This window comes from Bradyrhizobium sp. Ken01, from assembly GCF_055807355.1.
In genome coordinates this window covers 1-42,643 of record NZ_JBVVPC010000059.1, presented here as the reverse complement: position 1 = coordinate 42,643, position 42,643 = coordinate 1, and the positions used below count along the sequence as shown (strand labels likewise).

33 protein-coding genes and 8 pseudogenes are annotated in these 42,643 nt (G+C 54.9%); 24 read left to right on the top strand and 17 right to left on the bottom strand.

Annotation, left to right across the window (positions count from 1 at the left end):
- Positions 1 to 674: 674 nt before the first annotated feature.
- The 5 genes and pseudogenes from AC0L3S_RS34970 to AC0L3S_RS34950 all read left to right on the top strand — a co-directional run.
- Positions 675 to 1,892 (top strand): glycosyltransferase family 4 protein, encoded by a 1,218-nt coding sequence (locus tag AC0L3S_RS34970; protein WP_473284315.1) that lies wholly within the window; start codon positions 675 to 677, stop codon positions 1,890 to 1,892.
- A 701-nt stretch (positions 1,893 to 2,593) separates the two neighbouring features.
- Complete coding sequence (locus AC0L3S_RS34965; RefSeq protein WP_473284313.1) at positions 2,594 to 2,806, top strand: hypothetical protein; 213 nt, start codon at positions 2,594 to 2,596, stop codon at positions 2,804 to 2,806.
- Between the two features lie 532 nt (positions 2,807 to 3,338).
- Positions 3,339 to 3,468 (top strand): annotated as a pseudogene (locus tag AC0L3S_RS34960) (IS5/IS1182 family transposase); the annotation flags it as partial.
- Between the two features lie 63 nt (positions 3,469 to 3,531).
- Positions 3,532 to 3,924: a transposase gene (locus AC0L3S_RS34955; protein WP_473284311.1), complete on the top strand. Its 393-nt coding sequence runs from the start codon at positions 3,532 to 3,534 to the stop codon at positions 3,922 to 3,924.
- 159 nt (positions 3,925 to 4,083) lie between these two features.
- Positions 4,084 to 4,530, top strand: a pseudogene (locus tag AC0L3S_RS34950) (IS66 family transposase); the annotation flags it as partial.
- A gap of 180 nt (positions 4,531 to 4,710) precedes the next feature.
- Here AC0L3S_RS34950 and AC0L3S_RS34945 read toward each other — a convergent pair.
- From AC0L3S_RS34945 to AC0L3S_RS34930, 4 genes are all read right to left on the bottom strand, one after another.
- Positions 4,711 to 5,679 carry a formylglycine-generating enzyme family protein gene (locus AC0L3S_RS34945; RefSeq protein ID WP_473284309.1) on the bottom strand — a complete coding sequence of 323 codons (969 nt, stop codon included), beginning with the start codon at positions 5,677 to 5,679 and terminating at the stop codon, positions 4,711 to 4,713.
- A gap of 324 nt (positions 5,680 to 6,003) precedes the next feature.
- Complete coding sequence (locus AC0L3S_RS34940) at positions 6,004 to 6,396, bottom strand: GtrA family protein (RefSeq protein ID WP_473284319.1); 393 nt, start codon at positions 6,394 to 6,396, stop codon at positions 6,004 to 6,006.
- 168 nt (positions 6,397 to 6,564) lie between these two features.
- Positions 6,565 to 8,070, bottom strand: a complete 1,506-nt coding sequence (locus AC0L3S_RS34935) for an ArnT family glycosyltransferase (protein WP_473284307.1) — start codon at positions 8,068 to 8,070, stop codon at positions 6,565 to 6,567.
- Positions 8,071 to 8,660: 590 nt separating this feature from the next.
- Positions 8,661 to 9,491 (bottom strand): glycosyltransferase family 2 protein, encoded by an 831-nt coding sequence (locus AC0L3S_RS34930; protein WP_473284305.1) that lies wholly within the window; start codon positions 9,489 to 9,491, stop codon positions 8,661 to 8,663.
- 273 nt (positions 9,492 to 9,764) lie between these two features.
- Here AC0L3S_RS34930 and AC0L3S_RS34925 point away from each other — a divergent pair, with 273 nt between their 5' ends.
- Together AC0L3S_RS34925 and AC0L3S_RS34920 are read left to right on the top strand one after the other, a co-directional pair.
- Positions 9,765 to 11,282: an oligosaccharide flippase family protein gene (locus tag AC0L3S_RS34925; protein ID WP_473284303.1), complete on the top strand. Its 1,518-nt coding sequence runs from the start codon at positions 9,765 to 9,767 to the stop codon at positions 11,280 to 11,282.
- 158 nt (positions 11,283 to 11,440) lie between these two features.
- Positions 11,441 to 12,319 (top strand): glycosyltransferase family 2 protein, encoded by an 879-nt coding sequence (locus AC0L3S_RS34920; protein WP_473284301.1) that lies wholly within the window; start codon positions 11,441 to 11,443, stop codon positions 12,317 to 12,319.
- 37 nt (positions 12,320 to 12,356) lie between these two features.
- Here AC0L3S_RS34920 and AC0L3S_RS34915 read toward each other — a convergent pair whose 3' ends face one another.
- Positions 12,357 to 13,178 (bottom strand): glycoside hydrolase family 16 protein, encoded by an 822-nt coding sequence (locus AC0L3S_RS34915; protein ID WP_473284299.1) that lies wholly within the window; start codon positions 13,176 to 13,178, stop codon positions 12,357 to 12,359.
- A 252-nt stretch (positions 13,179 to 13,430) separates the two neighbouring features.
- Here AC0L3S_RS34915 and AC0L3S_RS34910 point away from each other — a divergent pair, with 252 nt between their 5' ends.
- Positions 13,431 to 14,528 (top strand): glycosyltransferase family 4 protein, encoded by a 1,098-nt coding sequence (locus tag AC0L3S_RS34910; RefSeq protein ID WP_473284297.1) that lies wholly within the window; start codon positions 13,431 to 13,433, stop codon positions 14,526 to 14,528.
- Positions 14,529 to 15,018: 490 nt separating this feature from the next.
- Here AC0L3S_RS34910 and AC0L3S_RS34905 read toward each other — a convergent pair whose 3' ends face one another.
- From AC0L3S_RS34905 to AC0L3S_RS34885, 5 genes and pseudogenes are all read right to left on the bottom strand, one after another.
- On the bottom strand, positions 15,019 to 15,156 hold the full coding sequence (locus tag AC0L3S_RS34905) for a transposase domain-containing protein (protein ID WP_473284295.1): 138 nt from the start codon (positions 15,154 to 15,156) through the stop codon (positions 15,019 to 15,021).
- Positions 15,153 to 15,650 (bottom strand): annotated as a pseudogene (locus AC0L3S_RS34900) (IS66 family transposase). The gene AC0L3S_RS34905 and the pseudogene AC0L3S_RS34900 overlap by 4 nt, the downstream one beginning before the upstream one ends.
- A gap of 5 nt (positions 15,651 to 15,655) precedes the next feature.
- Positions 15,656 to 15,862, bottom strand: a complete 207-nt coding sequence (locus tag AC0L3S_RS34895) for a hypothetical protein (protein ID WP_473284293.1) — start codon at positions 15,860 to 15,862, stop codon at positions 15,656 to 15,658.
- 94 nt (positions 15,863 to 15,956) lie between these two features.
- A complete protein-coding gene (locus AC0L3S_RS34890; protein ID WP_473284291.1) occupies positions 15,957 to 17,381 on the bottom strand; it encodes a hypothetical protein in 1,425 nt (474 codons plus the stop codon).
- 147 nt (positions 17,382 to 17,528) lie between these two features.
- The gene (locus tag AC0L3S_RS34885; protein ID WP_473284317.1) at positions 17,529 to 18,053 is read right to left on the bottom strand and encodes a class I SAM-dependent methyltransferase; all 525 of its coding nucleotides are present in this window, start codon (positions 18,051 to 18,053) and stop codon (positions 17,529 to 17,531) included.
- Positions 18,054 to 18,549: 496 nt separating this feature from the next.
- Here AC0L3S_RS34885 and AC0L3S_RS34880 point away from each other — a divergent pair, with 496 nt between their 5' ends.
- From AC0L3S_RS34880 to AC0L3S_RS34865, 4 genes are all read left to right on the top strand, one after another.
- Positions 18,550 to 19,521 carry a glycosyltransferase family 2 protein gene (locus tag AC0L3S_RS34880; RefSeq protein WP_473284289.1) on the top strand — a complete coding sequence of 324 codons (972 nt, stop codon included), beginning with the start codon at positions 18,550 to 18,552 and terminating at the stop codon, positions 19,519 to 19,521.
- A 182-nt stretch (positions 19,522 to 19,703) separates the two neighbouring features.
- Entirely contained in the window at positions 19,704 to 21,149 is a 1,446-nt protein-coding gene (locus AC0L3S_RS34875; protein ID WP_473284287.1) for a GMC oxidoreductase, read from the top strand.
- A 4-nt stretch (positions 21,150 to 21,153) separates the two neighbouring features.
- Positions 21,154 to 21,588 carry a hypothetical protein gene (locus tag AC0L3S_RS34870; protein ID WP_473284285.1) on the top strand — a complete coding sequence of 145 codons (435 nt, stop codon included), beginning with the start codon at positions 21,154 to 21,156 and terminating at the stop codon, positions 21,586 to 21,588.
- Positions 21,589 to 21,689: 101 nt separating this feature from the next.
- A complete protein-coding gene (locus AC0L3S_RS34865; protein ID WP_473284283.1) occupies positions 21,690 to 22,793 on the top strand; it encodes a glycosyltransferase in 1,104 nt (367 codons plus the stop codon).
- 30 nt (positions 22,794 to 22,823) lie between these two features.
- Here AC0L3S_RS34865 and AC0L3S_RS34860 read toward each other — a convergent pair whose 3' ends face one another.
- Positions 22,824 to 23,573, bottom strand: a complete 750-nt coding sequence (locus tag AC0L3S_RS34860) for a metallophosphoesterase family protein (protein ID WP_473284281.1) — start codon at positions 23,571 to 23,573, stop codon at positions 22,824 to 22,826.
- A gap of 1,003 nt (positions 23,574 to 24,576) precedes the next feature.
- Here AC0L3S_RS34860 and AC0L3S_RS34855 point away from each other — a divergent pair.
- The 4 genes from AC0L3S_RS34855 to AC0L3S_RS34840 all read left to right on the top strand — a co-directional run bounded on the left by AC0L3S_RS34855 (position 24,577) and on the right by AC0L3S_RS34840 (position 30,031).
- Complete coding sequence (locus AC0L3S_RS34855) at positions 24,577 to 26,829, top strand: polysaccharide biosynthesis tyrosine autokinase (RefSeq protein ID WP_473284279.1); 2,253 nt, start codon at positions 24,577 to 24,579, stop codon at positions 26,827 to 26,829.
- A gap of 90 nt (positions 26,830 to 26,919) precedes the next feature.
- The gene (locus tag AC0L3S_RS34850; RefSeq protein WP_473284277.1) at positions 26,920 to 27,555 is read left to right on the top strand and encodes a hypothetical protein; all 636 of its coding nucleotides are present in this window, start codon (positions 26,920 to 26,922) and stop codon (positions 27,553 to 27,555) included.
- Positions 27,556 to 27,755: 200 nt separating this feature from the next.
- Positions 27,756 to 27,968 (top strand): hypothetical protein, encoded by a 213-nt coding sequence (locus AC0L3S_RS34845; RefSeq protein ID WP_473284275.1) that lies wholly within the window; start codon positions 27,756 to 27,758, stop codon positions 27,966 to 27,968.
- Between the two features lie 1,388 nt (positions 27,969 to 29,356).
- A complete protein-coding gene (locus tag AC0L3S_RS34840; RefSeq protein WP_473284273.1) occupies positions 29,357 to 30,031 on the top strand; it encodes a sugar transferase in 675 nt (224 codons plus the stop codon).
- A 625-nt stretch (positions 30,032 to 30,656) separates the two neighbouring features.
- Here the strand turns inward: AC0L3S_RS34840 and AC0L3S_RS34835 are convergent.
- Positions 30,657 to 31,819 (bottom strand): annotated as a pseudogene (locus AC0L3S_RS34835) (IS3 family transposase); the annotation flags it as partial.
- A 253-nt stretch (positions 31,820 to 32,072) separates the two neighbouring features.
- On the opposite strand from AC0L3S_RS34835, the gene AC0L3S_RS34830 reads away from it, so the two are divergent.
- From AC0L3S_RS34830 to AC0L3S_RS34815, 4 genes and pseudogenes are all read left to right on the top strand, one after another.
- Complete coding sequence (locus AC0L3S_RS34830; protein WP_473284271.1) at positions 32,073 to 32,228, top strand: hypothetical protein; 156 nt, start codon at positions 32,073 to 32,075, stop codon at positions 32,226 to 32,228.
- Between the two features lie 150 nt (positions 32,229 to 32,378).
- Positions 32,379 to 32,702, top strand: a pseudogene (gene tnpB / locus AC0L3S_RS34825) (IS66 family insertion sequence element accessory protein TnpB); the annotation flags it as partial.
- A 58-nt stretch (positions 32,703 to 32,760) separates the two neighbouring features.
- A pseudogene (locus AC0L3S_RS34820) lies at positions 32,761 to 32,942 on the top strand (integrase core domain-containing protein); the annotation flags it as partial.
- Between the two features lie 400 nt (positions 32,943 to 33,342).
- Positions 33,343 to 33,978 carry a transglutaminase-like cysteine peptidase gene (locus tag AC0L3S_RS34815; protein ID WP_473284269.1) on the top strand — a complete coding sequence of 212 codons (636 nt, stop codon included), beginning with the start codon at positions 33,343 to 33,345 and terminating at the stop codon, positions 33,976 to 33,978.
- A gap of 7 nt (positions 33,979 to 33,985) precedes the next feature.
- On the opposite strand, the gene AC0L3S_RS34810 is transcribed toward AC0L3S_RS34815, so the two are convergent.
- Together AC0L3S_RS34810 and AC0L3S_RS34805 are read right to left on the bottom strand one after the other, a co-directional pair.
- Positions 33,986 to 35,293, bottom strand: coding sequence for an O-antigen ligase family protein (locus tag AC0L3S_RS34810; protein WP_473284267.1), 1,308 nt, complete (start codon positions 35,291 to 35,293; stop codon positions 33,986 to 33,988).
- A gap of 139 nt (positions 35,294 to 35,432) precedes the next feature.
- The gene (locus tag AC0L3S_RS34805) at positions 35,433 to 36,536 is read right to left on the bottom strand and encodes a polysaccharide biosynthesis/export family protein (RefSeq protein ID WP_473284265.1); all 1,104 of its coding nucleotides are present in this window, start codon (positions 36,534 to 36,536) and stop codon (positions 35,433 to 35,435) included.
- 693 nt (positions 36,537 to 37,229) lie between these two features.
- Here AC0L3S_RS34805 and AC0L3S_RS34800 point away from each other — a divergent pair.
- Positions 37,230 to 37,484 (top strand): hypothetical protein, encoded by a 255-nt coding sequence (locus AC0L3S_RS34800; RefSeq protein ID WP_473284263.1) that lies wholly within the window; start codon positions 37,230 to 37,232, stop codon positions 37,482 to 37,484.
- A gap of 25 nt (positions 37,485 to 37,509) precedes the next feature.
- On the opposite strand, the gene AC0L3S_RS34795 is transcribed toward AC0L3S_RS34800, so the two are convergent.
- Positions 37,510 to 38,706: a hypothetical protein gene (locus AC0L3S_RS34795; RefSeq protein WP_473284261.1), complete on the bottom strand. Its 1,197-nt coding sequence runs from the start codon at positions 38,704 to 38,706 to the stop codon at positions 37,510 to 37,512.
- A 1,061-nt stretch (positions 38,707 to 39,767) separates the two neighbouring features.
- Here AC0L3S_RS34795 and AC0L3S_RS34790 point away from each other — a divergent pair.
- A complete protein-coding gene (locus AC0L3S_RS34790; protein WP_473284259.1) occupies positions 39,768 to 40,043 on the top strand; it encodes a hypothetical protein in 276 nt (91 codons plus the stop codon).
- A 201-nt stretch (positions 40,044 to 40,244) separates the two neighbouring features.
- Here AC0L3S_RS34790 and AC0L3S_RS34785 read toward each other — a convergent pair whose 3' ends face one another.
- Together AC0L3S_RS34785 and AC0L3S_RS34780 are read right to left on the bottom strand one after the other, a co-directional pair.
- Positions 40,245 to 40,478, bottom strand: coding sequence for a hypothetical protein (locus AC0L3S_RS34785; protein WP_473284257.1), 234 nt, complete (start codon positions 40,476 to 40,478; stop codon positions 40,245 to 40,247).
- 696 nt (positions 40,479 to 41,174) lie between these two features.
- Positions 41,175 to 41,345, bottom strand: a pseudogene (locus AC0L3S_RS34780) (sugar phosphate nucleotidyltransferase); the annotation flags it as partial.
- A 265-nt stretch (positions 41,346 to 41,610) separates the two neighbouring features.
- On the opposite strand from AC0L3S_RS34780, the pseudogene AC0L3S_RS34775 reads away from it, so the two are divergent.
- Both AC0L3S_RS34775 and AC0L3S_RS34770 read left to right on the top strand, forming a co-directional pair.
- Positions 41,611 to 41,864, top strand: a pseudogene (locus tag AC0L3S_RS34775) (transposase); the annotation flags it as partial.
- Between the two features lie 199 nt (positions 41,865 to 42,063).
- Positions 42,064 to 42,408 (top strand): hypothetical protein, encoded by a 345-nt coding sequence (locus tag AC0L3S_RS34770; RefSeq protein WP_473284255.1) that lies wholly within the window; start codon positions 42,064 to 42,066, stop codon positions 42,406 to 42,408.
- The last annotated feature ends 235 nt before the right edge of the window (positions 42,409 to 42,643 follow it).

Below are 42,643 nucleotides of genomic sequence, written 5' to 3'. Positions count from 1 at the left end.
TCCCACCAGCCGAAGCCGAGCAACGCTACTACGCCATGCTGGAACAACAAGCTATGGCGGCATAACTTAAACCAAACCCGCCTCCGGCAAACCCGGGGCGGTTCACCATGCTTCGCCACCGGATGCCAAGCTGTACTGCAAGGGCAAAGGCAAGGAGACGAAGCTGTGCTGTCGCGATGGTTCGTCATGGAGAAACAGCCATCTGAGGCCGATCGTGCCTGGCAGGCGGCCGAGATCGCTCTTGTCGCGGCGGTGGCTCTTCGTCAGGGACCGATGGTCCGAATTGTTGATGGGGCGAGCTCGCGTGGCCGCACTTTACGACACTTTAATAGCCGATCTGCCCGTTAAGCGTCGACCTGTTGCGCAATGGCAGGTGAGGCCGTTTGCTCTATGCTGTTTCCAGCAACCGACGAGAAGAAATAATGGCTGCATGCGCTCGATCTGGAATTGATGCACGAGCCCTCTGGCCGTCCCTTCCGCAAAGCGCTCTGGCTGCCAACATGGTCGGATATGTCGGCGGCCGATATCCAAGAGGTCGCGGGCATGATAAGGAGTGTCCTTCAGTCAGACACGGTGCAGGAATCAACCCCCTGAGATTCTCAGGTTACCTGATGCAGGCGCTATAGACAACCGTCAGCCGTGGTGTCACCAACTAACGTACTAAGCGCCGGAGGGTGGAAGCACCGAAAAATGAAGTTTCTCATCTGGCAATACTGGCCTTTGTCTCTACGCGAGCTGCCATGCAAATAAGTCTCAGTTCCCCCGTTGCATCCGCAACCAAAACGGCGACAGTTTGGAGCATAAATGGGCGCTTTGCAGCCCAAGGTCAAACCGGCGTGCAGCGGTATTCGCGCGAGATAGTCCTTGCGATGAAGAACATTTTGGCTCGAGATGACGACATTGCACGACAACTTGAATTGCAATTTGTGGCTCCTCCCGGTGCTCAGTATCTCCCCCCGATTGATAGCACCGTTACGACGAGATTAGGTGGTGGCCACCTTTGGGACCAATTCGTGCTCCCGTGGTACGAACGTGGCGGAACCTTGAGCCTTGGCAATTCTGGACCGCTGATTTCAAGCCGTCATATTGTTTGTATTCATGATGTAAACACGTTTGTCGCACCGGAAAGCTATTCGCGCGCCTTTGGAATGGTGTACCGCAATCTCCTGCCCTTGATTGGACACCGGGCGCGCCGTATCGGTACGGTATCAAAGTTTTCGGCCGAGATGCTGGTGAGGTACCGTGTCTGCTCGGCCCATAAGCTTTTTATAGCTTACAATGGTCATGAGCACGCGCTTAAGTGGGATCCTTCTCGCGCGGATCCCCACCAGGTTAACTTCGCACGCCGGTCCTATGTTTTGTTGCTCGGAAGCCGGGCCAAACACAAGAATATCGACGTAATCTTAAGGGCAGCTCCAATTCTCGATGCCGCCGACATAGATATCGTTGTGGCAGGCGGCGCTTTCGGAATCTTCTCTTCCGGGGCGCAAACCAGAGTAGGACGAAACATTCACTACGTAGGTTACGTTAGCGACGACCAGTTAGCCGCGTTATTCCAGAATGCGTTGTGTTTCGCCTTTCCATCCAAAACGGAAGGATTCGGAACGCCGCTGTTGGAGGCCATGGTGTGGGGCTGCCCGGTCATTGCGGCTAACTCAGCGAGTTTGCCCGAGGTCGGAGGAAATGCCGTGCTTTACGCGGATTCTGACCGCCCGACGGAGTGGAGCGACCACATATTGGCGTTGGCCCACAACAAAGGATCGCGCCAGGAGCTAATTGATAAGGGTAGAAAACGGGTTGGCAATTTTTCCTGGCATGAAGCCGCCCGAGTATACATCGACGAAATGTTGAAGCTTAGTCCCCACCGAGGCGAACCTAATCAATCGAGTTGATTGTCGCGCAACTCCCGCGATTGCACGGACTGGTTAGCGGGCGATTGGGGAATAAAGCCAAAGCTGCCCAAGCAAGTGCCCCCCACATGATGATGCTTAAGAGGATAGCAACGATCCAAGGCATCGGCGAAGAGTAGCGGAGAGTTTCTCCTCTATTCGTTGGTGCAACCCCATCCAATCGCTGTGAGGAATCAAGGGTCGACGTGATTTCAGAATAGGCGCATTCTGATTCCGTCGGTTGTTTCAAAACTCGCAAAGCACTGTCCCGCGATATACCGCTGCAGTAAACAAATCGCAGGACTTGGTTCGTCTAGTGTCGCAATTGTGTCATGAACGGTCATGGAAAAGTGTCACTCCCCTGTGGGCCGCCTTGTTGGGGTGTTTCGGTATGATGACTGCTGTGTCGCATTGCTATACACAGCTATGAAGTAGGGTTCTCAGCTTGAGCAACTGGGAGCTGTCGAAGCCGGTCACGGGGGGCTGATAGCTCGGCTTCTGAAGGAGGAATCATTGGCTGAGTGGCGGCACCACTCAATTTTTGCTCAGCACATAACGAGATTGGGGGCACGAATTAGCGCGCAAGGCTCCGGTGCGGAGACCTCTTACTCACGCGACGGTTGTAGGAGTTAAAAACAATCTTGACGCAATAAAGCGGGAATGCTGCAATGCGCACATTGCGGTGCAGTGTTTCGGAGTCCGCGATGGAGCAGATCGTTAACCGAGCTTTGCGGGCTTATCCGCCAGTACTGGAAATGAATCCTGTCGCCTTGGCGCAGTCGCGGGAGAGAGTTACTCGTTACATCACTACCCTTGCCTCGACCGGCCGGACCGATCCTCACGAGTTGGAGGAGTATGCAAGGGCGTATTTGCGTGAATTGTGCGAGGGGCCTGATTTTCGCTTTACCGGCTGCTGATTGGGCGGGCCTTTTTAATGAGGCAATCTTCAGGAGCGAAAAGCAAATCCTCAAGCGCGGGGACAAGGAAGGGCGTCGCCTCGTGATCTAGCTTTGCGAGCTGCTCAAGGAGATTTTGTAGGTGCGGCGGCGCCGAGCCGATAGTTTTGGGTCCAAGTATTTGGCGAAGGCGATTGCCGCTTTCCTCGCAGATTGCGGAGAATGCGTGATCTCGATCTTCAAGTCCTTGGCGATGCAGTTGGTCATGCAATACCCGTCTTTACAGACTTTGATGTAGCGTAGTCCCTTCCCCTATTCCGATTCGGTAAAAATTACTTCTGTCGTCAGAAAGCTAGTAAATATCTAGTAAATTTGGACTTGCTATGTGCGCCCCTAGAGTAACAGCCGCGGATCCCGGTTGCGAGCCAGCGCGCACGAGCCATCTCGTATTCTTTCCTTTCTAGCAGACTTTTGAAAAAGGCGCTCGCCGCGGACCGGCGACCGTGATTCATTGGCTCCGACGACGAGATTCGGAGAACCGCCGCGGCCTGCCGGTCGACGGATCGACGTCTGCCTGACGCAGGCCGACGGGCATGCCGCGCGGGTAGCCGCACTGCTCATGATCGAGCCTTGTGCCGACCGGCCGACAGCGATCACGCTTGGCCCTGACAAAACCTACCATGCAGAGTCTCCCTCCGGCGAGGGCCGCCTTGTTGGATTAGTCCAATTGGTGCGTAACAGTCCTGATGGACAGCCATAAGCGCAGTACTCAGCTTGAACGGCTTGAGGTGGTTGAGACTGGTCGCCGGCGACGCTGGTCGGATTACGAAAAGCTGCGGATCGTGCAGGAAAGCTTTGAAGCGCCGCGCGCGATATCGTCGGCAGCAAGACGCCATGGCATATCACGTTCGTTGCTGGACATGGCGGCGCGCGTTCGGTCCCGACCGATCAGCCCTCAAAGCGAGCAATCCGGCTTTGCGCGGGTCGTCCTTGCCGCGGAGGTCAAGCCGGCGGTTGCTGCCACAGCGACGAGCAGGCAGATGGTGATCGTGATTGGCAGGGATCGTCGAGTGATTGTCGACGCCAGCGTCGATGCGGCAGCGCAGGCGCGGGTGCTGCAGGTTCTGGAGCGTCGATGATCCCGGTCTGTTCGAGCGCACACATCTGGATTGCGACCGCCTACACTGAAATGCGCAAGGGCGTGGAGGGTTTGTCATTGTTGGTGCAGGAAAGCCCTTGGTCGTGATCCGTTCGCCGGAGATGTCTTCGTGTTCCGCGGACGCGGCGGTTCGCTGATCAAGGCCGCCGAGGAACGTCGTCTCCTTCGACAACAGATAAGCCGGCCGCTGGCGGAGCCTTCGAGCTGTGGCTGGGCGCAAAGCTCGCGTTGATCGGCCAAAAGGCTAGCTGGCAGACGCAATTCGCTATGCGCTCTCTCGCGCTGGGATGGCCTGAAGCTCTTCATCGATGATGGCCGTATTGAGCTCCACAATAACGCCCTCGAGCGCTCGATCGGTCGGATCACGTTGAACCGTAAAAATGCGCTGATCACAGGCTCCGACGGCAGCGCCGAACATTGGGCCATCATCGCCTCCCTGCTCGAAACCTGTAAGCTGAACGACGTCGATCCGCTCGCTTACCTGACCGATGGCCTCACCAGGATTGTCAACGGCCATTCGAACAGTGACATCGATCAGTTGCTTCCGTGGGCCCTTTGCCGTCACGACATCAAACGCGTGACCTGAGAACGACGCTTACACCGGAGGAACATTTCTCATGGGAAGGGCACGACGAGAATCGTCCGTCCTGTGGTCGCGGATGAGCTATGACCGGCGCTGCGGGCAGGCTCGTTGGCCACTTCTACATCCACAATGGCGACGATTTAGCCTTCGTTTGCGAACGCGGCTGAGTTCTTCAACAGCCTGCTAGCGCGCTAAAGATCTCGCAACTCGAAAACCAAGAAAATAGTTGCGATATACGTCGTTGAACGCACTCCGATATGCGGATCTCAAGAATTGCGGATAGTAATACCAAACACCGCCGCGAACCACGTGACGACGGCACGTCCGCTCAGTCCACGCCGACCCGTCAGTGGGCGCCCCGACATAATTTCCATGGCCAGCGCGATTTCCGTGGTCACAATCCTCGACCCACTCCCAGACATTGCAAGGAGGCGCTCTAAGACTGGAGTCGCGACCGCATGGATTCTCGGCGGGCTTATAAACGCCGAAGGAGTTGGCAGCAAGCGGTTGGCTAACCTTGCTCTTGTCCCACAAGCTGCCGCATCCGTCACAATTTTCTTGCTCCGCCCCTATTTCAGTGCCCCACGGGTAAGCTGTCTCGCTTCCGGCTTTAGCAACATATTCGAATTCGGCCTCAGAAAGCAGCCGGTACGATTTCCCGGTCTTTCGGGACAGCCAAGAAGCGTATGAAACTGCGTCATTCCAAGAGACATTGATCACCGGACGCAAACCCCTCCCCCAACCTTGATCAAATGGTCTGTAACTTGCGCACCCTCCATCGGCCACGCACGCGTCCCATTCGGCAAACGTGACCGGCATGCGACCAGCAGCAAAAGTCTGTTCAATAGTCACTCGGTGGAGAGCAGGAAACTCAGCTTTCTGATCGGATCCGAGCAGTCCCACCATGAATTTGAACGGCATGCCATCAGCGGCCCCCATCGTAAACGACCCGGAGGGAACAACCACTAGTTCCGGACAATCGCGGCATTCGCGGAATGTTTCCATCGGTTGCAAGGCGCGCTCTTGTTCCAGCGTCATAGGAGAGTAGAGATTTGCTTCTTTCCGCGTACTCTCGTCCGCCCTCGCGAGAGCTGACCAGTAAAGTCCCTCGAATAACAATATGCCGATGATCAAAAAGAGAGTGCGTCGCATTCAGCCGCTCCATGACAAACGCCCCAATGCATCAAATAAAGCTCAACCGAGGCTCGCTCCGTCGATCGCGCCAAAGAGAATAGCAAAGGGCATTCTTCCGTTGTAAGAAACTCTCTAGGGCCGTCAGGTCACTTCTGCAATCAACACCCGTTCTTAACCTTTTCGTATATCTTTGACATCGTGCAAAGAGAAAGAAACAAGTGGGGGATCACCGGTAGCCGCGACAACAGAAACTTGTTGCAAATAGATCGGCGCTGAGTCGCATCGCGACTTTCACCTCAGCGGCGCCTGGACCGGCCATCCGAACGACCATCGTTTCCGCTATTATGCCCTATCGCTAGCTGGCGTCGGCCGGAATGCGATGAAACGAGACATTGAGTACGTCACGAGCAGGCCTCCGGCGGACCCAAGTGAGAGCGGAATAATAAGCCAGTGTCTCAAAGACGGCACCGCCCAAGCTGCCGCTGCGTATAATCCGATATTTATGATCCCACCCAGGACCTGAGCCACAACATAAATGAAAGAACGCGAAACAGGTCGGTCTCGCACCTCACGAAAAGTCCAAGTCCTATTCAATGACAGCGTAACGCCGACCGCGAGAACGAATGATAGAAACCTAGCAAGCAAATAATCGAACCCAACAACGAAAACAAAAAGATAAGTAAAGCCTGCGTCGACAAGAAAGCCAACTGCACCGACCGCCAAAAACCTGATCACGGAACTGCCTCGCCTCGCGCCTGGCGCAGGGCTGGCATAGTTGTGGGCGAATGCCGAGAGCGAGGAATTCTGATCGTCCACCTGCCAATATCCTGATCTAGGATCCAACCAGTAACTGAAACTTGGCGGCCTTGTCTGTGGCCCGGGCCCTGGCCTGTATCTGCACTATCAACAACGGCGCATGGCAAGAGCGGTGTTTTCGACATCGCGTCGCAGATAGCTGGAGATCCGCTCGGGCAACTTCGTCGCTAGGCTGGGCAAAGTGCCGTTCAGCGCTTTCCAGAGCAAGCTCGGATTGGAGCTTTGATCGATCACTTCCCACTGCGCAGAACCATCTTCGCATGTCCGCTTTAAGGTATCGCGAGGCCAACCGTCCCATGCGATGAGAGCCGCTCCTCCCACGGGCGGAAACCCTACGCGGACTGCCCTGGCGAGCTCCCTATCGCGTTGAAATGCTAGATAAGCTGCATCGGCTATCGCTGGCGAAATATAGATCGGTGACGCTTCTTTGTAGTCAACGGTCAACGCTTCAACGATGGCCTTTGGATTAATCTGCGTCGTTCCGACCATTGCGGCGACAAGTAGTTGTGTGATTATTATGAAGCCGCGAAGCAATCTCGGCACCCGCACCAAAAACGCACCTCCGAGAATGCAAAATAGCAGCACCGTTGTCGCATAATACCGAGGCGTCGGAGAGAGAGCGAAAACAAATGTATAAAGTAGATACTGTGACGCCAATATAAAGATTGCGGTCAATGCAATCGAGCGCCCCCGCCGCCTAAACAGAGCAGAAGCGATGCCTGCAAAACCTAAGTATGGCACAAGCAGCAACGAAGGGGTCGCGAATAGATTCACGAGGTGATTAATCGACCAGTGAATCCTCACGACGGCCGGCGCCCAAGTACTCCACAATTTGGCAAGGTGGAGGTTAAATAAGGCATCCCGCGTTAGTACAGTCTCGCCCACCATCTCGGGATTGACAACAGCATCGTTGCTGTCGACGAGATAACGATAAATTGGGTCTCCGGTCATGACGTAGTAGAACAGACCCTCGGCTAGCAAAGGCAGACAATAGCCGGCAGCCAGCGCCAGAATAAATATTACGGAGGTCCGGATGCGCCTTACTTCTATCAAGATAAAAAAGCTAAGCGCAATGGGAATAACCGCTGAGGTTGCACGTAAAACCAACGCAGTCCCGCCAAGCAGGCCCGCAAAAAACAGCAGGACAATGCTTCTCGAAACGATCTCCTTGCGGATCGCGACTATCGTCAACCCAAATCCCACCGCGAAAAGCGCAGTCTCTAGGGCTTCTGGATAAAAGGTCTGAGGAGCCCGAAAAAAAAGCGGCGTCGACGCTAGCATGCCACAAGCTAGGATGGCGCCTCTGGAATCTAGCACAAGCCTAGCGAGCCATGCGGTGGCAAAGATTAGGGCCACCAGAAGAGCGCTATTGACCACGACAAGCGCACTCGAGCTCAAGCCAAAAAGCTTTATGCTCAATGCCAAAAGAAGGACATAGGGAAGCCTGCCACTCCAGTGGTCTATTGGAAGACTTGCACCGTCCCGAAGCCAGTTCTCTGCCGCTTCAACGTAATGCAGGTCATCATAACCTTGGAACCCGCCATTGAGCGCCAATGCCCAGCAGATCGTCGCGACTGCTATCGCTCCGACCATCGATAACTCGACTTTTGCAGCATTCCATCTGAGAGGTTTTGCTGAGCCACTGCTAGCCGTAGCGTCGATTATATTGATTGACATAAGCTACGCTTCTCACAGGTGGATGCGCAGAATCAACTGCCACCATCGTTTTAAGATTAACGGCCACAGCACTCCGAAGTGGGGAACTATGGAATCTCGACCACATAGCCCAAAACATCGCTAGTACGCGCAAAGCTTATCGCGGTCTCGTGGCCGAAAACCGAGCTGTCTCGGTTTGCGACCAGCACACTTGAGACTCGCGGCCTTCGCGCGACGACGGGTCGATGATAACTATCGTTCAGCGCTAACAAGTACGTGGAACGTGTCCAATCCATGCAATGTCGGCCTGAGATGCTAGTATGTTGCCGCCTGGACTACGAGCCCAAACGATCGGCTCGCTGCATACAAATCGAGCGGGGTGGCGGCCCCTAACGGGTTGGTCGAGCAGCAACATGGCGGACATTTCTCAGTCCCCTGCGTCTTCCATTGGACATCGGCTCGCCGCGTCGCGGGTACAGAGCATTTACGGAACAATGACCAGGCGTTGTGCCGAACGTTGCGTCTACCTAGTGAGTCAGGAGGTCTCGCGCTCGCACTCGCAAAGCCCAATAGAGGACTCGTGCATATCGTAATAGCCAAAGCCAAACCGTCGCGCTTCCGTTAGCTAAAATTGCCGATTGAATTCGTCCCTGCATGGACACCCACTCGGAAATGGTCTGAGGCTGAATGCTACCGACATGAGTTCGGTATTCTACGAGCGGTTCGCGTATGCCTAATGCATCTGAATGCACCAGCATTCGCGAGCAGATTTCATAATCCTCTCCGCTGCGCAAGCCAGGCGCCTCGTCGAATGGACCCGCCTTTTCAAAGAGCGAACGGGAGAACAGCATTGAGGAATTGTAGATCATGCCTCCGAGAGAGAGGATAAATTTTGATTTTCCGACGCGCCCATAATTGCCAAGCAGACTTTGACTCAGCGGGTTACCGTTTTGGTCGATGCTCGCGCAGGCCGTAAAGGTAAAGTCGAGCTTTTCGCGGAGCATCAATTCCATTTGCTTTTGTAATTTCTCCGATTTCCAGAGATCATCATCATCGCATAGTGCGATGTAATCTCCGCGCGCATGACGAATTCCAAAATTTCGAGCGACGGCTGGACGTCCAGCGCGGGGACAGCCCAAATAACGCGCCCTCGGGTCTCGCAATCCAACCACGAAGTCTGACACTTCCTGATCGTGACCGTCAGCGACGACGATTAACTCCAACACCGGATAGGTTTGCGCCAATATCGATCGAACCGTGAGAGCAAGGTATGGTAACCGCTTGTACGTAGGCACCACCACGGACACCAGCGGCATATGATCAGGCCTTAGTTTATCCGTTTGACTTAGCTGGTTCACAAACCAGACTCCTACTAGCAAAACTTGGTTCAGCCCGGGCTGAAGCTGTGGGGGTTGCTCGCCGATCCTTCTATCAGAACGTGATCGCGGTTGATAAGTGGAATCTGCAGCAAGTCCTGCTCCTGGGAGTGCTCTCCGCGGAAATCCCAAAAAAGCCTACGGCACGATCTTGCCGCTCGACCTTTACTGTGCCGCAACTCTTGCGTTTGCCGACACTGCACACCGTGTTAGACGCATCGGTGATGATCCTTCCACAAACATCCGGATCGGATGATGACCGAACGATTTGCTCGTAACACGGCCTATAGTACCGCGGCCGGCTTGATCATGTCTATTGGTCGGTTCGCCACCACGGTCGCAATGGCTCGAGTCCTGGGTGTGGAAGCGACGGGCGTCGCCGCCTTTGCGCTTTGGTTAATTTCATTAACTTGCGCGATTACCAGCCTCGGCGTCTACCCCGCCCTCACACGATATCTTCCCGAGCTGAAATCAGCCAACGATGCCGCCTCGTTAGCGCGCCTTCTGCTCGTTCCGTACGGAGGGGTGGCCTGTCTAGCCGCGGTATTATTCGTTGCGTCGTATGAAGCAGATTTATTCGGTTTGGCTGCCCGGTCACCAATCATGCTGGGTCAAGCCAGTATTGCTTTAGTTATAGCCCTATACCTTGTTCAATCGTTAGCAATCTTCGGTCTGGGTTATCTTGTTGGTCAGCAGCTTTTTCGCAGGTTTGCCGTTATTTCAGCAATCTCCAATGTTCTCCAGTTGTTGATTGTCGTAGTAGGCGGACTCGCATGGGGGGTTAATGGAGCATTGCTCGGCTACTTCGCCGGGTGGCTTCCGCTAGCCTTGGTCTGCGCGGGTCTCATTGGAGGTAAGCCACGTGCACCGGAACAAGTTCGTTCTCGCTTGTTCAGGTTTTCTATGTTCTCCTGGGCGAGCACGCTAGCGAACGAACTCGTCTGGGCACGGCTGGAAATGGCCTTTTTGGGTCATTTTTGGGGTAGCGGCGCCGTGGGACTTTACTCCGTCGGCTTCACTCTGGCCAGCCTGGCGACGCAGGGGCCCTTGCTTCTTACCGGTGGCCTGCTGCCATACTTCGCCGAAGCTATAGGGAGTAATCGGCACGAAAGGGCAAGGGCGAGATTGCAGACCGCAATGCGGCTGGTCGCCTTTTTCGTACTACCCATGTGCTTTGGCATCAGCGCCATGATTCCGAAATTGCTGCCCATGCTTTACGGCGAGAGCTTTTCCGGGGGCGTTGTCCCCGCAATGGTTCTTGTCAGCTCAGCTGGAATAGGCGCGAACATCGTCGTACCATTGGCCTTCATCAACGGCATGGAGCGAAGCGACTTTCTGTTTGCTTTGAACATCACCGGGGCCGCGATTTCCTTCGTGCTCGGCTTTATACTTGTATCGACATTCGGTATTATGGGTGCCGCATTCGCGAGGGCAGTCGTTCAGATCTATGTCGTGATCGTGAGCCTATGGTTCCTCCGGTCACGCTTGTCTTGCAAATTGCCTTTGTTGCATCTGGGTCTGCTGACTGTTTCCGCGCTGGCGAGTGCCGCCTCGGCGCTCTTGGTAAGCACTCAACTGCAAGGTTTGGTCGGGCTGCTGCTTTCCGTTGCCATTGCAGTCTTTGTTTACCTGTTGTTGGTTCGATCGACGAAAGCCATTCCTGACGAGGATATTGAAAGCTTGGAAATACTGTTTGCGCACGCTCCGCCCGCTCTGCAACGCGTAGCTTCGGTGGCATTAAACGCAATTTTAGGAAGCAGGCGACGCCGATAGCCCAGAATGCCCGATTTCGGGCTGCCAGCACGTTTGGAGCGAAGTAGTCATCGCAGATGGTGCAAACTTGCTCTGCCCGCTTTGGCACTTTGCCGTATGGGCTGGGTTCGCAACTTTGTAGCTTTTGACCTACCTCTCACTAAAGCTTAGGTTCTGGCATGAAGATAGGAATCGTAGTTGCAAGTCTGGGTCGAGCGCACATAGTTGCTGAGTTTCTGTCAATGGTGCGGCGTCAATCACGACGGCCTGACGAACTTGTTCTTTCAGTTGTCGGCGAGACTGATCTTCCCACGGATTTGGATCGGTCCAATCTGCCAATCAATCTGCTTTTCGGTAGCCCTGGCTCCTGCGTTCAGCGAAACAGAGGCATTGACTACCTTACGGACCGTACTGACATAATACTTTTTCTAGATGATGACTTCTGGATGTGTGATCGCTATCTTGAAGTTCTCGAGAACATCTTCCTCGACCCAACAATTGTCTGTGTTACCGGCCATGTCGTTGCCGACGGAGCGACGACGCCAGGTTTTCAGCCCATTGATGCCGAGCGAATTTTGAGCCGATACGCCTCGAGCTTGCCCGCGGTCCCCGAATTCACAGTAAGAAACGTAGCTGATGCGTACGGCTGTAACATGGCCTTCCGGTCAACCGCATTGGAACGAATTCGGTTCGACGAAAGGCTCCCGCTCTATGGTTGGCAGGAAGACGTCGATTTCAGCGCTCGCACAAGATCTATTGGACGGGTCATCTGGACCGACGCGCTTTGGGGAGTTCATCTTGGCACCAAGATAGGAAAGACAAGCGGGCTGCGGTTCGGTTACTCGCAGGCCGTAAACCCCTTCTACTTGGTCTCGAAGGGCAATATGACTCTTTCACGAGCCTGCCTCCTCTTACTCAAGAACATGGCGGCCAATATTCGAGGATGCGTTATCCGCGAGCATCATATTGATCGATGGGGTCGGTTGCGCGGCAATCTTCTCGGACTTGGTCATCTGCTGCTAGGGCGAATAGACCCGGAATTCATTTTGACGCTGTAATCCGCGGCTAGAGAGCAAAGTTTCTCAAACCCTCGAGCTACCTCTTTTTATATGCCCTAACATAGTCGACATACATAAAGGATGGGCTTGGTGTTTGCTCTATGGGCCAACCTCCTCCTAGGGCCAAATTCAGCAAGACAAACATTGGGCGATGGTGTTCGGGGGGTGTTGGAGTGCGCGCAATTTCAACACGGTCAAGATAGATAATAATCCAATCGGATTCAACCGATGCGCCGAAGAGGTGAAAGTCTGCCGACAGCGATCCGGGCGTCACCTTGTGTCGCAGTGTTGCCTGATAATTTTCTGCTCCCGGCGCGCGGCGCCAAACATGAATCACGGATTCAAAGTCGCCAGGAAACTGACCGTACTGCTCGAGAATATCGATTTCAGCCGACGAGTCCTTATCTTTGTTTGCAATCAGCCAAAATGCCGGCCAAAGGCCCGGTCCGGCAGGCAACTTTGCTCGCATCTCAAAATAGCCGAATTGCTGCAAGAAGCCCGCGCCTTTCTGATCAGCGGAAGATAGCAAACCGCTTCGCCACTTTCCGTCTGTTCCACGGTGCGCTTCGATGCGAAGTATGCCATTATCAATGACAAACGGAAAACCAGGCTCGGGATTGGCAAATTGTGCCGCGCCGAAATCACCGTTCCAGGGCGTGTGCGCAATCCAACGCGTTCCCGGCCCCCAGGCGGAAACGTCTAAAGAATCGAATTCTTCACTGAACGAAAGGGCGTAGTTGGATAAGTCCAGCACCTCGGAGCCGCTCTTCTCGAACCGTCCCGCAACAGCGCTGACAAAGAATAGTCCCAGAACGGTGAGAATGGTACATGCTGTTGAGACAAAAATGAACTTGCGCATCGAATGCCTCGCTCCGGCCTACTCGAAAACTAAATATTCCGCTTCGGTTCACTGGCGGCAATGCCGAAAATTGCCTCAGTCTCGCAGATTCTGGTATAAGGTAACTTAGATTAGTCTTTGCCATCGTTAATCTGTCTAGAGTGGACTAGCGGCCGCATAGACGACTGCGCCTTTTGCCTCCGCCGGTTGACTGCCGCCTAGCCTGGGTATAAAGGCCAAAGTTGTACTCTTTTTATAGATCAAGTCGTTAAAGTGCGGATCATTCACCTCGTCAATCACTGCGATCACGGCCACGGAAATGCGCACGTCGCTATCGATATAGCTTGCGCGCAAGCGCAAGAAGGCCATTCAGTGGTGTACGCAAGCCGCGGAGGTGACTATCTAAAACTTCTGCAGGATCACGGCGTCCGGCACGAGTATATCGTTCAGAACAGCCGAAATCCCCTGGAAATTCTGCATTCGCTGGTTAGATTGCAAAAGCTCTGCCGCAAGTTCCGACCGGACTTGATCCATGGACACATGATGGCGGGTGCAGTTTTCGGGTATTCGAGCTCGCTCTTAAATGGCATCCCTCTGGTTACTACGGTTCACAATTCCTTCGATAAACACTCAATACTCATGCGGCTCGGCCATCGTGTCATTGCCGTCAGCGAGGCAGAGCGCAAGTCGCTGGAACGAGCAGGCTACAATTCCGCTAGGCTGAGTGTTGTCGTCAATGGGTCCAACTACTCCCCTCGAGACAATTTCGTTAAGTCTGGCTCACGTGAACAACACGTGGAGATCAAGCAGCCCTGTGTTATGACTGTGTGCGGACTTCACCAGCGAAAAGGCGTGCACGATCTGATCAGAGGCTTTAGCGAGGCTGCTGCAGGCTTATCCGCCTGGCGCCTCTACATCGTCGGCGACGGACCCGACAGGCAGAAGCTTGAGGAGCTAGCCTCCAAGCTCGATATCGCCGACAAGATCATCTTCCTAGGGCAGGTAGGGCATCCTGTAGAAATACTTCGCCAAAGTGATATTTTCGTTCTCGCCTCGTATGCCGACCCTTGCTGCCTCGCGATCGGAGAGGCTAGGGAAGCAGGTTGCGCCATAGTCGCGACCGAGGTCGGAGGAACTCCCGAGCTTCTTGAATTCGGTGAGGCGGGACGCCTCGTAAAACCAGGTGCCCCCGAACAAATCGCCAATGAGTTGCGTCGCCTTATGGCCGACCCCCAAATTCTGCAAGACTGGAAGAACCGATCGCAACGAGCAAGTGAGTACTTCCGTGTATCGCGGGTCGCCCAAAATTATGAAGAGATTTACGTCGATACAATATCTCAGTATCGAGGTCTAAAACGTACACCATCATAGCTGGCTGTAGCGCAAGCGTCGTTCCGCTCCCACCATCTCGCGGCACATGGGATAGGCAAGTTTCACGATCTCTTTGAAGGATCGGGGAGACGGGGCGCCGTCGTTGGTTCTCCAACAGCAAGGCCCGGATCGTCAAGGAGAGTTGGTACTAGGCCCAGTCGTTTCCGACATTGCCCGGCGACACAGGCTGCCCCCACAGCGAGTGTTCACCTGGCGGCGACAAGCACGCTGGTTGCCGCCGCCGATGGCCAACCATCCTCCTTTGTATCGGCGGTGGCTACAGTACAGGCCGTGGCTGGAATGAGCGGAAGACAGCGCGACGCAAGGCCAATCCCGATGCTGGGGCATCGAGATCGAACCCGAAGGCGTCATTACCCGCGTCGGCCGGGGCACAGACGTTTCGTGGCCAATCTTTGCCGCAGACACGACGCCAGCATCGTGCGCATCCGGCCAATACCTCAGGCAGAGGCGACCACCTTCCGCGATGCGCTCAGCTAGCAACGGCGGCCTTACATCGTCGGTTCGCTTTCCAATTCCACGGAAGCAATTCGCCAACTTTGTTGGCGGGGTGATCTGGGAGCCTGGCCAGCACGTCAGCGAGCCAGGCTTGCGGTTGGACGTCGTTCATCTTGCAGGTTTCGTCAAGGCATAGACAGCGGCAGCCAGACGGTCGCCAGCGTCTGAACAGGCGAAAGTCCAGTTTCTTCTTCCAACCGCCGCCCGCAACGCTCGCTCGGCGGCATTGTTTGTAAGACGGACGCGGCCTTCGTCGAGGAAGCGGGTGAACGCTGCCCGGCGATTGAGACGCTAGTTGATCGCCTTTGCGGTATCGTTCTTGGTGGAGAACAACGCTCGCTGCTGGTGCATCCAGATTTCAAGCTCGGCAATGAGCGGCCGTGATCGTTCACGGCGCACGATCAGCCGCTGCTCCGGCGTTTTGCCGTTGATGGTGCCCTCGACCTCGAAGCGGACGCCACACAGCCTCGCTGGCGATCGGCGCCTCTCCCTATCACCAGGTCGACGAACTCCGGCCGTGGCTCCAGCACGCCGCTTCAAGGATCGGTGCCGGCTTTCTTTGAGCCTTGCAGAGCTGGTTGTATCATCAAAGGCATCGGCCTGCATGATGCCTACATAGCCGACAAGATGGCCTTGTGGATGTTACCCGGCACGACTGCCCGAGTAATGGAACGCTGCCGCCGGTGGGTCTTTGCCGCCAATGGCCGGTCATTGCGGACATAGGTCCAGATCCGGCCGGTGACCGGGAAGGGATCGAGATCGATGTCTCGACGCTGGCGGATCGGGTCGGCCCCTGCGAGGTCGGCGCTCGACCCCATTATTGAGGCGATCCGGACCCACGCCATAAGCGCGCAACGCATTTATATCGAAGTGGCCGCTCGCAAACAGGGGGCGACGGTGCTTCAGTGGCTGTCAGTGCGACGCCGGGACAAGGCGGGACCTGTCCGCAGGTCGTCGAGCAAGAGGATTTGGTGAACGCAAAACATTGTCGTTTATGGATGCAACTGCTGCAAAAACGAAGAAGTGAAGCCCCAGATCTATGAACGCTCCTGCAATCGTTGCCGTGATAAACCACGCCAGACAGCAGGACTTCGCAGCATCGCTTACCGCATATTCATAGTCGGTAAGAGTCGAGGCCCGGCGGCTGCTCACGATAACACGCACGAAGAACGCACCATAGCTAAAGAGGCCAACGATACCGAGACAGCCGACAATTGCCGCAAGGAGACTAGATGCTCTGAGACTGCCGTTACCTGCACCAAACCCGACTGTATCGGTGAAATTCTGCAGGGCCTGCCTAATCCACGCAGATCGCTCCACGCCGGAATCCGTAGCAAGCTTGTTGAATACGATGGTGTCCAGCAAATTCCAGATGTAGGTCCAAGCAGCGTCATTCAGAGCGACACCGACAAGCGCTATTGCAACCAAGAGCGGAGCAACTACCAAAAAGAGGACCGCCTGCTTCGGAACGGCGCGTGACAGCAGCCAGAAACCGCAGCGCAAGTAAAGAAGTAACAAAAGCACCGCCAGTCCGACATATGCAGTGGTAGAGGTCGAGAAGACCAGCGCCACCATAGAAAGAACTGCGAGTGAAAGCGCTAGGTGCGTATGAAACCCTCTCAACCAAAGTGTAAAGCAAAACGCAAAATATCCTAATGTCATCGATCCAAATGATGCCGCTTCGGTAAATGACCCGACGATCCTTTTGAAGCCCGCAACTTCCGTATCATTCAGCATGCGGTAGTTGGTGTTTCTAATGATGCTCAGTAGTTCCGTGGTGTTGGTCCAATAGGTAACAAGATCTACGAAGCCAAAAATTAGATTCAACGCGGCGCATGCCAAAGCCGCCTTGGCAAGGATCCGCCGCCCCTCAGGCACGGCAAGGTAACCGGTAAAAAGGAAAAATGACACGACGTCGGCAGTAAAGAAGACCGACTGAGTAAAATTGGCACTGGAAGGGGCGAGCGGCTCCAGCGCATACGTCGTCGACCGGACGGCAAAAACATCCGTCATCCCGGCAAAGATCCTTGGAAAAAAAATCGCAGTGAAGATGCTATAAGCTAGAGTGAACGACAGCCAGAACCCTGCCTTTGGAAAGGAAAGGCCCCGCAGCGCGTTGCGACGTATCTTGGGGTCTTTCAACAAACTGACTGCGAGAAACCCAAGCAAAAAATGTGCAGGGGAAATACCCGCGCCCCCGAGAAATTCAAGGATCAGAGCGGCTGCCGAGCCAAGCAGTGTCGAAATAAGATAGGAAACAGCAATGAAATTTGGTCCTGCAACTAGACCTAGCACGCCGACGATTATGGCGACGAAACCAATGATTTCTACGCTCATGCCGTTACCCGAAAGACCAAATCACCCTGCTCTGGGTCCGTCCCCATGGCTAATCGCAGTAGTGTACTTTTAGTTCGAATGTTCGGAGAACGCTCAATCACGTGAAAGTGTTCTACTTGAGGGATGAAATTCGATCGGCGCCAGGCACTAAGTTTCGAAGGGCTTTTGTGCAATCGCCCAAACCATTACTGGGTAGTTGGGTTCGTTCTTGAGGGAGCGAAAGAATCCAAACCGTCGCCATTTAGTCAAATTCGCTCTCAGGCAAGCTCGGTTCCCCCAAGATTCTGTCTTAATACTCGTTGCGGGAAATCCGCATTCCTGAAGAAGGAACGACAACCCCTGCTCTGTCCATCTACTGCAATCAATGGGAACGTTATGAACCCTTACCAAGAATGGCGTAGCCACGATAAAATGGCCGCCGGGCCGAAGCATTTGAAATACGTTCTTTCCCGCCCTTACAGGCCACGGTAGATGCTCGAAAACCTGGTCAGCAATTATGAGATCTACCTGCTTCTCCAAGGCCTCGGAACAGATATCAAAATCAGGATACTGCGTCTCCGTGTATGACTTGAACCGAAAAATCCTCTTCCACTGGGGGCCAGCGGCAATCTCAAGGACGTCAAGCCGTTCCGGACCAAGTTCTCGTATGAACTCGAAGCAGCGGCGATACATAACGACGCGGACCCAGTCCGTTGTGTCGAAGCCAATTTTGTTGAGTGCCTGCTTTAACTTCAATCGAGACGGTTCGTCAGACAGCCAAGAATTCAAGGTCGACGTCAAACTCATGCATAAAATCCGGCGTTAAAATGTTCGCGAACGAGATTAGACCTTAGCTCTCATAGTTTCAGCCAGCAACATTGAAGATCGCTCCTTCCAAGTTAAACTTAAGAAGCGCATCGACAAAAGATTAGCTCACACCGGTTAACCAACACGTCCGATTAAATTATCTAAGAGTTTCTGAATACTATATTCCGCAAAATACGAGACCGCGATGTGTCGCCAGTCGCCGACACTACACCCTTGGATGTCAGCCCCGGATGAACCTTATAGCGCTTCGAACGTGGTTTGGCCCTCATGAAGTGTCTGGCGGCGATCCATACCGTCCGGCGCAAGAAAATTGGGCATCCGTTGCGAAGGAAAGATCCTTTACTCAGAAGAGATGTTTTGCATGATGTCCGTAAAAGCCGAGAACCCCGCCGAGCTGCTCAATGTTGCAATCCTGATACCTTGCTACAACGAAGCTACCACCATTGGAGCAGTCGTTGCGGACTTCAGAAAGGCGCTGCCGAGCGCGCACATCTTCGTGTGCGACAATAATTCCACGGACGCGACGGCGGCCGTGGCCCGCGAGGCGGGCGCTTGCGTCAGCTTTGAGCGGCGCCAAGGCAAAGGGCAAGTTGTCCGCCGTATGTTCGCGGATATCGAGGCTGACCTCTACATCTTGGTCGATGGAGACGATACTTACGACGCCTCTGCGGCGCCGCGCCTGCTCGAGGAAATGCTTCGAGACGGCTATGATCTTGTGAATGTTGCGCGTGAGACGGAGGTAGTGGCGGCATACAGACCCGGACACCGCTTTGGAAACATGCTTCTGACCCAGATCGTACGGATCGTGTTCGGGCGGGAAACTACGGATATGCTCTCCGGCTATAAGGGGCTGTCGCGCCGATTTGTGAAGACCTTTCCCGCGCTGTCGGCGGGATTTGAGACAGAGACCGAGCTTACAGTGCACGCGCTGGAGCTTCGGATGCCGATTGGCGAAATTATCGCAAATTACAGAGAAAGGCCCGAAGGTTCCGTAAGCAAGCTTCGGACGTATCGAGACGGCATGCGAATTCTCCTCTTGATCGCACGCTTGATCAAGGACGAGCGGCCTCTTCAATTCTTTGGTTCTTTGGGTATCATCATCGCGTCGGCTGGCATCATATTCGCTATTCCAGTCATCGTAACCTATTTCGAGACAGGACTGGTGCCCCGGCTACCTACAGCGGTTCTTAGCTCAGGCTGCTTCGTGCTCGGCGCGCTTAGTGTTTTGGCGGGCATAATTCTCGATGTCGTCACCAAGACCCGTCAGGAGATAAAGCGACTTTCCTACCTTTCAATGCTACAATTTGGACACGCACGAACCAGGAAGAATTGATACAGTGTTTGCCTGTTGCCGAATTTTTCTTGTCTAACGGTAGACCATGCGATCTTAGCCTACAGTAGTTGATGTTTGCGGGTTCACTGGATTTTCGCCGCCGCAAAGTCAGAGAGTGGTGAACCTCAGATCTAATATTTACTGCGCGTCCGACACCACGGGAGGGCGTCCAGGAGGTGGTAATGCCTTTCGTCCGACCAGAAAGCTTATTGAAGAGTTACGAGACGATAGTCATCGGGTCCGGTTTCGGCTCGTTCTTTTTCCTGCACAACTACTTAAAGAAGCCTCGCACAGGGCGTATCCTGCTCATCGAATGGGGTGCTTACAAAACGCACGATTGGCAACTCAAGAACAAAGCCAACTCAATCTTCGAAACCGAAAAGCTTTATACCCGCGGCGAAGGTGAAAAGGCTTGGCATTATTCGGTCGCTTTTGGCGGAGGAACATGCTGCTGGTGGGCACATTGTCCGCGTAATCATCCGAACGATTTCCGGCTGAAATCAAAGTACGGAGTGGGCGTTGATTGGCCTTTCTCCTACGACGACCTTGCACCCTACTACCACGACGCTGAGCAGATTATGATGGTCGCTGGCCCGGACGACATTTCGATGCATTATCCGGGCGCAGGCAACTATGTCCAACCTGCCCATCGAATGAACGATATCGATCGAATTATGAAAGCAGCGCAGCCGGACATGCATTTTGTGATGCCAAACGGTCGCCTCAGCCGCCCCGTTGGTTCTCGGAACTCCTGTTGCGGGACGGACAAATGTTGGTGGTGCCCCGTCGAGGCCAAATTTACGGCTCTGAATACGATGCAGCATGTGATCGAGCATCCCGACATCGATATCTGCACCGAGTCGAAAGTCCAATACATCAATGTCCAAAACAACGTCGCAAAAAGCATTCGCTTTACCAATGGGGAACGAGAATACGAGGTCGCCTCCGATCTGCTTGTCTTAGGCGCAAACGGCATTCACAGTCCGTTACTGCTGCTAGAGTCTGGCTTCACTCATCCCCTAATTGGCAAGTACTTGCACGAGAAGATTGAGTGTACGGTTGAGGCCTTTCTGGATGGAATCAACAACTTTGGAGGCAGCACTATTACAACCTGCATAAATCTTTCGCTGCTGGATGGACCGCACAGACAAGAGCACGGAGCAGCGATGCTTTATTTCGAAAACCACTGGCACTATGGTCTCCGGCCTGAGCCGGGACGCTGGAGACAGGTTCTACCCATCACTATCTCGGTTGAAACGCTTCCAGAACTTGCGAGCACTGTCACACCGGGTGCAGACGGTCGCCCCCATGTATCGCACCCGGATCAGTCCGAATATGGCCGCAAAGGCGTCAACGCTGCACTTGCCAATCTGCCGAAGGTGCTGAGCCCGCTTCCGGTTGAGCGGATCGAGGTTCGTCAGATGGACGCCGTGGCCGTGCACCTCCAGGGAACCTTGCGGATGGGAAGTGAGCCCGCGGGAAGCGTGGTCGACGCAAAGCAGATCCACCACAAGGTCCGAAATCTACTGGTTGTGGGTTCCTCGGTGTTTCCAAGCTCCGGCTCTGCTCCTCCAAGTCTCACGGTTGCAGCTATGTCACTTCGAGCCGCAGATTTATTGTCGAGCTAGGTAAATGACCATGCTCTCCCGTCGATATTTTTTGGGTGCAGGAACCGCATTTGCCACTGCTCTCGGAAGCGGCCTCTACGTTTGGTCTCACGGATCGGAGTTTTTGATCGGCCAAATTCTGGCTCGTCGACTCCCTGGGGTAAAGCTCGATAGCGCCAGTGTCAAAGCATTGTCGCGCGACGTTCTGGAGGATCGTTTCCATTCCCTCGGTCGCAAAATAGCCCTTCAAGGTGGTGCCATCGCGGCCCGCGTCGTTGGCGTCGACGCGCTCTCGCGGCTCGAATTGACCGCGGTCCAATTTCTTCAGCTAGAGCGCGTTGTCGTTACGCTATTCATTCTAGGCTCGGACTACCTTAGCCTCACCAACCCGAAGTCGGACGTTGCCAAGTACCAAGGCATACCGGACGTTTGTCCCAATCCTTTCGCAGAATACGACTGAGATTTAGAAATTTGAAATGCAAAGGACTTCAAGGGGAAGAGCTTATCGGCCCCTTCGCTTTGTACGGGGCGCCCTGAGAGGGACCGAAAAATGAGCTCGGAATGAAGGTTGCTATTGTTCATTACTGGTTGGTTGGAATGCGCGGCGGGGAACGAGTCGTCGAGGCGCTATGTGACATGTATCCCGAGGCCGACATTTTCACCCATGTCTACGCGCCGGAGATGATTTCGGACAAGATCCGAAGGCACAACATCATCCCGACCTTTATTAACGCACTGCCACGCGCCTCCCGCATGTACAAGCGCTACCTTCCCCTGATGCCCCTTGCACTGGAGCAGCTCGATTTGAGGGGTTATGATCTTGTCATCAGCAGTGAATCGGGGCCCGCTAAAGGCATTATTCCTGACGCGGAGGCCCTTCATATTTGCTATTGCCACACGCCGATGCGCTATATCTGGAATATGTACGCCGACTATCGGAACAGCGCCGGCAAGCTTACCAAGTTGTTGATGCCTCCGCTTTCCCACTACCTGCGAATGTGGGATGTGACTTCGGCTGCACGCGTGGACAGTTTTGTCGCAAACTCAGCGACCGTCGCTAGGCGCATACATCGCTATTACGGCGCGGAGGCTACAGTAATACATCCGCCAGTAGACACTGATGCGTTTTCGATTGCAGCGTGTTCCGAGCTTCAGGACTATTATTTGATGGCCGGCGAGCTTGTCAGTTACAAACGGCCCGATCTCGCGGTCCAGGCGTTCAATAAAATGAAGCTGCAGCTTGTTGTAATTGGCGGCGGCGAAATGTTGGATCAAATCCGCAACATCGCCGGCCCTACTGTTAAAGTGATGGGATCGCAACCGTTCAGTGTTCTGAAACAGCATTATGCGCGCTGCCGCGCGTTGATCTTTCCAGGCGAAGAAGATTTCGGGATGGTTCCAGTCGAAGCGATGGCGAGTGGACGCCCCGTCATCGCGTTTGGACGAGGCGGCGCCACAGAAACCGTCCTCCCTAATTTATCAGGCGTCTTCTTCAGCGAGCAAACAGTCGAGGCAATTGCATCGGCTGTTAGATCGCTTGCTGACGTGTCCATCGACCCACAGAAGATCGCAACGCACGCAAGACAATTCGGACGAGAGCGATTTTTCCAGCAAATGCAGGCTCACATCGACAGTCTCGTGGCGAAGCGTGGCGCGTTGCGTTAAAATACACCTTGCACCACTGTCTTGATCGTATCAGGTGCTGATCACTTGCAGGGATGTATCCTCAATGATCAGACAACTCAGGTGACCTGTTGCGAATGCCCCGGTATCAATATTGATCCGGTTTTGGCGGATTTCGACCTCGGCGGCCGGCGTATGCCCGTGTACGATGATTTTTCCAAAGTCGGCAGTTGACGACAAAAACTCCTCGCGTATCCAAAGTAGATCGCTTTCTTTTTGGCCCGACAATGCGACGCCTGGTCTAATTCCGGCATGAACAAACATGAAATCGCCGCAGGAGAATGAGCTTCTTAGATCCCTAAAGAAACCAAGATGCGACGGTGGCAAAGCGCTATGAAATGCCGCCTGTAACTCGACGATTTGCCTTGCGTTGTTTGGTGCGGCGTGCTGGATCCCATAGGAATTCAAGGTCTCCAGTCCACCTAGGCGCATCCACTGATCAAATAGACCGCGGTCGCTCAAACATCTCATCGCAATCATCTCGTGATTGCCTTTCAGAAACACCGCCTCAGAACTTTCCTTTAATTTGATAAGCCGATCGATTGTTGCGCGCGACGAGGGACCCCGGTCGATGTAGTCTCCCAGAAACACGTAAATCGGTCTCATCGCAGGTCGGTGGACAAGATCAGCATCAATCCTTGCAAGCAGATCGTCAATCAGATCTCGCCTGCCATGAATGTCCCCAACAGCGTATATTCTCGTCCCCGGCGGCAGCGACGGGTGGTGGCCAGGGACTTGCAGTTTTCCAATGCTAGACGTCACCCGCAACTCTTACCGGTCACCACACGCTGCATTCCACAGCCATCGAAGACGAAACCCTACCACAAACCGCGTTCAACCGACCTTCAATCCGGCGCGTCCGGTTGGAGGCTTTCTGAACAAGCCGTGAGCAACCTCTGATCGATCTTTTGGTTAAGGCCGGACATTGCTGAATACCTTGTAAATTCAAATGGTTGCTCGGCGGCTACGGAAGGTGTTCGCAATTCGGTCAGACATTCGCCGCACAGTAGTTGATACAGGAGACCGTTCAAGGTACTCTTAAACAGAACGTAATTTCCGATTTGAAACAATTGGTTGGAGTATTTCGATGAGTGCGCGTTTGGCAGTTGCGCTGTTGATTGTGTCGTTTGGCCCAGTGCAGGCAGCATGCATCAATCCGCCGGTCGCGTCTCAGTTGACAGATCAATTCAAGGTCAATCCAGAGGCCTTCGTGGCGCCAAATTCCGATACTCGTACAATTGAAGCGTATGTAAGGGATCTAGCCGGTACCGATGCCTCCCTTGCTGCGGGCTTTGTTCAAGTTGCAGAACGAACTGTTCCGCGATTCCGCACGGCAATTGCAGCTGGGTTGGCGCAGGCGGCCATAGCATGTGAGACCACCGATCGGTCGGCAGCATTGCTTATCCAGCAAGCGGTGGCGAATTTTCCTGACGGGCCGTTTCAGGCTGCCTTCGCTGCAGTTGCGGGAGATCTTTCCACGGCGGCTACTTCTGCCGCGGGTGCTGCCGCAGCAGGTTCGGCCGGCAGCGTAACAATTGTCAACCCCGTCGCATCGAATGCGAGAGTTTCGCTCCCCGGGGGCGGAGGCGCTGTCTCAGGCCTCGTCCAGATCACGAGCCCTTCGGGAGTTGTAGTAACAAATACACCTTCGAACGCTCTCGGTATATCAAGCGTCGTCACAACTGCAGCTGGATCGGTCAGTCCAACCGAGTAGACTGCGACCGTGCCCGATGACGAAACCGGGAAGCATCGCTAAAGGAGTTAAATGAACATCGCTGGTCAATTCCCCCTTTCTCCGCTAGCTGATGGCGATTCCAATTCCGGCTCCGTTTCTATGCTGCAGATTCGAGACTTTCTCAGTCGCGAATGGCGCATCATTGCTCTCGCCACGGCACTTTCGATTATCCTTGGGGCGGTTTATGTTTTCGTCTCGCCGTCGCGGTTTACCGCCCAGGCCGACATGATCATCGATACAAAAAAGGTGACTTGGACGCAGACTGAAATGGCCTCCGAGAGCCGCACGCTTGAGGACGCTTCTGTAGAGAGCGAGATAGAAACCACGAGATCCGAGAGGGTTGCCCTTTCGGTGATCCGTAGACTGCACCTAGACGACGACCCGGAATTCGTTGGGACAGCGCAAAGCCTCGTGCGACGCGTCTTATCGATCTTAAAACTTCAAGGGCCACAAAAGGCGCTCTCGAATGAAGAGAAAATGCGCCAGGTTGTTGGCGGGGTAAAGGACAATTTGCGGGTAGTCCGCCTCGGAAGAAGCTACATCGAGCAAATCGCTTACACATCTCTCGATCGGAACAAAGCGGCCAATATCGCAAATGCCTTTGCCGAGGCTTACATCGAAGATCAACTCCAAGCGAAGTTTGAAGCGACCCGTCGCGCCAGCGTGTGGCTAGAACAAAGAATAGGCGAGCTTCGGCAGCAGGCGAGCGACGCCTACAGAGAGGTGCAGGACTTCAAGTCAAAGAATGGTATCATCATCGGTCTCGATGGTAAGTTGGCGAGTGATGTCGAACTCGACCAATTGGGAATAGCGTTGGCCAAGGCCCGCGCCGACACGAGCCAAGCGCGTGCGAAACTTGACCGCATCACCCGTGTGCTCGAGCAACGGACGGAAAAGGAGACCTTTAAAATACCGGACCCCATCGTTACGGACGCGCTCAGCAATCCCGTCATAACGAAGTTGCGGCAGCAGTACCTTGACGACCAGAACAAGGAATCGGAATGGAGCGCGCGCTACGGGCCTGATCATCAGGCCGCGAGGAATCTCCGTGCCGAGATGGCGGCTCTACAACGCGCAATTTGGGACGAAATTTCCCGAATCGCCGAAAGCTACAAGAGCGAGTTGCAAATTGCGAGGAGTCAGGAAGAAGCAATCGATAAGCGAATGACCGAGGTCTTCCAAGCCTCTTCCGAAACAAGACAGTCGCAAGTGCGTTTACGTGAGCTGGAAACTGCCGCCAATACATATCGTGGGATCTACGAGACTTTTCTTTCTCGCTTCACTCAGTCGGTACAGCAGCAATCGTTTCCCTCAACGGAAGCTCGCGTCGTAACGTTTGCAACTCCTCCCGGAAGCCCAAGCTCGCCTAAGGTTAGCTTAACGATTGCTTTGGCAGCAGTATGCGGCCTGGCGCTTGGATTGATAGCAGCGTTCCTGCGAGAGCAGATGAGCCGCCAGATCTACACCCGAGCTCACCTCGAAAAGCTTTTGGGAACGAGCTGCTTGGCCGTGTTGCCGGCGATAGCTGAGAAGCGGTCGGGCCTTAGCAAGCTGCGGTCGGGAACAGAGTCCGGAGCGTTTCGTAGAATTAACGAAGTTGCGCCATTTTCCGCAACAGCCGAGGCGTTGAGATATATCAAGGTTGCCATCGACCTCCACCCAACCGGAGGAAAGGTGATCGGGATGATCTCCGCGCTGCCCGGCGAGGGTAAGACTACGGTTGCGGCAGCATTCGCGACTTTCGTGGCAAAGAGCGGCGCGCGCGTCCTATTAATAGACGCCGACATGCGCAATCCGACCATGACAAGAACGCTTGGCTACTCAAATGCTTCGGGCCTGCTCAATTTGGTCGCAGAAGGCGAGAAGTTCGAGAATTTGGTAATTACCGATTGCCGATACAAGTTTGACTTCTTGCCTTCCTCAACTCGCGTCAAACCCTCGAACAGCGCCGACATCGTAAGTTCGTCCGCAATGAAAGAGGTGTTGAACGACGCGCGGAAGAATTACGATTATATTCTGATCGACCTGCCTCCGGTTCTGCCCGTGGTTGATGTCAAGGCTGCGGCCCATCTTCTGGATGCATTCGTCTTAGTCGTCGAGTGGGGCAGCACGTCAACGGACGAGGTCGTCAAAGCTGTTGGCGCCTCGCCTATAATCTCGGAACGACTGCTAGGTGCGGTACTCAACAAAGCTGATGAGGCAGTGATGCGTCGGTTCGAGGGATATTCGGATCGGCACTATAAATACTACACGGATGAAAAGGTGACGACCGAAGCTGCCTAGATCGCAAACACTGTGCACCGAACTTCAAACTCATCAATTTTTCTACGAACCTCAATCGTAGTCTTTTGCTGCTTTGGCTTGATATGGGGCTTGGTCAGCTTCCCGGAGGCCGAAGCATCCTATGAATTCAGGGAAATCGAGCAACGGCTGCTCCGCTCTGAGACGTTCTCCGAAGAAGTGCTGAGCGCGCCCCTCGAGAGGGCCATGGCTCAACACTTGAGCGCCTGCAGCACGCGCGTACAGAGGGCAATCGTTCTCATGGCGATGCCATTGGCTGATGCCGCCTTGAGATCGGGCGCAACCGCCGAATTCGATCGGCGCATAGGGATCGTTGAAGATCGCGCCCGACACATTCTGAGTTGTTCACCACGCGATGGTTTTGGTTGGCTCGTTTTGTTCAATCTCCGTCTTTTGCGCGCTCTTCTGGATAAACCCACGTTCGACTTGCTCGCGATGTCCTATGAGACTGCGCCAAACGAAGCTTGGATTTCGGTTCGCCGGAATCCGGTATCGCTGCCCCTCGTGCTCTTGGCACCGGATGCCGTTCGTGAGCATATTTTCCAGGAGTTTCAGCAACTGATCCGCCACGGATTTGTCGATGTCGCTGCTCAATCCTACCTACGATCCTCCGCACCTATTCGCGATCTGATTAGTTTGCGCATTCAACAGCTCGATGTCACCCAGCAGAAGAAATTTTCCGATGCACTGCAGGGCACGCATCGCTAATGAGGGGACTATAGTTCTACCGGCCGGGCGTTCGATGACGACTTGTCATATTCGAGCTGTTCTCGTAGCCTCCGCGCTTTCCGCATCGCTAGGTCGCAGGGAGTAGGCGTTCCGTTCGATTTTCTCCTTACTTGCGTAGGAGCAAGGGAGGCCTGCGAGCCGACGGTCAGAAGAATTTGTCTTTCGTGCAAAGACGCAAGATGTTTCAAGCCGCTGAACCGAGCACGACCATGCAGAGGAAAGCGGATAATCTCGCAATCAGCAATCCGACCGAGCGGCCTGGCTGGCCTGACGATATCATCGCAGCGACGAAGGGATTGTTGGAATTTATCGGGCGGAACGAACAACAAACCGGTGATTTGCGGCAGGCCTCGGGTGGCCGCTGGCCTTGGTCAGTCAATGGGATCATATGAGGAAGGAGCAAAATGCACTTACCGACAGAAAGTAATGACTTTCTTGGATTAACCAGGGGCCTCGATCTATGCTACTATTCTTTGAGTAGATAACGCTGTTGCAGCTTAGCAACCGCTTCAGATAACAACAGATCGCATTTTGTTCGCTCCGCCCTGCCATACTGCACACCGGTCAGCGTCCAATTTGGTTCCCCGCGTTTTCGGACCGCCTGTCGACCGACAAAAACGCCAATTAGGCCCTCGCAATCTGCACCCCGGTCCCTCACGGCCTTCAGAATGAACGATTGAAGTTCATCCGCTGGCAGCACCTCGCGCTGCTTTATTTCAGATCTTAGGCTCATGATCTGGGTAGCTTTCTTGGTCGTGAAGTCATTTCAATGACCGGAATGTGCACGAAAATACACAATCGTTGATGCACGTTATCCATAGTATAGCCGACTGTGACGGGCGGCGCCTACATCGACACCCTGACTTGACGAGTTAACCCAGCCGGCTTGATTCGGTAAATAGAAGTCCGGCGTAAGTTGCTCCAAAGCGGTACACAACGTCGGAGACGAGCCTCAATTGATTGATTTTAGACAGGAAGCCCAGCTCTAACGTGGCGAAGGGCGGTCTCTCGGTTCTAAGGCACAGAAGTCGAAGAGTTCCCCAAGTCTTGGGAAGGGCGTGCTCCGCCTTCGCCAATGCAACAAGCCGAGACGGCGATTCGGAAATAACCAACAAATTTGCCGCCGCCCGTTCGCGCCAGGCGTAATGGCCAGCAAGCGCCACCTCGAGCACATCACACATGAGCGCGGTCGGATACGTGTGACCACGGTCTTCGATGAAGCGAAATCTCGTTCCGGGTTCCGGCAAAGATCGCTATCGACCCATTTAGATGTCGCGCTCGATGCGGCCGATCGGTCTCCTAGCGCAGCCAGACGGTCTCCAAAGCCTGATCCGCCAAAGCACGCCCGTCCTATGGAGCGAGGTCCAGCGCGCTGATGCTACCTCGCTGGACAGCGGGCGCTGTTCTTTAGTCTCGGTGTCCCGAGATCAGGCTGGTTGCCAAGCGCGGCCCGGCGATTTTTATGAAAGCGCTTCACGGTTCGTAAACCTATGCCTGGTCCGTGCGACTAATGCAAAGAGGGTTAGCACTTTCGAAACCAGCCCGGTTTTTGGCCAGCCCTCCGCCCGGGTTATGGGCAGTTGAAAAAGGCGGTGAGAAATGGTTAATATTGCGAAACGATTGCCAATTAACTTAACAAAAGGTTGCCCAGATTAAGGGCTTGCGCGATTTGTGCATCGCGAATTAACTTGATAAAGTAGGATTAGAGCTAAAAAAACGTAAACATATATTGAAATGAGCCCTTTCGGGATTTTAGGAAGTTGTTCTCGGAGTTATTGAAATGAACAGTTTGGCTGATACGGGAACTGAGGCCCAGTTTACTTCCGAGCGATTGGCCGGCCCTATTGGTTACTCCACTAAGAGAATAGCAGACATCGTTTTGGCGGTATCTGGCTTGGTACTGCTGGCACCTCTGCTAGTGATCTGCTTCCTGGCAACCATTCTCACCTCGTCCGGCCCCGCGCTATTTCGTCACAAGCGCGTTGGATTCAACGGAAGACACTTTGGTTGCCTGAAGTTCCGCACTATGGTGGTGGATGCTCCCGAGCGATTGCGTCAATTGCTTGAAAGCGATCCCGCTGCTGCCGCGGAATGGGCTGCAAACCGAAAGCTCCGGTACGATCCCCGTGTAACAGCTATCGGCGCGATCCTTCGTAAATCAAGCTTGGACGAATTGCCTCAGCTATTTAATGTTCTTAAGGGGGACATGAGCATCGTTGGCCCCCGCCCGGTGACTGACGAAGAGCTCGAACGGTATGCCAATTCTGTAGGTGCTTATCTAGCTTGCCGCCCGGGAATTACTGGTCTTTGGCAGGTAAGTGGCCGCAGCACGACCACCTACAATAAGCGAGTTGCCTGCGACACCTTCTATGCCAGGAATTGGTCCGTGAGCTTGGACATGAAGATTCTGATTGTCACCATTCCCTCTCTTCTGGTTTCCGATAGCGCCTATTGAGACATTTGCTACGTGAGCATCTTGCGAACAGGTTCTCTCCGCAGTGCTTTTGGGGACTAGAGTCGCATCTGAACCGCAACAAAATAGTCATGTAGTTGAAAGCGATTGAGACCTTTACGTTAATTTTGTGTTTGGATTGCGCTGTTTGCGATCGGTGGCTAGCAATCGTCAGCGAACCGGCGCTAGGAATATGACCAACCTTCAACGTCTTAAGTTGCATAACCCGACGAGCAAGCCTCGATCCGAGTCAAACCAGCTCCGCCAAAGGATCGTGATCGGATCCCTTTCTGGACTGATTGCCTTGGTTATGATCCTATGGTTTGGGATATTGGGATGGGGTGCCATTGAAGGCCTGAAGTGGTTGGCCGCTTGGCTCAAGGACTTTTATTAGATGCCGTAATGGGCCGTGTAATCAAAATCGGTCCGCGATGTGCCCTTCTACCGTCGAGCGCCATCAGTCTACCGGCCGGTAGATATCATTTCCGTGCTGGATTTAATGGCAACGTTGCGATATTCGCAACTGGGCAGGACGTGTCCTCGGCTCGATCTCGTACGTAGAAGCCTCCCCGGTTTTCACTTGACCTTGCCCCCAGGTTTTATCCAGTCCTGAGTTCGCCCGTGCCGTTGGATATTGGCCCGGTTGGGCGGTGGCAGCGACGGGAGCTGGCGCGGAGCCTTCGGCATAGCGCAGCGCCAGATCCCGTCGCGGGTGGCAGGTCATAGCGAACTCGGACGGGGTTCTCCATCCGAGCTGCGAGTGTGGTCTTGTGTCGTTGTAATCGGCCCGCCAGCATCCAAGTATGACGCGGGCTTGTGCCAGTGACGTGAACAACGTCTCGTTCAACAGCTCATCCCGCAGCCGGCCGTTGAAGCTCTCGATGAAGGCGTTCTGCATGGGTTTGCCCGGCGCGATGTAGTGCCATTCGACACGGCTTTGGTCGGCCCACACCAGGATGGCGTTGCTTGTGAGTTCGCTGCCGTTATCGCTGACCACCATCCTGGGCTTGCCGCGCTCGATCATCAGCCGGTCCAGTTCCCGCGCCACGCGAATGCCGGAGAGCGAGGTGTCGGCCACCAGCGCCAGGCACTCGCGGGTACAATCATCGACGACGGTCAGGATCCGGAAGCGGCGGCCGCAGGTCAGTTGGTCCGACACAAAGTCGAGCGACCACCGGTCGTTCGGCGTCATCGGAACCAGCATCGGCGCCCTGTTCCCGATCGCCCGCTTGCGCCCACCACGGCGGCGCACCGTTAGCTTCTCCTCCCGATAGAGCCGGAACAGCTTTTTATGGTTGATCAGATAACCCTCCCGCCTGAGCAGAACATGTAGCCGCCGATAGCCGAAGCGGCGGCGCTCCTGGGCGATCGCCCTCATGCGTTGGCGAAGGCTGGTATCGTCAACCTGGGTCGTCCGGTATCTCATGGTCATGCGGCAGCAGCCGATGGCTTTACACGCCCGCCGTTCGCTCATCCCATGGGCATCCACCAGATGAGCGACAGCTTTCCGCTTCCCCGCGGGCGTCACCACTTCTTTCCCACGAGATCCTTCAGCGCCGCATTGTCCAACATGGGGTCTGCCAGAAGCCGCTTCAGCTTCGTGTTCTCGTCTTCCAGCGACCGCAGTCGCTTGGCCTCCGAGACGTCCATCCCGCCGAACCTGGCCTTCCATTTGTAGATGCTGGCATCGCTGACACCATGCTTCCGGCAGAGATCGGCGACCGGAACCCCCGCTTCGTGCTCCTTCAAAATCCCGATGATCTGTTCTTCCGTAAACCGCTTGCGCTTCATCCTCTGGTCCTCGGCTTGGGCCAGAACGAACTTCAAACTGGATTAAGCTCAAGGGGCAAGGTCACACTCAGCCATATGCGCGTAGACCTTCCTGGCGTAGAAAGGGGGTGCATCGGGCTGGACCTCGCCCCCGGGCTTCTGGCTCAAGTCCAGCACCAGAGCATGAAGCGTAAGCGTCGTTCCGCTCCCACCTTCGCGCGGCACATGGGATAGGCGAGTTCCACGATCTCTTTGAAAGGATCGGCTTGTGTCTATGCTTGACCATACGCTTAAATCGGACGTGACGGCGCGCCGGCTGGAAGTGATCACGGAGACGGGACGCCGTCGTTGGTTCCCCCAGGACGACAAGGCCCGGATCGTCGAGGAGACCTGGTCCCGGGGCGCCGTCGTTTCCGAGATTGCCCGGTGACACGGGGCTGACTCCACAACAAGTCTTCAATTGGCGCCGGCAAGCACGCCGGTTGCCGACGCCGATGGCTGACGATCCGCCGTTTGTACCGGCGGTGGTAGACACCTTGGTACCGGCCGTGGCTGTTGGCCATGAGCGTAAGACAGCGCGATGCAAGGCCAAGCCCAATATGGAGGGCATCTAGATCGAAGCGGAGGGCGTCACTATCCGGGTCGGCCGAGGCGCGGATGTGGCGGTGATTGCGGCCATCGTCCATGCGCTGAAGGCAAGCCGGTGATGGGCCCGTCCGGAACTGTCCGGGTGATCGTGGCAACCAAGCCGGTCGACTTTCGCAAGGGAACGGAGGGGCTTGCCACGTTGGTTCGCGAGCACATGCAGGCTGACCCGTTCTCGGGTGCTGTTTATGTGTTCCGTGCCAAGCGCGCTGACCGGATCAAGCTGATCTTCTGGGATGGTACGGGTTTGTGCCTGTTCGCCAAGCGGCGTGGCGCGGGGACTGAACCGGCTTATGATTTGAGCGCTGCAGGCGAGGATGGTGGTCAGCGACAAGGGCAGCGAACTCACCAGCAACGCCATCCTAATATCGGGCCGGCCAGCGCCGTGTCGAATGGGGCACTACATCGCGCCGGGCAAACCCATGCAGAGAACTTCAACGGCCAGCTGCTGCATGGGCTGTTGAACGAGACGTTGTTTACGTCACCTGCACAAGCCCGCGTCACACGTTGACTATAGCGGGACAATCTGCGCATTGCCTCTCCTTCATTCTCGCTGCGCAATTTTACCGGGAAACTGTCGGTGACTACCGCAAAGCCGCCCATCCGCTACGCGCCATTGGGTCGAGGTACGCGTCCGGCGGCTTTGCTGTACAACATCTCGCCGCGGCACGACCCAGCACGCGTGGGTCACGACCTACCACGCTTGGCACCGAAGTTGCTTTTATTTTGCTCAAAGCAAACTCCGCCCCTCCGACCGCCCCATGTTGAACGATCTCGGCAGCTGACGAACACGATTCCTTAACTTTGCTTCGATAACAGGAAAGCTATTCCTGCAGCGGAATTTGCACGATCGCCGCATTTAAGCCGATCGCGCCTTATCGGGTCTAGCGCGAGGCGTCATGGTAAAATACCTGTTCCTGCTCTACGCAATTTTGGCGAGCAGCATGTTTGCGCCCCGCGCAGAAGCAGGTCACCGCGCCGTCTATCAATCGAATGGAAATGTGCGGGTCGCGGAAACCTCACCGACTCTCGCGCCCTTTCAACATGTCAGGTTTTGTCTGCGCTATCCATCCGAGTGCATCACAAATTCGACGGACCCCGAAAACATTGAGTGGAACGATGGAGCGGCTGAACTGCTCAAGGCGGTCAATACCTCCGTCAATGCTTCCATTGCCCCCCAGGTCAAGCTTTACGGAGCCGATCTCCGCGACGGTTGGACAATCGCGCCGCTGAGAGGCGACTGCAACGACTACGCGGTTACGAAGCGTCACGAACTTCTTTTAAGCGGCTTGCCGGCGCGCGCACTGCGGCTCTCAGCGGTCAGGACGACTGCTGGCCTCGGACACCTGGTCCTTGTCGTCGCAACAACGAAGGGCGACTACGTGCTGGACAATCTCACGGACGCAATACGCCTTTGGAAAGAGACAGACTACCAATGGCTCAAGATTCAATCGTCAGCAGATAGCAGGTTCTGGAACGGCATTAAACCAGCAACTGTCGAAACAGTCTTGGCGGCGGCCCATTCTTTTGAATAGCCGACCGCTAATTTGCTGGCGCAGTAGAGATGCGACGCTTCGCCCCATATTGCCTATTGAGTTCGGTGGAAACAGAGGCAAGCCCGGCCCCTAGAACGATGCCAAATACAATGAGAAAGCCCGGAACCTGCAGCGGAAAATCTATCATGGAGTGCAGGTAGCCCAAGATCGCGACTCCCGCAGTCGCAGAAACCACCCCTCGGTCGGGGCCTTGAGCTCTCATTCCGCCGCGAAGGAGTATCAAGACCGAAGCGATGGCGCCGACGAGGACTGCTCCGGCAACAGGAATTCCCATTTCAACCGCGATCTCCAGAATCGTTGAGTGCGCATATTCCCAAACACCCCAACTGTAGAAGTCTGGAGGTCGCAATGCAGGGAACAGATCGCGAAAGGTCCCTGCGCCGGCGCCAAGGAATGGCCGGTTGCGTATCGCATCTACGCAAAGTCCATACACGCGCCAACGGGCATCATCGAACAAGCCCTGACTACCAATCCTGCCTGTCCGGCTAAGAAGCCATGAGCCTGTCAGCAGGGCGGCGCCACTGGCCGAAAGATACCAAAGGCGCCCCCCTCCCCGATTAACCGCCATAATCCCGATTGCGACGAAAGCTCCAGCACACGAGCAGATCAAGCCGCCCCGGGAGCCGGTCAGTAGCAGCGCGACGAAGCATGTCAGCGAAGCCACCGCTCGACCGAGAAACTTGATTGCAAAGTCTTCATTCGATCGATGCAACAACGCCGCGCGAAACGAAAGAATTTCCAAGGATTCGAATGCTGCAACCGCGGGGCAGCACCACAGGATCATGCCTATGCCCATAAACGCCGCCGCGGTGTTGTGGTTGATGAAAGTCGCGGTGAGACTGTCCTCGTAAGCGTTCTTAGGGGCCCACAACACCATGTTCGGGGTCAGGAAAAAGGCGAGAAGTCCATAAATTGCATAGAGCAAAACCGTGTACTTCACGACGCGAAAAAGAATTGTGCGCCGACGCACCGAGGTTCCCACGAAAAAGCCGTTGACGAAGGAGGTCACCATCAGAAGGAGGTGACCGACTGCCGCAAATGGAATCTCAGCACGGCTTGAGATCCTCGCGTGGAGATCAAGCTCAAGCAGACTGCTGGCGCGTTGCCATACGGGATCGGTTAGCCTGTGGTCGCTAATTGGAAGAATTTGCAAGGCTGCGACGAGAGCATAGAAGCCGCACAGCAAGATAAAACCCAACAATATCCTGCTCTGGTCTCGGCCCAGCCGCTCGAATGAACCGCAAAGTGCGCTTGAGGCAAGTAAAAGTGTCCAGACCACGACCCAAAACGGCACCACTGATCCGAAGAACAAAGGTGCAAACACTAGTGTGAGGAGCGTCCCTCCGAGTTGAACGCTCCTCAGCGCTTCTGCGGGTACCGCATGTCTCAATCGACGTCTTGTTATCCCGGCTTCGATAGGTCCAACCTTCAGCCTACCATCTCGTTTTGACAGCGGCGTTAACGTTTGTTGCAGCATTGGCCACCGCAGAAGTCGTGGCCGCCGTGTTACTCACGAGCGTCAGCACCTTGTAGTAATCGACGACTTTTGCATTCGCGACATACATGACGTCTTTGGAGCGCATTTGGAAGCCGACTGCTAGTAGCATTCCGGACGGATCGCGCATGTTCAAATGGTAGATAGTCGGAATACGATCATAAGAGAACCTTGTCGTGTCGACGCCGAGCTTTTCTAAGACATACCGCTCTTCGTAGCGATACACGAACACTTCGCTAGGATCCGACTGCTGGTCGTTTAGGCCGCCCGACTTGCCGATTGCTTGCGCTAACGTCAGCGTCTCGACATCGAACGAAATTTCCGAATTGAAGCCAAAGACGTTTTGGTTGAGTGCTCCCAGCGCGGTGAAGGACGGAGCCTCGTGGGTAATGAAGATCACGTCGTTCGGTCGAATGAAGATATTCTCGGCAGGGTCGTGGACAACCCGACTAAGCAATACCCGAACACGCTTTCCGTCCCGCTGCAGGGTGACATAACTTTCGATGGCCTCAAATTTCGGCCCACCCGCACGAGCGACCAGCGCCAGCAGTCGCTCACCGACGCTGTTCAACGCCAAGACGCCAGGCGTATTTACGTCGCCAAGCACGCTCACGACGCTTGAGTGCTGCTGATTGAGACTTACGACCACTTGAGGCTCGATGGCCCGATTTCGAAGCCGAGCAACGACTGCCTGCTGAATTTCAGGTATTGTGCGCCCGGCAGCAGGAATCTCGCCGGCGTACGGTACTGAGATACTTCCCTTCTGATCAACCGCTTGCGCCGGCAGATCGACAAAGTTGCCTGGACGCGCACCAGCCGCCTGACCAGGTGTGAAAAGACCACCTGGCGCAGCTTCGAATATAGAGATGTTCAACACATCGCCCACGCCGACAACCTGGACCGGCTTTGGCCGTTTGTCAGGAAACATCCCCTTGAAGGTGATGAGGTCGGGTTGAGACAGAAGGCCGATCGTGTCCGCGCTTACGTCGACGAGAACATAGGGCAGAGCTGAAGCAGAACGCACTCCTGCGGTCGCATTCAAAGCAACGGACTCGCTGGTCGGCCCCGTTCCGGGCAGAAGCATGCACCCCGGGAGAGCCGCTCCCGCAGTAAAAACAATTATTGCGGTGCCAAAGCGTCGCACCGCATGAGACATCTTTACCCGACGCGACAACAACTTAATACCAAGCCCGCTCACGCGCCTAGCCCGGATCGCAGTCGTTACTGACGGTTCAATTCTAGTACTCAAGCCCGTCGCCCCCAAAAAAACCGACCGTCCGTCCGCTTAACCACAATCGCTCTTGCTCGACCCGCCCTCGCGATCAGCCTCACGAACCCTACTCGGCGACTCCCCGATATCAAAGCGCCGACTGGCATATCCCCGCCGACTTTTAACGATCAGTTGCAATCGCGCCACACCTCCCGACGCCTCGGCGGTGAAACGATCGCCCACTCCAGCCCGCAGTCCCAAAAGAACCGAGCCGAATCACCAAAGGCGCGGAATGCTTAAACCAGCGTTGATAACGGGCAGTTTCCCAGCTCAGGGCTATTTTTTCGGATCAGCGTGATCTACTACTGAATTAGAGTTGATTCGCGCGCAGAGAATCGAGCATTAAGTCCCGAGCTCAAGCGAATCTTAGTAGCCAAAATATTAACCTTTCCTTTCGCAATATGCGTGGTCCCGCGCCTGCACACCGGCTGCGCGCGGCATTTGCTGTGACCGAAAGACATCGGCATGGGATACGCCGTCTTCACCTTAGGCTTGCTTGGATTTGCGGTCGGCTCGGCCTTCCGCCTGAGGGGGCTATTGGCTATCCTTGGGCTATTGCTGCTCGGCTCGATCCTCTTTGCGGCTTTAAACGGCTTTGGTTGGCTCGACACCGCTTTGACGATTATGATCGTTCAAACAATCGTCCAAGGAGCCTACTTCCTAGGTCTTGTCGCCCGAGCGCTCCTAACCGGTACCCATGGGGCCCGGCGCGTCTTTTGAGCGTTGGGTTTGCTATATTGGCTCATCATTTCTGCTTTGGGCATTCAGAATAGAACGTCCCATTAGACGCGTCTGTCCGCTCCAGACACTGAGCTGAATCGGTGATCATTCCGGCCACGGTAAAATCATACCCCTTCTCCCCAAGAGCGAGCAGATATCTCCCCGGGGGAAGTACGAAATCCGGATTTTCAGCCTGGACGAGCAGCATCTCCACATTTCCGGGGATTGGCCGGACGCGGAATTCGTATGAAACATTCCTTATGTTCCACGCATCCGATATCGGCGTAAACGCTGGCTTTCCCTTCGGATCGAATGTGAGAGCTCGCGAAACCCGCGCCACGACACGGATATCTACACGGTCGGGCGCATTGCCAACCAAGTCACGACGGAAAACCACGAATCTCGTCTTTCCGTCGGGTATAGTCGTTTTGCTGGCACTCATGACAGGAGTGGACATCGCGATGCGTTTGTCCGGTACACGTTCTCGCAACGCATACAGTTCGCTCAACTTTCGATCGTTGAGGGCGTAGACACCATAATCAGCAGGTAGGGGGAAATCAGGCACATTAGACACAGGAGCCTGTAGCTGCGGAGCAGCCACCGATACACGGCTGGTCTCTTGCGGAAACGACGACTTGGGAAGAGAGTAGCCAAATGTTTCGACCAACGCCGAACGAAGGTCAGTATCCCTGCTTAGGAGGATCCCACCCGCAACCGCTCCGCAAAGCGACACCCCCACAAGGAAAGGCAGTCCCACGTTAGTCCATATCGATCGGGCTCGCACCTCGATTGGAGGCTGGACTTGATACCGCAGATTTGGGCGTGCAGGCACGAGGACAAGGTCGTCTGCCTCGGGGGCCAAATGCCTTGCGGTCGCGATCGATGTCGTTTGTGGCGTCAATATAGGCGGAGCAAGTTCGTTTCCGGGAGAGGAAGGCTGGGAAAGAAGGCTCTCACTTTCCCCATAACGCCGTGAAAACTGTTCGACCCCCTCAATTGCAGCCTCAAGCGCCGACGAAATCTGCTGTCTTTCAGACTCGCCGGCCCAGGACGTGTCCGTTTGCAAGCGCGCACGCGCAAACTCGTAAACGATAGCGCGAAGCTGGGAAGGCTCCTCCTTCACCGAACTGATCATTCGCGAAAGAATCAACGCGAACTCAATCTCTTTGGCCTGGGCTACGTCCAAATCTCGTCGCTCAACGTTTGGAGGTTCGTGGTTCATGAGGGAGTCGGATTGGATCAGCTACCCTATTACACCATGCAATTCGTTGAAAAAAAACGTTTTTTTTTTGCAGAGGCCTATCAATCGCTCGTGGCGATAAGTCCGTAGGCGTCGCGCGCACCTTCGGCGGTGGCGAAACCGACCGATGTCATAGCAATTTCTTTGCGAAGTCGTTGGCGAGGGTTTATGTTTCAAGCAACGAACGATCGGATGTTTCGAATGAGGATCTCGGCATGTCAGTCACACCAAAAGTTGCTTTCATTGTATTTGCCTTCGTCATGATCGGAGCGTCCGAATCTGCTTCAGCACGTAGTGCCACATATCCCCTAACCCGCTGCGGACCAGATTTGTTATATCTGTGCCCAATCCGGGGTTATTTCGACGCCCCTCCGTTTCACTACAATTTAGCTATACATCCCGGTTGCATTAGGAACGTTGCTGTAGAGACCCCGCAGGGCGTCGAGCGTCGCCGAGCGGTCGTTTGCGGAGCTCCGACAAGAAGCATGGTTTGGTGGTAGCCTGGGTGGCACCGGCCCGACCTGTGATCAAAGCTTCATCGTCCGTTGCCGATGTTGGTCGAGCGGGCATTACCGGCCGGGGGCTGCGTCGGGGCATTATTTATGCCCCCATTATTTCGTGGGCCTTGATTGAGCGCCCTTGGTGAGGCGGTTCCTCCATCCCTTACCAAGTTGCCGTACATGTCGCGCTGATTTGAAACACCTGACTGAGCCAAGGCGATTCCAGTCCAGCTCACCGACAGGGCTATTGCACATACCAATCCAAGTTTCATGCGAAATACTGCTTTCCAATTTGGCTGCTGATTGGCCCCTCGGAAGGAGGCGCTCGGTAGAGTGACGCGCTTTCGTACCAACTTGATATTGCCGAGCGCAAGCTCGACACCCAAAGTGGACCGCCTTAGTTTGCCCACTAGATCTATTTTAAGAGGTTATTCAAGACGTAATCAAGCTCGCGGCGAGGCATCTTGTCCTGCTACCGGAGAGCGGTCATCTGAATTTCGCTCGCATCGGGAATAAATAAAATTGAGAGCGGATTACTGCGCGATGTCAGACCAGCTCTCGGTTGCTACCGACCAAGATGCAACAGCTGATTGCGACAAGGAGAAGGTGATTATGGATTGGGTACTTTTTGTTTCGCTTCAATGGATCGTGCTTGGCAGCCCAACGCAGCCAACCAGTCAGCAGATCCAATCGTTCTCCTCTGAAGAGTTGTGTAACAGGGCCGCAGATGCAATTCGGAACGAAATAAACGCGCCGCTACCCGCTCAGCGGGCCCAGACGCTCGGACGCGTGGTTTGCGTATTGCGCAAAGAAAAATGAAATCTCCAAGCAATTGCCTGCGCTGGCGCCTTTTGCCACCAGTCCTCGATCAATTCCTGGCGGTTCTTAAATTGAATAGTGAGGTCCGCAATCGGTCGTTGTTCAAATGGTATTGAAGGATCTTGCAATAGCAACCGCTCCTTACTAGTGCATCCTCCTCCCGGGCAAACCGATAAAACTGGAAACGGCGGTAGCTTGGCATCACGTGCTGAAAGCCAAGATGGGCCAGCCAGCTGAGCTGGAGAAGTTCGTTAACGGAAAGGTCAACACGTGTTTTCCCCTCCGCGGGCGCTTTTCTCCGTACTCCAGCACCATGCCCTTTGCGCCACTGGCTTCGCCAATCTGGTCGCCGAATTTCGAAAGCTCCGCATGACGAGGATCAAACGCACTGCCCACGATGGGCCGCCTTTTCATCGGAGCAGCCTTGACGGCCAACACCGCCTTCTCAACACGAAAGGTCTTTTCCGACGGCTTCGCAGTGAGATCTAGCCCCCGTCCTATTTCTTGAATTGCTTCCTCAAAACCGCGTTGCCTTCCAACTTCAAGATACGAACGTGCGCAAGACATCGCGCTGAAACCCTACGTGAAGATCATTCCACCCAGCACCAAGAGAAGTTCCATGGCCACCCACCGTTATCAGTTTTAAGCGAACGATCGTTCGAATTCAGTAGGGTTTGGTGATCCCAGATCTTGCCCACTCCGGTTGATGATCTGCATATTTTTTGGGAGCGTTGTGGGAAATTTTGAGCGGACGATGTCCTAGTTAGGACATATCCGCCAAGTCATACTAACGAATGCGTCCCTCGATTCTTATCGGGCGCACTCCTAGCGGCTGAGAAAGTGTCCGTCCCCATGTCATCGTTGTCTCCATCAGACCCACAAGATGCTGAGGCTGACGTGCCTGAGCGCTCAAACGCGCTATTAGGGGAGTTTCGCGGTGGCCTACTGACGATTGGTTGGGCAACGGCGGCGACAATCGCAACGTTCGGCTGGCTGTATTTTATCATCCGGTTGATTGCGTTCGTTATCGAGTGGGTTTTGCAGTAATTTGTGAGTGCATCGGAAGGGATGATACAGCCGAAGAAGCATAGGGCGACGGGATCGAACGCTCTTTCCGGGCGCGGCTGGACCCAGCACCATGAAGCGGTAGGACGCACCGATCGGGCGATCGAACAGCGAGGCCTCCGAGACGCGCAATAGCGTGTTCTGAAAGGTCGCGCGCGTGCCGAACAACGGCAGGAACTGCTTGGGGCGCACCTCGCGCGAAGCCGGCCACAGCCGCGTTCCGGCACCGCCGCACATGATCAGAGGGATAATGCGTTTGTCGTTCCGATACCAGATGACAAAATAACGAACTCCGTGCGCGATCGGCGTTGACGGTGCGAAGCCGGTGTCGCGAATGATGTCGCTCCGTACTTTCGTCACTCCGCCGCGAGTTTCACGTCCGACGCAGCGGCGCGGACTTCGGCGTCGACCTGGGCTTCAACGCCTCATCCGCTGGCCCAGCCTGTTTCTGCGCCAATCCTCTCGGCTCTCACTGCCGCGGTTCAGACCGTCTGAAGCCCAAGTTCTTCACGGACGACTCGATGGCGTCAGCTTCCGGATCTATGTCGAGAAGGTTCTCCTGCCGCCCCTCCGTCCCAGTGATATCGTCGTCCTGGACAATATCGGCAGTCAACGAAGCAAAGCCGTGCGCCAGCTGATCCGCTCCGCCCCAGCCACCTGTTTTTCCTGACCGAATATTCACCCGACCTGAACCCGATCGAACAGGTTCTTGCCAAGCTCAAACGTCTGCTCTGCAAGGCGGCCGCACAAGCAAGGGCAATCCGTCTTTAACGGCGAACAGCATCCATGCGCCGGAAATAGCCCAAGGCTCGCTAGCTCTCGCGCGGCAGATACCCTTGCCGGTGCTGACAAGTCCCGGGGGACACCAGATTCCCACAGAGAGTATCGGCTTGAGTTGGCTTAGAGTAGCTGCTGTTCTAGGTTCTCTTTTGGAAAATCAACTATGGAATAGCATGTGAAACGGATTCTACAGGTCGTCTTCTATGTTGCGGCTGCAGCCACACCGCTGCCCGCGTCAGCTGAGGTTTCGGTTGCCGATGCAATCGATCGTTACCGACTCGGCGACACTGCGATGTTCGCCTTCATCGCAGGAAATCTGAACGCCTGGATTTGGGCCAATGCAGAATTGGAGCACCGCGGCCAGACGAAGCTTTTTTGCGCCCCACCGTCTGTCGATCTAAGTGTGCGCCTGCAGGTTGAGATTACAAAAAACCATATCGCCCGCGTCCCGGCGGACGGATCACGATCGGCTGGCTTCGTAATGCTTCAGAGCCTTTCGAACGAGTTTCCGTGCAAATGAAGTCGCGCTGTCGAGGAACCGCGATCAAACTATGCTCCGTCCGTTCGCGAGATCGCTATTGTTACACGATCATTGCGCTATGCGCCGGAAGGAACGCCTCTCGACTGACGAGCGTCCTGCTTCGTTAAAACAAACGAAGTTGCGTGTTGTATGCACTATGAACCGCCCCGGGTTTGCCGGAGGCTCCAACTCCTGAGAGGATGGAGCCATGACAAGCAAGACGACGAACAAGTTT

Bases quoted from the DNA above. Each gene is read 5' to 3' on its own strand.
- AC0L3S_RS34965 (WP_473284313.1), top strand. From the start codon at position 2,594: ATGGAGCAGATCGTTAACCGAGCTTTGCGGGCTTATCCGCCAGTACTG.
- AC0L3S_RS34955 (WP_473284311.1), top strand. From the start codon at position 3,532: ATGGACAGCCATAAGCGCAGTACTCAGCTTGAACGGCTTGAGGTGGTT.
- AC0L3S_RS34945 (WP_473284309.1), bottom strand. From the start codon at position 5,679: ATGCGACGCACTCTCTTTTTGATCATCGGCATATTGTTATTCGAGGGA.
- AC0L3S_RS34935 (WP_473284307.1), bottom strand. From the start codon at position 8,070: ATGGTCGGAGCGATAGCAGTCGCGACGATCTGCTGGGCATTGGCGCTC.
- AC0L3S_RS34925 (WP_473284303.1), top strand. From the start codon at position 9,765: ATGACCGAACGATTTGCTCGTAACACGGCCTATAGTACCGCGGCCGGC.
- AC0L3S_RS34920 (WP_473284301.1), top strand. From the start codon at position 11,441: ATGAAGATAGGAATCGTAGTTGCAAGTCTGGGTCGAGCGCACATAGTT.
- AC0L3S_RS34915 (WP_473284299.1), bottom strand. From the start codon at position 13,178: ATGCGCAAGTTCATTTTTGTCTCAACAGCATGTACCATTCTCACCGTT.
- AC0L3S_RS34905 (WP_473284295.1), bottom strand. From the start codon at position 15,156: ATGAACGACGTCCAACCGCAAGCCTGGCTCGCTGACGTGCTGGCCAGG.
- AC0L3S_RS34895 (WP_473284293.1), bottom strand. From the start codon at position 15,862: ATGGGGTCGAGCGCCGACCTCGCAGGGGCCGACCCGATCCGCCAGCGT.
- AC0L3S_RS34890 (WP_473284291.1), bottom strand. From the start codon at position 17,381: ATGAGCGTAGAAATCATTGGTTTCGTCGCCATAATCGTCGGCGTGCTA.
- AC0L3S_RS34885 (WP_473284317.1), bottom strand. From the start codon at position 18,053: ATGTATCGCCGCTGCTTCGAGTTCATACGAGAACTTGGTCCGGAACGG.
- AC0L3S_RS34880 (WP_473284289.1), top strand. From the start codon at position 18,550: ATGATGTCCGTAAAAGCCGAGAACCCCGCCGAGCTGCTCAATGTTGCA.
- AC0L3S_RS34875 (WP_473284287.1), top strand. From the start codon at position 19,704: ATGCCTTTCGTCCGACCAGAAAGCTTATTGAAGAGTTACGAGACGATA.
- AC0L3S_RS34870 (WP_473284285.1), top strand. From the start codon at position 21,154: ATGACCATGCTCTCCCGTCGATATTTTTTGGGTGCAGGAACCGCATTT.
- AC0L3S_RS34865 (WP_473284283.1), top strand. From the start codon at position 21,690: ATGAAGGTTGCTATTGTTCATTACTGGTTGGTTGGAATGCGCGGCGGG.
- AC0L3S_RS34855 (WP_473284279.1), top strand. From the start codon at position 24,577: ATGAACATCGCTGGTCAATTCCCCCTTTCTCCGCTAGCTGATGGCGAT.
- AC0L3S_RS34845 (WP_473284275.1), top strand. From the start codon at position 27,756: ATGTTTCAAGCCGCTGAACCGAGCACGACCATGCAGAGGAAAGCGGAT.
- AC0L3S_RS34840 (WP_473284273.1), top strand. From the start codon at position 29,357: ATGAACAGTTTGGCTGATACGGGAACTGAGGCCCAGTTTACTTCCGAG.
- AC0L3S_RS34830 (WP_473284271.1), top strand. From the start codon at position 32,073: ATGCTTGACCATACGCTTAAATCGGACGTGACGGCGCGCCGGCTGGAA.
- AC0L3S_RS34815 (WP_473284269.1), top strand. From the start codon at position 33,343: ATGGTAAAATACCTGTTCCTGCTCTACGCAATTTTGGCGAGCAGCATG.
- AC0L3S_RS34800 (WP_473284263.1), top strand. From the start codon at position 37,230: ATGGGATACGCCGTCTTCACCTTAGGCTTGCTTGGATTTGCGGTCGGC.
- AC0L3S_RS34795 (WP_473284261.1), bottom strand. From the start codon at position 38,706: ATGAACCACGAACCTCCAAACGTTGAGCGACGAGATTTGGACGTAGCC.
- AC0L3S_RS34790 (WP_473284259.1), top strand. From the start codon at position 39,768: ATGTCAGACCAGCTCTCGGTTGCTACCGACCAAGATGCAACAGCTGAT.